Raw genomic sequence first — 56,526 nt, forward strand, 5'->3', positions numbered from 1 at the left:
GCGAATATCCGTCCTAACAGCCGCCAGGCATTCAGTTGGATTAAATAACGGAGTACGGGCAGATAGATGAACAAACCCACTCCAAAGGTAACGGTTTGCGCCCAGGCGACCATGCTTAACGACATAAAAGCAGCAGGCAGGGTAACGCCGATACGGAAACATTGGATAAACAGTTGTATCCTTAACAGCAAACCCGGCTTACCGATGGCGTTGATAGTATTGGGGGCAAACGCAGTGATGGCGTACAGGCAACCGCCTAAGGCCAAGATTCTGATCAGTTCCGCCGAAGCTAACCATTGGCTACCGAACATAATTAAGATAATTTCTTCGGCGTATAAGGCCATAAAACCGAAAAACGGGAAAGCGAACGCGGTGATGTAGACGGTGGAATCGGCATAAGCGGAATTAATCGGCAACGCATCCCGATGGCGTTGGGCTATTGCCGGAAAATACACTTTCGTGATCGCGCCAAGAAATTGGTGCGAGAACATTTCCGTCAAGGTTTGCGCCTTGCTGAACAACGCGACGCTGGCAAAGCCTAAGGTTTTGCCTATCATCAGCTCGGCGGCATTATTGCCGATTTGCGCCACGATATTGGTCAGACTGGCTTTGCCGCCAAACGCGAGGATATGCAAGCTACCTTTTAGGCTAGGCAATACGAAGGAATAACGGGGCCGCAAACCAGTCGCCATGACCGCCGCCAAGCTGATATTGGCTAATGACCCCCAGACCAAACTCATATAGCCATAGCCATGGTAGGCCAAATAAATTGACAGTCCAGACGACAATAAGGTCGGGATCAAGTTAATATAAAACAGCAGATGGAATTTCATTTCCCGCATCAGCAACGGGAAGACTGTCGAGCTAAAGGGGATAACCAGAAAGTTAATGCACATCCAGCCCAAAATCTCTGCCAAAGCGGGTTCATGGTAAAATCCGGCAATGGCGTAACGGGCAAAATACAGGGCGGCGGCAAGGCTCCACGCGGTCAAAATGGCAATGCCGAACACCGCCTTCATATCCTGTTTGGTCAACTCCTTCGCGTGTACCATATAAGCCCCGACCCCAAAATCACGCAGCATGTGCGCTATCGCTAACGCGGCCATGCCGATGGAAAACTTGCCGATTTCGCTGGGGGTCAGTAATCTGGCAATAATCATGCTGGATGCTATCTGGATCAGCATACACAGATAGCTTTCCGCCAGAGAGTAAATTAACGACTTATTGATGCTGTTCAAAATGGGTTTTCGGGGTGAGGTTAATAACTGATATTACGCAGTCACTTTTTCGATATTGAAAAATGTAGCGATGAGTCGCTGTCGCGACGGCTTTTTTAATCGGGTTCTCGCACCCGAAGGCGAGATACTTTCTTTTGCTCCGCCAAAAGAAAGTATCCAAAGAAAAGGCGACCCAGTTGCCGCTTCTTCCTGCGCTTCTCGGTTTTGTCGGGGGTCGGTAAAATGGGCTTCCTGCCCATTTACCGACGCGCGGCATCCCTGCCGCGCCCCTGCGGGCTTATCCCGACAAAACCTGCGATGCTCGGCGCGGCAAACGGGAGTAAAGCACCTTACTGCGTAACGTCAGTTAATAAAGCCTTCATTGCCTAGGGCGTTAGCCAGACAGGCAGCGTGTCAAACTAATAGCTCTTCTGCCTTAGGCTGGGACAGGAAGAGGTCGGGGCTGGCGGTGTAACCATACGCGCCAGATTGGTAGACCACCACTAAATCGCCGATGTCCGCTATCGGCAAGGCCATCTTATCGGCGAGAATGTCTAAAGGCGTACACAAAGGCCCTACGATACTGACCGTTTCCAAGGCCGTACCGCGCATGTTAGTGCCTATCGCCACCGGATAATTCTTGCGGATGACTTGGCCGAAATTACCCGATGCCGCCAGATGGTGGTGCAAACCGCCGTCAACCACCAGGAAAACCTGCCCGCGCGAGATTTTTTTATCAAGCACTTTCGCCACATACAAGCCCGCTTCACCGACCAGATAACGCCCCAATTCGATGACAATCTCGGTGTCCGGCTGCTCGGCCTTAAACCGCGCCATTGCCGCCCCTAAAGCGGTGCCGACTTGCCGGGTATCTAAACGGCTTTCGCCGGGAAAATACGGGATGCCGTAGCCGCCGCCGATATTCAGGGTGCGGATCGGGCTGGGGCAATACGCCGCCAAGCGTAAAGCCAAATCTAGACTTTGTTGCTGGGCTTCGATAATGGACTCGGCTTTGAGGTTTTGCGAGCCGCTGTAAATATGGAAACCTTGGAAGGCCAAATCAAGGGCTTTAATACGCTGTAACGCGTCCGGCAGACGCTCTTCATCAATGCCGAACGGCTTCGCGCCGCCGCCCATTTTCATGCCCGACGCTTTCAGCTCAAACGCGGGGTTAATGCGCACCGCCACCCGCGCTTTCAACCCGGTTTGTGCCGACAATTGCGCGAGGGTCTCCAGCTCATGAAAAGACTCGACATTGACGGTAATACCCGCCGCCAAGGCCTGCAACAATTCAGCGGGGCGCTTACCCGGCCCCGCCATGCTGATATGTACGGGCGACATAACCGTATCTAAGGCGACTTTCATTTCCCCTGCCGAAGCCAAATCAAACCCATCGACCAAGGTTGCCAGATGCTGCACCACGGCGGGCATAGGGTTGGCCTTTAAGGCATAATGGATTTTTAAGTCCGGCGGCATGGCATGGCGCAACTCGGCGACACGCTGGCTTAACAGGCGGCGGTCATAGACATAAAAGGGCGTGCTGCCGACCCGTTGCGCCAATTGCGGCAAAGGGATGCCGCCCACCAATAAGTCATTGCCCTGGACAGGAAAATCCGCCATCTCAGCATGTTGGGGAGAAGCCTGGCTCATGACGCGCCTCCGGTTTGGAACAGCCCGGCAAACTGTTCGGTTAAGGCTTTGCGGTCAATTTTGCCGTTCGGGTTTCTCGGCAAGGTCGGTAAGGCGATGATTTTGGCGGGAACCATAAAATTAGGTAGCTGGTTTTTACAAACGGCAAGCAGAGCTGGCGCGTCGAAACTGTCCGGCTCTTCGGCGCTGACCACCACCACCACCGCTTGCCCCAAGCTGTCATGGGCGATACCCAAGGCGGCGGCTTCTTTCACCAAACCCGACGTATAAACCACTTCTTCAATTTCGCTGGGGCTGACGCGGTAGCCGGAGGTTTTAATCATATCGTCCTTGCGGCCCACAAAATACAAATAGCCTTCTTCGTCGCGGGTCACGGTATCGCCTGACCACACGGCAATTTCCGTCAACGGCAGTTGCGGCAGTTGGCCGGGGGCGGGCTTGAAGCGGGCGGCGGTGGTTTCCGGGTCGTTCCAGTAGCCCATCGCCACTAAAGAACCGCGATGCACCAACTCGCCCGGCTCGTGCGCCGCGCACAAACTGCCGTCTTCGCGCACCACAACAATTTCGGCATTGGGGATGGCTTTGCCCATCGAATCGGGGCGCAGGTCGATTTGCTCAGGCGGCAAATAGGTCGAACGGAAGGCTTCGGTCAGGCCGTACATCAGGAAAAACCGTGCGTCGGGGACTTTGGCGCGGATAGTCGCCAAAATGGCCTTAGGCATTTTGCCGCCTGAGTTGGTCATATAACGCAAATGGCTATTGATGCCGTCCGGCCAGTTGACGTTCGCCAATTGCGCCCACAGCGGCGGCACGGCGGCCAGGCCGGTAATCTGATACAGTGCCAAAGCCAACACCACATCACGCGGCAACAGATAATCCAATAACACGCAACAGCCACCTTTTAACAGCGCGGTGGTGAATTGGTTAAGGCCATAATCAAAGCTAAACGGCAACACCGCGAGCAAGCGGTCCGTAGGGCCGATACCCAGATACTCGCTGACGCTGTACGCTCCCGTAATCAGGTTGCGGTGCGAAATGACCACACCTTTCGGCTTGCCGGTACTGCCGGAAGTGTACAAAATCGCCGCCATATCGGTGTCAATAGTCGGCGGTACCGTAAAATCGGCCGCCTGCGCCAAAAAGGCTTGCCAACCGAACACCGCCTTTGCCGCTACAGGCGGATAAGCCGCCTCTTCCGCTTCGGTAATGATAACGGTATGCAAATCCGGGCAAGCCGCCAACACCTCGGCCAACCCTGCCAAACGGTTTTTGGAGGTGATGAGGATGGTGACATTGCAGTTACTGAGGATATAGCCCACTTGCGCAGCTTTTAACACCGGATTGACCGGCACAAACACTCCGCCCGCTTGGCTAACCGCCAAAAAACTGCTGACCGTTTCGATTTGCTTGGCCAAATACACCGCAACCCGCTGCTGCGGCTGTAAACCCACCGCTTGCAGGGCGCGGGCCTGTTGCCCAACTAAGGTGTGCAATTGCGTATACGTCCATGCGGTTTTTTTGTGGACGATAGCCTCGGCATCCGGGCGTAAGGCTTGCGTTTCTGAAAGCAGGTGATGAAGTAAGGTAGGCATGATCGATTTTACTGGCTGGTCAAAAAATTAGGGAAGGCAGACCTTCGGCTTGCGGTTGGCGGTCAAGATGACCGCGCTCCCCAGTAAGCCACCCTACGCTGATGGTTTGACGGGCTTATTTTATTTGCCCGATAATCCCGTCTAATTCGTCTAAGCTGGTATAGCTAATCACCACCTTGCCGCCGCCGTGGTCTTTGTGGTCGATCACCACTTTCGCGCCCAGTTTCGCGGTCAATTCATCCTGCAAGCGCAACGTGTCGTTATCAAGCCGCTTTTCCGCCGGCGTTTTCGGTTCTGCGTGGGATTGCTTGACCAATTGCTCGGCGGCGCGGACGGACAGGCCATCTTTGACAATTTTTTGGGCAATCGCCAATTGCTGCGGATCGCCCAGCGACAACAAGGCACGGGCATGGCCCATTTCTAACTGCCGGTTCACCAGCAGTTTTTTGACTTCGAAGTTCAGTTCGAGCAGGCGCAACAAATTAGTGACGGTGACCCGAGATTTGCCGACAGCATCGGCAATTTGCTGATGGGTCATGGCGAACTCGTCAAGCAATTTCCGCAACGCATCGGCCTCTTCTAAGGGGTTAAGGTCTTCGCGCTGGATATTTTCGATCAGGGCAATCGCCATCGCGGCGCGGTCGTCAATCTCCCGGATCAGCACCGGCACTTCTGGCAAGCTAGCCAATTGCGCCGCCCGCCAACGCCGTTCGCCTGCAACGATTTCGTATTTTTCCGCCGCCACTTGACGCACCACGATAGGCTGGATAATGCCTTGGGCTTTGATAGAATCGGCCAGTTCCTGTAATTTTTCAGGGTTCATATCCTTACGCGGCTGGTATTTGCCCCGTTGCAGATATTCTATCGGCAAATTTTGCGGTTGCTGCTTAGCCACTGCCACAACGCTGTCATCGGCAGCCATCCCGCCGTCTTTTGGCGTTATTTCTCCCAATAAAGCATCCAGGCCACGGCCTAATCCACGTTTTTGTACAGCCATTGCTTGCTACTTGTCGGTTTGATGGTTGGAATAAGAACCCTATAACTCGATCATCCAGTTTTTAATATTCGGATAAATAGCTCAGCTACCGGATATTGAAAAGTTTAACAAATTAATTTAAAACAACAAGTTGCAATGGAATCCGCCCCCCTCCCCTGATGGGGAGGGATGGGGTCACTGCCATTAAGTTAAGGATTTATACTTTACATTTCAATAATGTAGAGATTAAATTAATCCGTTCGTGGTGAGCCCTTCGGCAAGCTCAGGAGAGCCCTGTCGAACCAAGTAGGATTAACCGGTCGAACCAAGTAGGATTAACCGCCCACCCTTCGACAGGCTCAGGGCGAACGGTTAATCCTACTTGGCGTTATACGAACAGATAACGTACTGATTAATAATACTAAATTCTTAACTTAATGGCAGTGAGGGATGGGGTGGGGAGAATCTAAATAAGGCTTTTTTCATTAATCAGACAGAAAGCAGTCTGATTAAAATCTCTAAGCCATAAGTATAAATCATTGATTTTATTCTCCCCACCCCAACCCTCCCCATCAGGGGAGGGAGCAGTCTTACCCTATACATTTGTGTTTTTAACAAATCCCCTACCCTATTCAGGGTGGGTTTTATGAAAAACTTGATGATCGAGTGATAGGCCGTTTTAGCTTGGGTCTTAATCGCTACGGGCAACAGGGCAAACAATAACCGGAATTTTTCGGTCGTCCGCGAAATCACAAAGCATCCGCATCCAGCACTTGCGTTTTGCCTTGCTGATACTCGCGCACCGCTTCGTCTGCCAATGCAGCCAACCCGTCGGCTGTTTCGGCAAACAGTACCGCCCATTTCTTTTCGGTTAACACTTCGTCCATTAACCATTGCGCCAGCATGTTTTGTTGTAGCTCAGGCAATTGGGAAGCTTCTGAAAAGGCTTGTTCAAGTAATTGGGTCATAAATAACCGTCCGACCAATGAAAGATAATAATCGGATTATATAATATTGTGGGTCGTTTTCGGTACGGTACGCCGAAAATAAGCCGCCCGCAAGGCCAACCAATCAACGACTTGTACGCTTACCCATCGCAATTACATCATGGCCTTCACCCACCTCAGCGCGAAACTCACCCAACTGGCCGAGCAAGGCCTCTACCGCTCCCGCCGCGTGATCGATTCGCCGCAAGGCATCCGCCTCCACTTGGACGGCAGCAGCGTCATTAATTTTTGCAGCAACGATTATCTGGGGCTGGCGAACCATCCGGCGGTGGTCGCGGCCTTTAAAACGGCGGCGGACGCTTACGGCGTGGGCAGTGGCGCGGCGCATTTGGTGTGCGGGCATAGCACTGCGCATCATGCTTTAGAAGAAGAGTTGGCGGCGTTTACCGGACGCGAGCGGGCGTTATTGTTCTCAACGGGCTATATGGCGAATATCGGGGTGATTACCGCCTTAGTCGGACGCGGCGACACGGTGCTGGAAGACCGCTTAAACCACGCCTCACTCTTAGACGGTGGCCTCGCCTCAAACGCGGCCTTCAAACGCTATGCCCATGCCGATACCGCGCACTTGGCGCAGTTGCTGGCGGCGGCGGCAGGCAATAAACTGGTCGTTACCGACGGCGTGTTTAGCATGGACGGCGATGCCGCGCCGTTACCAGAGCTGGCGCGTACCGCCAAAGCCCATCAGGCGTGGCTGATGGTCGATGACGCGCATGGCTTGGGCGTACTGGGCGCACACGGCGGCGGCTTGTTGGAACAGTTCGGCCTGGGGCAAGACGATGTACAGGTGCTGATGGGGACTTTAGGCAAAGGCTTCGGCACGTTTGGTGCGTTTGTCGCCGGGTCTGAGCTATTAATCGAAACCCTTATCCAAACCGCCCGCACTTATATTTACACCACCGCCCTACCGCCCGCCGTCGCCGAGGCGACCCGCGCCAGTTTACGGTTAGTGCAAGCCGACACTTGGCGGCGCGACAAACTGGCGGCGCTCATCCGCCAATTCCGCAGCGGCGCGGCGCAGTTAGGCCTACAGCTCATGCCGTCCGATTCGCCCATCCAACCGCTGATTATCGGCGACAGCCAGCAGGCCGTGGCTTACAGCCAAGCTTTATTAGCGGCGGGTTTTCTGGTCAGCGCGATACGCCCGCCGACCGTGGCGCAAGGCACGGCGCGGTTACGCGTCACCTTATCGGCGGGGCATGACGAAACCATGGTGGCGGGCTTGCTGGACGCGCTAGGCGCAATCCGTGTTGCCCAGGGCTAGGCGTTGCTTTTCCTGATAGAGGCCATTACTATGAAGACACTACTGACTAAGGGGAGATTTTGCTATGCGAGTAACTGCAACAGGCCAAGTGACCATTCCGCCCAATCTGCTGGAAAGCATGGGTATTTTACCCGCCGAAACCGATATAGACTTCAGGCAAGATGAAAGTGGCCGCTGGTATATAGAAACAGCGCCGACAGCCAGCCGTTTCCGTACCGCCCATAAGATAGCGCCATTGGCGATGTCTACTGAGGCGATTATGGCATTGACGCGAAGCTGACCACTAAATAACGCCGAATATCCAAACCCGAAAGGAAGCGCCTTCTTGCAAAACCTCCACTACCAAACCCTAGGCACTGGCAAGCCGATTGTCATGATCCACGGCTGGGCTATGCACAGCGGCATCTGGCACAGCTTTGCCGAACAGCTGGCCGCCCATTACCAAGTCACCTTAGTCGATTTGCCCGGCCACGGCCACAGCGCCACGCTCAACCCGTTCACCTTAGAAGCGATTGTCGACACCCTCGCCCAAACCTTACCCGACCAACCCTGTTGCTGGCTGGGCTGGTCGTTGGGGGCGACGGTGGCGACCGCGTTGGCGCAACGCTATCCCGAACGGGTCAACGCCTTGGTATTGGTCGCGGGTAATCCGTGTTTTTTGCGCCAAGACACTTGGCCGGGAATGCAGCCGACCGTGTTGGACAGTTTTGCCGCCAGCCTCGCCAGCGATGCCCAAGCCACTTTGCTGCGGTTTTTAGCCATACAAGTCATGGCCTTGCCTAACGCCAAAGAACTGACCAAAGCCTTAAAAGCCGCCGTGCTGTCCCGCCCCGCCCCGGCTGGCGAAACCCTGCAAGGCGGCTTGGACATTTTAAAAAGCACCGATTTACGCGCCGCCTTAGCAACTGTTGACGTGCCTGTATTGGCGATTTTCGGCCAAAAAGACAGCCTGATTCCGGTCGCGCTCAGCGAGTACCTGCCGCAACTGCTACCGCACACCCAAGTGCAGGTCTTGGCGCAAGCCGCGCATATCCCGTTCTTATCGCACCCGCACGAGGTTTTGACACGGCTGATGGCATTTATGGAAGCCCATGATGTTTGATAAAGCGCAGGTAAGACACGCGTTTGCCGCCGCCTCGCACAGCTATGACAGCGTCGCGCATTTACAGCGCGAAGTCGGCATGGCCTTGTTACAGGCCGCCGATTTAGCCACGCTGCACGGCACGGTGCTGGACATCGGTTGCGGCACGGGCTTTTTAACCGGACACTTAGCCCAAACCGGGTGCGGGCCGCTGATCGCCTTGGATATTGCCCTCGCCATGCTCCAGACCACCCGCGCCAAACTCGCCGCGCACCCGCAGGTACACTACTTGTGCGCCGATGCCGAAGCCTTGCCCTTAGCCGCCGCCAGTATCGACCAAGTGTTTTCCAACCTTGCCCTGCAATGGTGTGGCGACCTTAACGCCGTGTTCGGCGACCTCCGGCGGGTACTGAAACCGGACGGGCAACTGCGCTTTAGCACCTTCGGCCCGCAGACCTTACAGGAATTAAAACGCGCTTGGGCGGCGGTCGATAGCTACCCGCATGTCAATGATTTTTATACGCAAGACCAGCTTATCGCCAGCCTGCAACAGGCAGGCTTCCGCCACATCACTTGCCGCACCCATATTTACCAGCCCCACTACGCCTCGGTATTGGCGCTGATGCGCGAGCTTAAAGACATTGGGGCGCATAATGTATTGCCCGGACGCAACAAACGCCTGACCAGCAAAACCGCCCTGCACCGCATGATGGCGGCGTACCCGCCCAACCCCGAACCCTCCGGCATTACCGCCACTTTTGAAGTCTTTATCGTGAGTGCGACCCGATGAACAACGGCTATTTTATTACCGGCACCGACACCGATGTCGGCAAAACCTGGGCAACCGTCACCCTGATGCACTATTTCCGCCAGCAAGGGCGGACAGTCGCTGCCATGAAGCCGGTCGCGTCCGGTTGCGTGTGGCAAGACGGGCAATGGCAAAACGCCGATGCCCTGCTGCTACAACACCATGCCTCCAGCCCCCTGCCCTATCCGCTGATTAACCCCTACGCCTACGAGGAACCCGTCTCGCCGCATCTGGCAGGCGTGGCTAATCCGGCGCAAATGGAGACCATCATCAGCCGCTTCCAAACCCTACAAAGCCACGCCGACAGGGTACTGGTGGAAGGTGCGGGCGGCTGGTACGCACCCATCAACGCCGAACACGACATCAGCGACTTAGCGTTTGTTCTAGGCTTGCCCGTTATTTTGGTGGTCGCCATCCGCCTAGGCTGCATCAACCACGCCAAACTCAGCCACCAAGCCATTACCCTCTCCGGCCTACCCTGTGCAGGCTGGCTAGCCGTCTGCAACGATGCCACCATGCGCCAACGCGAAGCCAACATCGCCACCCTAACCGCTGCCTTACCTAGCCCGCTCTTAGGCGTATTGCCGTATCAAGCAACGGCGGATTTTGTCGGTTTGGCGGGGCTGATAACACCGGGCTTGCGGTAGCCTGAATGATTTCCCCTATTTCTTAAGAGGCTTTTTGATAAAAAGGTAAGTATTCACAGGTGTGGGACGCTCATCATTACAGGCCACGTCACGCAAGAATACCGTGGCTTGCTGGCCAAGTAATAGCGGCAGGCTAAAATTTTAACAAATTTATTTTTCAAAATGTGAATTATTCACTACCAAAGTGTTTTAAGCCCTCCTATAATCTAGCCAAAGCCGGGGATTTATCTCCTTACGGCTTCTCTCCCCTTAAAATCAGCTCCACGCAACCGTGTTGTTTACCCGCCAACACCTAACAATACGCGCTATTTTTATTTAAGGCCGTCCTACCCCCCCATTTTGCCGAAATAGTATGAACGCCTATCTAAAAGCCGACCACCACACCGCAAGAATCCGCCAAGCCCAAGAAACGGTAGGCCGTATGCTACGCTATGCCATCGGCAATCCGCAGATTACCGTAAGCGAGGATCTTATCAACCGCAGCGTTAAGTCGCTATACACCCGCCATGAAGACTTTTCCGCCGAGACGGAAATTTTGTTGTGGACGGTTTATGCGCAACTGTCGCAGTTAATCAGCCCCGTTACCGATGTGAGCATCCAAATTGCCGACGGGCTTAAAAATACGGCGGCTACCGTTGAGGACACTGCCAGCGAGAAAAAAACCCTAACGGCAAAGCTTATACGTTTTTTTGGCCTGAATTCACACAAAAGCCTGTTAGTGAAACGTTGCCAACAAGATTTGGGTGTCATCACCTTTTGTTTGCTGATGTTCGTCAGTTTTTATGTCGTCAGCCAGTGTTACATTGCGTTGCTGTCTGAAACCCTGACCCATTCCTCACAATTGCTTGACGACCTAAAAGCGCAAAAGACTGCCGAGCTTTTGCTCAACGAACAGTCCCCAGCCAACCAAAACTTACAAATACGCAACGAAATTTTGACGCTTTACTTAAAGCTTGATGCCGCGTCACACGCTTTGAGCGATTTGGTCATGCCCTTGGAACGCCTGGGCTTTCTGACCCTCAGCGAGTCAACGCTCAACACCCTCAAAAGCTGCGCCCGTTATCGGGACACTATCGACCTGGAGAATGCCGATTTACTGCGCTGCGTCGCCCTTGAGCGCAAATATGCCTCGGCAACCTATACCGTGCTGTCCCGATACGTTTTACCGTTATTGCTGGGCTTTATCGGCGCGACCGCTTATGTGACCCGCCATACCTTATTCCAACTGGCCACTAACAGCTACGCGCCGTCGCCGCATGGCATGATGACCATGCGCCTTTGCTTGGGCGGCCTGTTAGGGGCCATCAGCGGCATCTTCATCTCCGCCGATGCTAACGAGACCCAGGGCTTTAACTTAAACCTGACCCTCATGTCCTTAACGATGGGCTATAGCATCGAAGTGGCTTTTTCGCTGTTCGATTCGGGAATTGATCGGATTAAAGAGTGGACTAAAAGTTTACGCACACCCAGTACCGCCAACCCAACGGTTAATGACATACCATCGGCCCCTCCTAAGTAAGGGCTTGAAAATGGGCAAATAATGGCCAAAAGCCAAACAAGGATTATGACGCTGAACATCCATACCGCCTGTTGGCAAGATGTCCCTGCCATCCAAACGCTGATGACCGCCTCCGCGCAGACACTGCAAGCGCCGTATTACCCCAAACCCGTCATTGCAACGGCTTTGGAACTCATCGGCGGGTTAGAAGAACTCATCACCACAGGCCGCTTTTTTATCGCCAAACCAGAAACAGCCCTTATTGCCTGTGGCGGCTGGGCGCAGGATAGCACCCACCCAGAACAGGCAGAAATACGCAGCTTTTTCGTGCATCCTGAGTTCGCCCGCCAAGGCATCGCCACCCAGCTCCTTAACCGCTGCGAGCGTGACTGTGCACGTCACGGCATTAAGACACTATACCTGACGGCAACGCTAGCAGGCGAGCCTTTTTACCAACAGCGCGGTTTTTCTGAATGCAAAAGATACCGCCATATATTGTCAAACGGCGCGGCGTTTGAGTTGGTTAAGATGGTGAAAAATTTCTACACACCGTGTAACCACGAAAGCGAGAATAGTTTTTAGCCACCCGACACCCACTTGCTAAACATCACTTCCTCAAAATAGCGGTTATATAAATACAAAACGCGTGATTCAACGGCGTACTGAAAAGCCAGCAGACGATCATCATCCCATCGCCATCCCTCTTCCGGGGATGCCAGTAACCACTTTTCACGCTCTATCTTATCAGCAGGATTAATGGCGTAGACTTCCCATGTATCACTTGGCTCAACCAGTTCTACCCTTAAAGAGCTATCACCCCGACTTCGGTTTTCCGAGCTATCCATAACCCGATAGTTGCCAATAGAATTGCCTAAGGCTCGCCGATAGTATAGGTTTTCAAATTCCTTCCTATTTCCTTGGTTTTTTATGCCATTTCTATCCATACTAAAAAGTGATGACCAGTTTGATTGCGGAATAAGATGGTCAAAATCGTAAGGCACATTATCTTCATCTTGGCCGGCCATTGGCACAAATTTTTCTTCACCAAACTTTTTTACCGCCCATTGCCGTTGAAACCAAAGCAATAGTTTTTTGTTAGACACGAAATTGGCATACAACAAAAAGTGTATATCGCCAAAAAAATAGCTTGTTCTCTCATCCTGCTTACGAAATTGCTTACTGTCCAAGACGTTCTGAGAAGGGGCAACTAACGGTAAAAACAACGAGTCGCCTTTGTCTTGTTGAGCTGTAAGCGTTTGATATAATTTTTTTCCTGGAAAACATCCGGTTTCCCCGCGAACAACTTCCATTGCGACTCTACTGGCTTTATAAGCAGATGCAGTATCCTTGCTGCACACAAACCAAAACAAGATAAAACGAATAACCTCTTCTCTTAAATCCTTAAAAGAGACGCTATTTTCCCGATTGCAAATAAGCCAATATAAAATGACTTGTAACATCGAGTCATTCATGAACGGAAACATAATCTTTGGAATCCCAATATCTTGACCGCCACGATATTCAATCATCTCCACTAAGCTCTTGAAGGCTTTGACCAGAATACCTTCATTACCAATCATTTTCCGCAAGCACCCCGGACTGTCATCTATACCAAGCAATTCGCTAAGGTGCCGATGAAAGGTCTTGGCATTGAGTTCTGGATCACCCAATTTGGCGTTTCCAGATTGTAATACCGCCAATCTAAAGGCTGTCATAACAAAATCGGTTGGCTTCATGAGGGAGCCGACCTCTTTTTGAAGCGCGTAAACGATGTTATGTGCTTCCGGCCAAGACTGCTTAATCATCGAAAAAAGCAGGTCATCCGGGCTAAGCCGAGTGCCATTGGATGAAATCCGGTCAAATAATATGGTCAAATAGTCATGGCTTGGATCTTCAATATCGGCTTGTTTTTCAATGTCAGGAATTTTTATTACCGCTATCCATTGAGTCCGTAAGCGTGTCAAGGCCAAGCGAAAACTCTTTACCCGTTCCAAAATCAGATCATCTAAGTCAATTTCTTGATTTGGCATCAACCATTTTTGGACAACCTCCTTTTGCATCTCTGATCCGCCATCGGTGTCCAGCCATTCCCAAAATTTGTTGACCTCAACAAGATATTCTTGCCGCTTACCCCCGGCTTTCCATGGCCTAGTCATTGCGTCATTAAAAACCTCCAAATGGCTTTTTTCTGCTTTTGCTTTGTCATCATTATCCCAGTGGATACGCGCCTCACGCCTCTCATGGAGAGATAGGCGACCGCCATCGGCTGCATAACCAAACGGTTGGGCGGCGGTAGTCACACGCAATTGGAATATAGAGCCATTTTTTCCAGGCTCACTAAAATCCACCCATAATTTATGTTGCGCCCCATTGGCACAGGGAAAGCCCAACAACATAGCCAGCGTCCGTTGCTGTCCATCCATTAGATGGAAACTCGGTTTTGAATTTTCTTCGATAATCCTTGCGCCAGAAGTGACTTTGCCACTTTTTACACCAGCACCTGATGCTTTTAACAGCAGACTACCGATTGGCATATTCCTGAGCAGTGAATCCCATAAATCCTGTATTTGCTTTGGTTTCCAGACAAAGCCGCGTTGGATGGGAGGCATAGCCAATATGGTCGAATAGCGGTCAGGGTGTGCTGCCCAATCTAAATATTCCGTAATAGGGAGAGCCGCAACCGTTTGATTTTCAGGAAAAAGCTTATTCATTTTAGAGTGTATGCCCTGTGTTTCTGCCGAACCGTTCGCCGTCATATTCGCTTTTACATCCATAGGGTTATGTGGATAAGATAGATTATTTATGTGGGTCAAATATGTTTGGGGGCTGTGGGTCACTGCCATTAAGCTAATGTATTTAGTGTTATTAATCAGTGTTTTATATATTTGTATAACGCCAAGTAGGATTAACCGTTCGTCCTGAGCCTGTCGAAGGATGGGCGGTTAATCCGTCTATGGTTCGACGACCAGCGGAAGTCCCTGTGGGACAGGCTCACCACGAACGGATTAACCTAATCTCTACATTATTGAAATATAAAGCATAACTCCTTAACTTAATGGCAGTGGGGCTATGGGTGCGGTAATTGCGTGTTAGTTACCACACCCGCTACATCACCCCCACCACCAACCGCCGCCCCAATACCGCCAACGCCGTTTCAATCTGCTCTATCCGGCTTTTATGCCGAAACGACAGCGACCTATCCACCAGCATCGGCGCGATATTCAGTAACCGCGCCATATCCGCCTTACGTTTGGATTCGGCCAGCATGGCGTTGTAAAGGGCGACTTTGCCCGCCACGATCACCGGCAAATTAACCAACACTTGGCCTGATGCCGCAACAGAAGGCATAGGTATCGCCTGCCGTTGTTCTTCGCAGATTTCAAAAGCCGTCACTAACGCCGCTTCGGCATTGAGCAACGCTTCGGCTTCATCTTCGCCGACCGAATGGGCAAAGGTAAGTCGGGGAAAGAAACCATAATGGTTCCCGTATCGGGGTCTTGTTCAAGGATGGCAGGATAACAGAACATGTTGCTGCTCCTGTCTTTCTGGTCAAACTGAACCGTGGCTTATACAACGCCCCCCGCCCTCAATGATGCAAATGCGCCGCCAACCACCGTTCCGCCACCTCTTCAGCAATACCCTTGCGCCGTGCGTAATCCTGCAACTGATCCTTATCAATCTTGCCGACGTTAAAATATTGCGCGTCAGGATGGGCGAAGTACCAGCCGCTGACGGCTGAGGCGGGGTACATGGCGAAGCTTTCGGTCAGTTCGATGGTGGTGTGGGCGGTGACATCCAGCAAGGCGAACAGCTTGGCCTTTTCGGTATGGTCAGGGCAAGCCGGGTAGCCGGGGGCGGGGCGGATGCCTTGGTAAACTTCGTTGATTAAGTCCTCGTTGGCATGGTTTTCGTCTTCGGCATAGCCCCAGTAGTCTTTACGCACCCGCAAATGCAGATACTCGGCAAAGGCTTCGGCAAGGCGGTCGGCTAAGGCTTTGAGCATGATGGATTTGTAATCGTCATGGTCATCGGCAAATTCTTGTAATTTGCTTTCGATGCCGATACCCGTAGTGACCGCAAAGCCGCCGATGTAATCGGCAACCCCGCTGTTTTTGGGGGCGATAAAGTCCGACAGGCAGTAATTGGGCCGGCCTGGGGCTTTGACGTTTTGCTGACGCAAATGGTGCAGGGTTTCCAGCACCTCGGTACGGCTCTCGTCGGTATAGACCAGCACATCATCACCGTCACTGTTGGCGGGGAAGAAACCAATAACGGCGCGGCAACCTAGCCACTGCCCGTCAATAATTTGCTTGAGCATAGCTTGGGCATCGGCAAACAGTTGCCGGGCTTCGCTGCCGATAACGGCATCTTCCAAGATTTTCGGGTAACTGCCGGCCATTTCCCAGGTTTGGAAAAACGGCGACCAATCGATAAATTCCGCCAACGTCGCCAACGCCACGTCTTCAAGGACTTTTAGGCCTAAAAAGCGCGGTTTGACAGGCAGGTGCGCACCGACCGTAAACTTATTGGCGCGGGCGGCGGCGATGCTGTGTTGTTTGGTTTTGGACTCTTTGCCTTTATGGCGCTCGCGCACCAGTTCGTATTCGGCGCGGGTGCTGCTGATAAACTCGTCTTTCAGCTCATTGCTCAACAGATTGCTGGCAACTCCAACCGCGCGGGAAGCATCGGTAACGTACAGCGTCGCGCCCGTGTAATGGGGTTCGATTTTTACGGCGGTGTGGGCGCGGGAAGTGGTCGCGCCGCCGATCATCAGCGGGATGGTAAAGCCTTGGCGCTGCATTTCTTTGGCGACATGCACCATTTCATCCAACGACGGCGTAATCAGGCCGCTGAGGCCGATAATATCGACTTTTTCCAGCCGTGCGGTTTGGAGGATTTTTTCGGCGGACACCATCACCCCCAAATCAATCACATCGTAATTGTTACACTGCAAAACCACGCCGACGATGTTTTTGCCGATGTCGTGGACATCGCCTTTAACCGTCGCCATCAGGATTTTGCCGTTGGTTTGCCGATCCCCGGCGGCTTTGTCGGCTTCCATAAACGGCATCAGGTAAGCCACGGCTTTTTTCATGACCCGCGCCGATTTGACGACCTGCGGCAAGAACATTTTGCCCGCGCCGAACAAATCGCCGACCACGTTCATACCGTCCATTAACGGCCCCTCAATGACGTGCAAGGGGCGTTCGGCTTCTAACCGTGCCGCTTCGGTGTCTTCGTCGATAAAGTCGGTGATGCCTTTGACCAAGGCATGTTCCAAACGTTTGCTGACTGGCCAACCGCGCCATTCCAGCTCTTCCGGCTTCACCTCGTTGGAGCTGCCGTCGCCTTTGTATTTTTCCGCCAATTCCAACAACTTTTCCGTGCCGCTGCCGTCATGACGGTTCAAAATCACGTCTTCGACGGCATCGCGCAAATCACGCGGAATGTCTTCATAAATCGCCAATTGCCCGGCGTTGACGATACCCATCGACATGCCTGCTTGGATAGCGTGGTATAAAAATACCGCATGGATGGCTTCGCGCACCGGATTATTGCCACGGAACGAGAACGACACGTTGGACACGCCGCCGGAAATCAGCGCGTGCGGTAAGGTCTGTTTGATGACGCGGGTGGCTTCGATAAAATCCACCCCGTAATTGTTGTGCTCTTCTATACCCGTCGCGACGGCGAAGATGTTCGGGTCAAAAATAATGTCTTCGGGCGGGAAGCCGATTTGTTCGACCAAGATTTTATAAGCGCGTTGGCAAATCTCGACCTTACGCGCTTGGGTGTCGGCTTGGCCGACTTCATCAAAGGCCATGACAATCACTGCCGCGCCGTAGCGTTTGACCAGTTTGGCATGGCGGATAAAGGCGGCTTCGCCCTCTTTCATGGAAATGGAGTTGACGATGCCCTTGCCTTGGATACATTTTAGCCCTGCCTCCAAAATCTCCCATTTGGACGAGTCGAGCATAATCGGCACTTTGGCGATGTCGGGTTCGGCGGCGATCAGCATCAAAAACCGCACCATCGCCTCCTTCGATTCCAACATGCCTTCATCCATGTTGATGTCGATAATTTGCGCCCCGTTTTCGACTTGTTGCCTTGCCACGCTTAATGCGGCTTCGTAATCGCCTTTGATAATTAAATTTTTAAACGCCGCCGAGCCGGTGACGTTGGTGCGTTCGCCGACATTGACAAACAGGCTGTCAGGGCCGATGCTCATCGCTTCTTGCCCGGCTAAACGGCACTGCTTGGGCAGGTCGGGGATAAGGCGCGGCGGGTGTTTTTGCACCGCATCGGCAATCGCCTTGATATGCGCGGGGGTCGTGCCGCAACAGCCGCCGATAATATTTAAAAAGCCGTTCGCCGCCCATTCGTCCAGCTCTTTCGCCATGGCTTCGGGGGATTCGTCGTATTCGCCAAACTCGTTCGGCAGGCCCGCGTTCGGGTGGGCGGAAACATGCGTGTCGGCGATGCCGGACAATTCGGCAATGTATTGGCGCAGTTCTTTCGCGCCCAAGGCACAGTTAAAGCCGAACGCAATCGGTTCGATATGCTTGAGCGAATGCCAAAAAGCCGCGACGGTTTGGCCGGATAGCGTCCGCCCCGACGCGTCGGTAATCGTACCGGAAATCATCACTGGCAGCTTATAGCCCAAGGTGTCGAAGACATTGGCGACGGCAAAGGCGGCGGCTTTGGCGTTAAGGGTATCGAAAATGGTCTCGATCAGGATAATGTCCGCACCGCCGTCCACCAAGCCACGGGTCGCTTCGGTGTAAGTCTCCACCAGTTCATCAAAGGAAATGTTCCTAAAGCCCGGATCATTGACATCCGGGGACATCGACGCGGTGCGGCTGGTAGGGCCTAACACGCCCGCGACAAAGCGCGGCTTGTCATGGCTGTAGTCGTCCGCCGCCGCCCGCGCCAGCCGCGCCCCTTCCAAGTTGAGCTCATAAACCAAGGCCTCCATGCGGTAATCGCCCATGCCGATACTGTTGGAGTTAAAGGTATTGGTTTCGACAATATCCGTACCTGCGGCAAAATACGCGCTGTGTATAGCTTTTATAATGTCCGGCTGGGTCAGGGTCAATAAGTCGTTATTGCCTTTTAAATCCACCTCCCAATTGGCAAAACGGCTACCGCGATAGTCCTTTTCTTCCAGCTTATAGCTTTGGATCATCGTGCCCATTGCACCGTCGAGAAATAAAATTCTTTGGGATAATAACTGTTTTAACTGTGCTGATTTCATGTGCGGATAAGGGTTAGCAAGAATTTTTTGGATGACAGCGTATAATGATTACGCAAAAATGCGGCAAACACTATTATTTTTACTGGCGTTACGCAGTAACGCCGTTTTTCTCCCGTTTGCCGCGCCGAGCATCGCAGGTTTTGTCGGGATTAGCCCGAATACCCATAGGGCATAAAGGGGCGCGGCATGGATGCCGCGCGTCGGTAAATGGGCAGGAAGCCCATTTTACCGACCCCCGACAAAACCGAGAAGCGCAGGATCAAGCGGCAATCGGGCCGCCTTCTGACTCGTGCCGTCCTGGCACTCGCACTTCGTGTGCGGTGCATCCAAATCTGCTCCCGGCAGATTTGTCTTTGGATACTTTCTTTTGGCGGAGCAAAAGAAAGTATCTCGCCTTCGGGTGCGAGAACCCGATTTAAAAAAACCGTCGCGATAGCGACTCATTATTTGTTTTTTAAACCGCAGAATATCTCTGCGTAATATCAGATTTTTACAGCTTAGGAGGGTGACAATGACAAAACCAAGCGGCATCGACATAATCAAAAGCGTTTTATCGGCATTTATCGGCGTACAGAGTAAGGCGAACAGAGAAAGGGATTTTACCGAAGGCTCGTTAAAAACCTACATCATCGCCGGCATCGTGTTTACGGTACTTTTTATCGGGACGCTTATCTTTGTCGTTTCGGCGGTGCTGGGTTAAGGCCCCAAACCCCACAAACTAAAAAGCCCAAGCACTGCCTGGGCTTTTAGGGGCGTTCCGTCAATAACGGCGGCTTATTTTTTAACGCCTTCTTTGACGGAATCAACCGCGCCTTTGGCCGCACCTGCAACCATTTCGCTAATGCCGCTGAACAGATTAGGCACAGAAAAGCTTTCTTTGGTGACGAATTTCAAACGGATAACCGCCAAAATCAGGAAACCGACCAAAGGCGGCATCAGTTCCATAAAGACCGACAAAAACGTGCCGCCTGTCGTTTGGAAGCCTTCTTGGTTTTTCCGGTCGCCAACACTGGTCAGATCGCGCTCATAACCTGCGGTGGACACATCTTTGCCGCTGTCAGAAGAAACCAGCAAGTCGGCAAGGTAAATGTTGACATCATACAATAGGATTTGCGACGCTAAAAACACGCCTGCACAAATACCTAACCACATGAAAATATTGCTTGTTTTTGCCTTGATTCCTGACTGGTAAATCCATATCACCGCAAAAATCATTACTATTGCACCAATCATAGCTACACCCTTCTTATGTAAAGTTTTATATTTTTGTTAAAAAATAGAACAAGAACGGACACTTAATAATCATCTCAGAGCCTTCTTTGCTGATGACTTTGCACGATTCGTATTTTTCTTGTCCGAGTTTGGTCTGCTTTTTAATTTCGCCATTTTCGACCGCATACTTAATGGCTATTTTCATTTCCTTCGTCCGGCCCACCGAATCGGTGGCCGTTGTGTTGAGGATACCGTCGGCTTTGAAATCCCACTCCACTTTTACCGCTTTTTTCTCACCGTCAAGCTTCGACGCTTCAGCGTATAAATTCCATTTTCCTAATATCTCCGAATTATCTTTTAATGCAACATCGGCATGAACGGAAAATGCCATTAACAGGGCGGCAAACGGCAGTATCTTCATATATTTTTTTATCATTTTTCTTGTCCTCATAACATGATCTGCGTGAAACGAGAAGTTTAAACTATACCACACTTGCTATCGAGCTTTAAATTTTCAATCGGCAAGAATTGCCTACGCCGCGCAACAAAACCTATAAGGGCTAAGGTTTTTCCGGCAAGGCATATAGGCCTTATAGACACCTGCCCCACGGCCAAAAAATGCCCGTAACTCTATAGGTTTTATGGGCTAATCTCATCATGAAGGGGCAATTAGCGCTTGACTTTAATTACGCCTAAAGTATCATGTAGCTTCCATTTGCTATTCAAACTAGCAATTTCTAAAATACAAAAAATTACAGGTAGGACATCCATGGGGTTCATCTTAGATCTCACTTCAATGTTAAAAGAGCCAGCTGGCATGGTCGGCGCGGTTGTAGTTATTGGTGCTATTTATGCGTTAGTCAAATGGGTATTTGCTGAGCATCCAGACGACGAAAAATAAGCCGTCAACAAAATCCCGCCATACTTTAAGGCCGTTAGCCGTCTGATGACAGGCTAACGGCCTTAGTACGTTTAGCCCCTGCCAAATATTTACCCCACAGTTTAGCGTTTTATTCTACAATTCGTCATTTTTTCACAAAATGCCGGAATGCCTAACTGATGCTGCCTAAACTCCCCGCCTTACTTGCCAAGCAAGTCCCTGCCACCGGCATAGGCTTGTTCCGTATCGCCTACGGCTTGGTTACCCTACAAGAAATTATTTTCCTGTTTTACTTTAACCATCTGATTTTCGACCCCATCCCGTTCATTGATGTCGAATTTCCGACCATCCCGCTGTTTTTATGCCTGTGGGGCTTGGTCGCCTGCGCCGTCACCGTCGGCTACCGCTATCAGGCCGCCTTGCTCAGTAACTACCTGTTCTGGCTGGTATTCGTCAATTTTACGCCCATGCAGCGCGATTTTGACGGCGGCTTCGACCTGTTTATGATCGGCGCTAACTTCTTCCTGCTGTTTATGCCGGGCGAGCGGGCTTTTTCCTTGGACAACCTGAGGCGCAAGCTCAGCACCCCGTTCGTGCCGTACCAACACTACGCCCCGGCCACCGTGTCGGTGCTGGCCTATTATGTGCCGGTCATGATCTGCCTGGGCTTTTTGTATTTTGATTCGGCCATCCACAAACTGTTCGCCGAGCACTGGCGCAACGGCTTAGGCTCATGGCTGCCCTCGACCCAGCCTTACTATGTCTCGGCTTTGGATATGTCTTGGCTGCTCAATAACGAATGGCTAGAAAAGACCATCGGCTACACCATTTTGGTGTTCCAGTTCACTTTTATTTTCGGTTTCCACCAACGCCGCCTGCGCCCCGTCTACCTGCTGGTCGGCATGGCCATACACTTAGGCATCACCCTGTCGCTGAACATCTACCCGTTCGGCTTGGGGATGCTGGCATTTTACACCCTGCTGGTGCCGTTTTCGGTGTGGCGGACAGTGGGCCGCTGGTTATGCGCCGCCCAACCCGCACTGACGGTGTTTTATGACAAGCAATGCCCCTTGTGTAACCGCACCGTGCTGACCCTGAACCACTTGGACATCTTCAAGTGCATCGACTTTAAAAACGCCCAAGACCATGCCGCCAACTACCCCGCCCTGGCCTCGCTCAGCCCGCAAACCCTATTGACGGATTTATTCGCTGTGGACGGCCAGGGGCGACTTTATTCTGGAGTGGACACTTATAGCCAAATCTTGGTAAAAATGCGCTGGCTAGCCCCTATGGGGCTTATTTTGCGCCTGCCGGGCATTCACTTACTGGCGACCCGACAATACCGCGCTATTGCCGACACCCGGGCGCGGGTCGAATGCACTAGCACCTGCCTGGTCAGCCCGCCTTTTACCGAGACCACCGCTTACCAACGCTACTTTGTCAGTTTGGCCAACACCAAACCCAAAGCCTTTACCCGTAAACTGGGAAAAATCCTGACCGCCATCGTACTGCTGCAACTGAACAGCACCTTCCACTACGGCATTGTCTATCGGCTGGACATCGACACGACACAAAACCCCGTCACCAACATCATGGCCAAAGGCAGTAACGCCGTGCTGGAGCTGTCGCAAACCTTTTTGGGCATCGCCCCGCACGCGCTGTACCTGCACGACCATTTTTCCGGCTACGACCGGATTGTCGCCATCACCTACACCGATGCGCAAGGGCAGGAGCAATGGCTGCCGTTCGTCAACGAACAAGGCCGCTTGCTCGCGCCCAATTGGGGGCGGGTACATTCGATGTGGGCAAACATTGCGGTGACACCGACCATCAACAATGTCCGGCTGGAAAAATTCATCATGAAAGTGACGGCATTTTGGGGGCATCAGCTAGGCTTAAACCTCAATAACACCGTTTTTCATATCCAACTTAAGAAAATTAACGCCCCCAACCATTGGGTATACGACCAACTGCACCAAAACTTTGCCGCGCCGTGGGTTCCTATCGGTTCGGCCAAATGGACGAACAATGTGATTGCCGTTGATTTGCCCAATAATATCAATTCGCTGTAAAGCGGCCAATAAAGCAAATGACTTTAATTATTGCATGAATCCCTGAGCCATGATATAAATTGCCCGTGCTTTCATACATTGACGCACAATAAATAAAATAAGTTAAACCCCTTTGGAGGATAATATTATGAAAAAAATTCTAGCACTTTTGGCTATGGCATTGATGGTTGTTGGCTTGTCTGGCTGTATGGATGATCCAGATGGTTCAAAACAAAAAGTTTCTAGTTCAATCGAACTGTAAGCAAACGCTTTGAAGCAAAAAAAAACCCAGCCCTCGGGCTGGGTTTTTTTTCGCCTGGCGGAAAGCGGCGGTCTTGGTGACAAACCAAAAAATAAGTGCGCATCTATTTTCTATTTCTTGATGTTCAAGTTTTTAACATTCGGATAAATAGCTCAGCTACCGGATATTGAAAATATGAATAAGTTAATTAAAAACAATAAATTGTAACGGAGTCCGTCTCCCTCCCCTGATTTTTACATTTACCTAATGTAGGCAGTCAGTTATGATTGCCTCTTTACATAATACCGTTAGCGGCACTGATATTGTTATCCTAACTATATTTTCGGCTTTTACAATTTACTGTAGGGTACGCTGTGCGTACCTTTTGCACTGATTTTATGAGGGTTTTTAAAGGTACGCACAGCGTACCCTACCAAAAAAACCGAAAAATTGACCGTTTGGAGTATATATAGGGTAAACCCGTAACAGCCGATAGGTTTTTTCCGGTTTGCTTGTTAAACAAAGTGCATTGCTTTTCCACAAGAACAGGTAAAACTTGAGCGACAAAAGTGAGCCGTTTAAAAAGACCGTAACACAGCTTAAGCATAACATTACTAATGATTGATAAAAGAAAGTCCGCATTTGACAATATCAGCAGAACACTTGCTATTATCCGATATGATATTGAGCAGCACCAGGTAATCAATGACTTATCGCTTAATATTCATGGCGAAAATTATTTTAGGGATATTTTTAATTATGTTTACGCGCCATGTAAGTTGGAAAACGCTAATTTTGATAGTGCTAACAGCCCTTGTGTAGATTTAGTGGATAAAGGAAGCAAGCTTGCTTATCAAATTACGACAACAAAAACAAAGGCTAAGATTGAAAATACCCTTGTTGCTTTGCAAAAGCCAGAATATCAGGGCTACCGGATAAAGCTATTTTTTCTTTTAGGTAAAGCAACGTTGAAAAAAGAGACAATCACGGAGATTAATGCCCGATTCAATGTCAATATTATCGATTGTCTCCATGATCATAAAGATTTAATCAAGGATATAAACAATCTTGAGACGACTCGATTGATTGGGTTAAATAAACGGTATTTTGAAAGCCAAAGCGGCAGATATACGGATGAAATCGTTTTGGATTTAATTTTTAGGCATTTGATAGGACAAAAATCAACAATTAAACCAATGTATAACGATGATTTTGGCAATGTGGATAGCCATGAAAAGTTAAAGTTGAATAATATCAACAATAGGATCGCCAGTGAAATTAACAAAGGGTTGGATTATCGGGATATTGTTGAAAGCATATCGCAAGAAAACAATCTTTTGACGACATTAAGAGGATTTGTAGTGGATGAGCTTTACAAAACCATTTTGATGGCGCAATTGCACGCAGCAGTCCGCCGCTCTGAATTAGAATCTAAATCGTTAGCGGAATTACATGGCTTGGCACGGCAATACGCGGTTTGTTTTAATAAAACCATTTATAAGTTGCATGAGGCGATTGAAGCAAAAATGGATATTAAAGATTTTAACGCGATGAATATCGCGTGGATTATTATCGCGTATTTCTTTGAATTGTGCGATATCGGGGTGCATGAGTCATGATTATGCCGACAAAAATCATACAACCTGTTGATTCTTTGATTGTTATAGGGTCGTGCGTATTAAAGCTATTGGCCGAGCACGGCCAGTTATCTGTTGATGATTTACTGGATAAGGTTAACAAAACTTACCATAAGCCCATTTCGATTGATAAGCTTTTGCTCTGCTTAAATTTTCTCTACCTTATAAATAAAGTCGAAAGCCATCATGCAATTATTAAAGCTAAGATCTGATAATCCAAAGTTTAGGACATTAGATTTCAGGCCAGGCTTGAACATAGTCGCCGGAATACAAAAAAGCGATAAAGATACCGACTCTTTTAACGGTATTGGTAAAAGTTTATCGCTTAAACTTATCCATTATGTCTTAGGGGCGGCGCTTGATAACAAGAAATTAAAAAGCTATTTAGCGGGTTATGGTTGTTTTCATCTTGAGTTTTTACATAAGGGTAAGCATTATCTGATCAGTAAGGATTTCTCACAAGCAGATTATATTATTAATGGCCAAAAAATTAATCAGACAGCGTATCCTAAGGAGTTAAGCCAGCTTTTCTTAGGCGATAAAGCCGAGATTGGCTTTAGGCAGGTATTCAATTGTTTTGCAAGGCGGTTTGGCGGAACGTATTATGCTGATCCTTTAAGTCAGCAGGGACGACCTATTACTGACTATAAGCAACGGCTTACCAATTTATATTTATTAGGTATTGATACGGATTTGGTAAGACAGCGATTTGCTACTAAGAAAGACATTGGTTCGTTGAATAACGCGGCAAAAGCGATAAAAGAATATGAAAAAAGCTTGGATAAGGCTAATCTGAAGGATTTGGCGGATGAAATAGCTGATTTAAAAAATAAGCGTGATCATTTTGTGATTGCGGAAAGTTATGACCTGCTTAAAAAACAAGCCGATGATTTAACCGCCGAACTGAACGAACTGAGAAACAAAAAATTTTTTCTTGAGAGAACACTGGAAAAAAAAGAGATTAGCCTAAAAAGGGAGGTCGTTAACATTGATGTTGCCCAGATTGCAGATATTTATCATGAAGCCCAATTCTTTTTTGGCAAAGAGATTACCCAGCGGTTATCTGATGCCCAACATTTTCATAATGCCTTAGTCAACAACAGGAAAAATAGGCTGATAATGGAAGTTAGCCAATTAAAGACCGAAATTGCCGCCCTAACTGGGTCTTTAGAAAAATGTTCGGCGCAACGCGATGGTATTTTGAAAGATTTGGATAATTCCGGGGCATTAGAGGAGTTTAATTCACTGGCGGAAAGAATTAAGTCATTAGAAATCGAGAGCGAGAATTTAAAAAAATATGAGCATTTGTTACGCGATTTTAAGAAAGAAAAAAGCAATTTGGACAGTCAAAACGCTTTGATTAAAGAGCGGAGCATTTTATATTTAGAAGAGAAGGATGAGTCTTTGGAAGCCATCGAAAATGAGTTTAGGGTGTTGGCCAAGCCTTTTTATGGCAAGCAGGCTCATCATGGTGCTTCATTAAAAATCCAAGAAACGAAAGATGCACAATATTTGTTTGATATTCAATTACAAATTCCCAAAGACGAATCCCAAGCGGTCGGGGAAGTAAAAATTTTCTGTTACGATGTCTTGCTCTATAAGTTGAATAAAGATTTGTTAGGATTTATGGCACATGATGGGTGTATTTTTTCGGAAATGGATCCGCGACAAAAATCAACAATGTTTAAAATTATTTTGAACGTGGTGAGGGAAGAGAAATGCCAGTATTTTTTAAATATCGCGCAAAATAGCTTAATAGAGGTTTTAGATGCAGAACAAAAAGTCAATATTTTGACTGCGGAAGAAAAGCAAATGATTAATGACGCTTTAATTTTAGAGCTTTATGATAAAGATCCTGAAAATTGGTTATTTGGCGAGGATTTTAGTGCATGATTCTATCGGTGGGATGGCGGGCAGGCCGTATCTCCGGTTGTAAGGCGCATAAGTAATTCTGACTCCGACGGTTCATCATATTACCGCTTCTCCCCATATCCCCGCCATTTCTGGTAATAATCAACACTATTTCTGGTAAAACTTAATATATTTCAATGATTTATTTTGCTATTATCCCTTTACCGCCCCTGTTGGGCGGTATTGTGTCAGGTGTCTGTCGCGGCGGTGGTTTGGGCGGCGGCAAGGCGATTATTATTACTGGATAGGGGGAAGGTATGAGTAAGACGATGGTTTACCGTTGGGGTTGTGCGTTGCTGTTGCTGTCATTTTGGGTTTGGGGTGGGGCGTTGGCCGATGAGGCGCAGGATGCGGATAAGGAGAAGTTTATGGCCTCGGTGTTGCACGGGCATTTGTTTTTGTATTCGTTCTACTGCGGGGTGGTCAGTATTTTGGTTAAGATTGTTGATTATATCATTAAGAATCAGGTGGATGGCAATAATTCCCGCTTGCCGCATCAGGAAATTATCGCCCAGGCCTTGCCTTTGGTGGGGTGGTTTTTTTCCGCGACGGTGGTGGGTTATTTGGGGGTGGTGAGCGGTTTTTTGAATGTTTCGCCGCAAACGGCGGTGGCGGTGGGCTTCGCTTGGCCGATGGTGTATGAAAAATTGCGCAAGGATATGGAGAAGCAATTTCAGCCGGAGGACAGTTTGGTTGAGGAGAAAACAGCCCAGTAGGTTGGGCGGTATTTTGACATTTAACCGTCTTGGCGTATTTTTGGCCGGATTTTGTGGTTGGTCGGGCAGGGGGTTTTTGCCCGGCGAGCCGCTTTTGTTTGCTGTTGCTTTGGCATTTACCGCCTTATTCTAGGCGGGTACTTTCATTGCTGGATTTTCTGACAGGGCATCGGCCTTACAGTGTCACGATTTCTCTTCTGCGGTCATCTTTTTCTAAGACCACCTTCCAGCCCTCTTTTCTTTCCGTCAGCACAAAATCCAGCAAGCCTAAGGCGCGGCGTAAGGCATCAGCTTTGGTGGTGTCCAGATTTTTGGCGACGCGTTCCAAAACTTCATACGCTTCTGGGCTAAAGTCGGCGGTGATGCGTTTAACGTCTGGACGGCTGGTTTTGGCGGTCTTTTCGGTTGAGTCTTTTGTTGGTGTTGTCATATTCATTGCCCCGCATTTGCTGGGTAAAAGTAGGTGGCTGCTGTGCCGACAAATTTTCATAATCGATACGTTGCCTGCATTAAGTGGAACAAAGGCGTTCTTCGTTTTTGGCACTGACAGTTTATCGTGCCGGAGGTTTTTTGCAATTAAAAAAGCGTTAATTTTGTACAAATTTAACGTATAAATGCAGTAAAAATGCGTAGGTCGGGCAGAACCGCTTGCCCGACCTACGCGGCTACGCGATCCGCTTCTTACATTTCCCGTCGTGACAGTACCTTAATCGGCATCCCTCTTTTTGGCTGCTGACTTATGGACAATCCGTTTACCGCTGCGTTTAACCCCCAAGCCCCTGTTGCCGAGCGTACTGATGCGTTGGCGGGGTTGCACCGTGCGCATTTGCCGGGTGATGGCGAAGTATTGCCTGCGGATGCGGTGCAGGAGTTGTTGGCGTGGGTGCAGGAGGCGGAACTGGCGAAGGCGCTGGTGGCGTATCCGTCTTATGCCGCGCAGCATGGGCGGGCGGGGATGCAGTCGGTGGGTTTGGATGAGTTTCAGGCGCGTAGCCAGGGCGAGTATTGGGAGCGGCCTTTGACGCTGACGGCGGAGGGGTTGCGGTCTATGGTGACGCAGACCCCGGTGCTGAATGCGGTGATTTTGACGCGCACCCGGCAAGTGCAGCGTTTTTGCCGGATTTGTGACAGCGACACGGCGTTGCCGGGGTTTCAGGTGGGGCATGTTGACCGTAAGCATTCGCCTAGCCGTGCCGAGTTGGAGCAGATGGCGGTGCTGAATAAGGTGATCAGCCATTGCGGTTTTGAGTTTTCGGCGCGGCGGCGTAAGGCGTTGCGGCGTGACAGTTTTGCGCAGTTGATGGCGAAGGCGACCCGCGATTCTTTGGTGTTGGACGCGGTAGCCTTGGAACTGGAGCTGAAAAATACCCGCGATTTGGGGATTGACGGCCTGTACGCGGTCGATGGCGCGACTATCCGTTTGTGTCCTGAGCAGGGGTATCGGGGCGATCCCGATATTTATGCGGTGCAGGTGGTGAATGGGCAGGTGCGCACGGCTTACCGTTATGAGGAGTTGATTTTTGAGCCGCGTAATCCGCGCTCGGATGTCGCTTCGGCGGGCTATGGGTTTCCCGAAGCGGAGTTGTTGGTGCGGGTGGTGACGTGTTTTTTAAATGCGATGGCGCTGAACAGTAATGTGTTTGACAAAAACAGTATCCCTAAGGGGGTGCTGCATTTGTTCGGCAATTTCGACAGTAATGATGTGGCGGCGTTCCGGCGGTATTTTAATAATATGGTGCGCGGGGTGAATAACACTCTGAATTTGCCGGTGTTGGTGTCGAAGGACCAAGCGTCTAAGGTGCAGTTTGAGAAGTTTGGTGTGGACTTCAATGAGATGATGTTCGCCAAATGGATGACGTTTTTAACCTCGCTGATTTGCGCGGTGTATGGGATGTCGCCGTCGGAGATTAATTTCGATTCGTTTTCCGGCGGTACGGCCAGTACCTTGGGCGGCAGTGATACGGCGGAGAAGTTGGCGGCTTCGAAAGATTCTGGCTTGCGCCCGTTGTTGAGTTATTTTGAGAATCTGTTCACTGATTTTGTGGTGACGGATTTTAACCCGGATTGGTGTTTCCGTTGGACGGGGCTGGATGTGGAAAATCCGGCGCAACGTTTTGAGTTGCGCAAGACGGTGTTGACGCTGAACGAGCTGCGGGCTGAGGAAGGCTATCAGGCCTTAGCCACGCCGTTAGGGGATGCCCCGGTCGATCCGGCTTTGTTGGGGGCTTGGCTGCACTTGCAGGAGGCGGGGGCGGATAAGGGTTTGGCGAAGAGTTTTCCGCACCATAAGGGGCGGCCTGGCTTGGTGGGCGGGAGTTTGCCGCGTGGGGTGACGGCGGATAAGGCGGCGCGTTATGCGCAAGATGTTAAATTCGATTTTGGGTCGGCTAATACGCGGGGGGTGTTCAAGCCGCCTTTTGGGGGTGTTAAGCCGGGCGTTAATGGCTGGCTGCTGGTTAGCGGCGGTGCTGATGATAGGCTTAAGCCGGATGGTGGCAAGGGCTTGCCGGGGAAGCGGTCGCCGCGTGAGGGGGCGGCGGCTTGCGGGATGGGACTAGGGATTGGCAGGGCTTTTGCTAAGCGGGGGCCGCTCAAACCGCCTTTCGGTGGCGGCGGGGGCGGCACCAAGCCGGGAGTTAACGGGCCACCACCGATTACCGACAGCCCTGTCAATGTGCCTAAGCCTAAGCCGGATGCGGGCAAATATTTGCCCAGTACGGGACAGCCGCCTGGTGTGCCTAAGCCTAATCCGGATGCGGGCAAAAGCTTGCCCACTAAACCGCCTGGTGCGCCCAAGCCACCCCCTAATAATGGCTTATCGGACGCGCTTAAGATTATTCTGCACGTCGCCATTAAACTGCAAAATAGAAATACAGATTCCTTGGAGGGAATCAAAGATATATTAAAAGATGTGGCTAAGCTCCATCCTGAGTGGTTACCGCATGGGGTGAGCCGTGTCACTTCGGTTACTTTTCCTAATACCTTTGCGGCAACTGATTCGCGGGGACTTTTTATGTTATCGCAAGAGGAGCTAAAGAATGCGAATGGACGCTCTGGCTTATCGTTGACAATAGCGGCATTAGAAAAAATAAAGAGCGGCGAAACATTAACGTTTCTTGATGAATACGCGATGGAAGCGCTTTGGCATGAAATAGGGCATAATCAGCAGGCCAATATTATGTCTGACAATATGACGGATGAGCAGATTGTTATTGCCGAGTCCTTACGCGAAACGGTGGCAAGACAGACCTATCCTGAGTTTTTGGCGGTTTTTGGTGTAAGGCCAGGATATTTGCAGGCTATCCGTGAGGCGGGTATCAGTTATACTAGAAGCGCGGGGACACTGCGCAATTTATTACTGAAAATTGGCGCGATGGATCCGGTGTCCTCAGATATTACGCCGGATGTGTTCGCGGGTTTAGTTAAGATTGACCGGCAGGCGCAATGGCCTCGCCAGCAAACGGAGTTGGGTGACTTTTTAGCGGCGCATTATCCTGAGTATCGTGCGTTTATTATTGATAAATTACATAAATTGTCGAAACGTTCTTATGATTGAAAGTATTTTTGATGCCCCGCATTTTGCCACGGATGAGGAAATGCACACACTATATGGCGATGGCTATAAAGACCGTGCGGATTTGGAGCAAAATGGCCCCCAAAGCGACGATAACCGACTGTTATATATCTGGGAGCTGTACCGGTTACGCGGAGACGCGGCGGGTATGGCGGCGGCGGAGGCGCGGCTGCAAGATCCGGGTTATCTTGAGGAAGTCCAATGCCGTGATGCCTTTGAAAATTTGGATATTTTTTTGCTGACGGAACCGGTGCCGGAAGCCGAGATGCCCTTTATTGAAAGCATTTTCGATGCCCCGCACCTTGCCGATGATGCAGAAATGCACGCGGTATTTAGCGGATATAAAGACCGTGCGGATTATTTGCAGAATGGCCCCAAAACCAGATGTGATAAGTTGCTGAGTTTGTCGTCGCTGTATTTGCATCGCAACGACAGGGCGGGCATGGCGGTGGTGTCGGCACGGCTCAAGGAGTTGACTAGGTTGTCGGGCGGGATGATCAGCGCGTAAAGTTACCAAGAACCTAAGGCTGAGTGATTTACCATGTCCAGCTTTCGGCTCAGTAGTTGGGTGCGCTGTGCGTACCGCGTTAATCGCCTAAAAGGTACGCACAGCGTACCCTTGGCTCGGTGCAAGCAGGTAATGGAGCATTACGCCGCTGTGTTACAATGGCAGGGCGATCATTACCTATTGTTATCCGCCCATCCGTGGGATAAGGCGCAGTACAAGACTAACAAGCAAAAATATACCCTACCCAAAGGCGTGCAGGGCAAAAAAGTGGCCGATTTCAGCGTCCCCGAAAGGTTAAGCAAGTCATCCGCCCTTAGCCCGGACATCGCCCCAGGATTAGAAGCCGTCGCCCAATTATTTATCCGCCTTTGCGCCGAGGCCGCCGCGTCATGAACCCTCTATCGCCCCCAAACAAGAAATCCCGTGTCGCTTTGCCCGCTTTCCGTGCCGCTTTGATCTGGCATAGGATTGCGTCTGCCCCTGCCCCGGCGGGTGACTGGCTAGATGCCAGATTGGACGAAGACAGGCCTTTTCCGCAAGAATATGATTATATACCAGATAACAGTGACGATGAGGGGACTGCGGGGGTAGCGGAAAGCTATCGTGAATGGGATGAGTTGCCGGCGGGCGCGCCGTGTCCGTTTGAGACCATCCACCAATATATGTTTGACCGGGAATTGGTCAGCCCGCACCCTTGCCCGTGGGTCAGGCCGTTGCTTGACGACTATGCCGCCTTTATCGACCAGGCACTCGCGGGTTTTTATCAGGAAGCGTTTGCGTGGCTGGAAGGGCGGCGTTATGGTTGCGCAGACCGTTACCCGCTGGTGGGGAGGTTTCGTTTTATCGGCAGATATAATAAATATGTCAGTACCCGCTACGCAGAGGTGTCGGAATGTTGCCGCCGGATGCCGGAGGATTGGCAGACGGAAGATTACGATATTGTCTTCAAGCTGTTGTTCCACAGTTATTTATCGGCTACGGATATCCACCGTCGGGTGAAAAGTTATGCCCTCCAAGCATGGCAGTTAGGGGTGGCGCAAGTGGCTTGGGAAAACGCCCATCCGGGCAGGGAGCCTACCGACGCGGAAGTGGCGGCTATCCGCCAAAGCTCAACGGCAACCCTGGAGGAATTGATGGCGGCGCATAGCTGGGATATGACCACCTTGCTGATAGTGGGTTCTCATATCATCGAATCGGCGGCCAGCGTTAGGGAAAGGCTAGATGAGACCTTGTATATGCTATTGAGGAGGGGGCATATCACGGAATATAGTATGGCTAATAGGCACGCGTCAATAAAGCACTGGCTGTATCAATTGTCGGCGAGGCTTTTGCAATACGGCCTGTGCGAAATCAGTGAGCTAAAGTTACAGGGTTTCATCTGGGCATTACCCTACGGGGCTGTGGTGCAACGCCAAGAAGACTCTGGCGGTTGCCATTTCTGCCGGAATATTGACGGGGCGGTGCTGACGGTGGTGGCCCCTGATAAGCCGGATAAAGACCGCTGGCACGAGGTGTGGCTGGGCAAAACTAACCGCGATTTTGATAATGTGCCGGAGTCTTACTTCGAAAACGTCAGGCATTTTAAAGAGGTGCCTGCGGGCAATATTTTTCCGCATTTTCGCGCGAAGTGGCGGCGTTTGTCCTGATTGGGCGTGTTTTTGTTGCCCGGCTTCCTTCGGTTTTGCTTAGGGGGCGGCTTTTTGTTTTTGCAAGGGATTTTATTTCGTGCGCGTTCCTAAGCAAACGCTAGGCTAGGTGTTGACCCGCGCGGTTAGGTCATCGTGCAAAGGCTGAAGACCTTTGCACTCCGCGCTAGGTTGCCCAGTGAGCGGCGGTATTTGAGTTTGCTGAAGGGGTCGCTAGGAACGGGTTATTAAGTTAACACGGGCGGGGGATGGTGGGTTTTACTTCGTGCGAGTGCTTTACTATGACAAGCGCGAGGTCTGCGGGTTAGCGTGTGCCAGTTTTTTATGCCGATAGGTGGGTTTAGATGCAAATACAAGACAGTCGCGGTAATACCTTGTTAGACAGTAAGACGGACGCTATTTTAGATGCCCGGCCTACGCCGTTGCCGGTGCAGGTGTTGGTGGCTGCGGTGCCGACCTCGGCGCGGTTTATGGCGCCGGGCATGAAGCGGAGGAGCCGCTGATGGCGTATTTTGCGCAGGTGTTGGCGGTGCATCCCGAAGCGGTGGCGGTGGATGTGCGTTTGGATAATGGGCGGGTGCTGGCGGGGGTGCCGGTGTTGTCGGCTTCGGCGAGTATGGACAGCGGCAGCCGCGCTTTGCCTAATCCAGACGGTGCGACGGTGTTGGCGGTGGTGGATTTTATCGGTGACGACCGCCCTTATGTGCAGGGCTTTTTGTTCCCGCACGGCAATTCCTGTGCGTTCACCGATAACCGCGCGTTGGGTCTGCACCATTCGGGGGCTTATTATTCGGTGACGGAAGGGGCGGATATGGAGATTTTCCACCCTTCTGGCGCGTATCTGCGTATTGCGGACACGGCCGATCATGAAGATTTGACGGGTGCCGATTATCAGGGCGAGTTTGCGGTGACGAAAAATACGGGTAAAACCGTGTCTATTACGCTAGGCCTTACGGGTACGGATACAACCCGCATCACCTTAAGCAAAGACGGGATAATGGTGAGAGGCGATGTGTCGGTGACGGGGTCGATAACGGCCAGTAAGGATATTAAGGCGGATACGATCAGTTTGCAGCTGCATAAGCATGGTAATGGTAATGCGGGTGGGGATACGGATGTGGCGAAGGCGGGTACCTAGGCATTGATGGTTTGGGTGCATAGAATAGTAATCGTTGGATTGTTACTATAGACTGTGTTGTGTAAATCACAATAGAGGGTCGGCAGTCACCAGACCATTAAATGAAGAAATTATCCATAAAGCAAAAGATCCATCATATTCATAAAAGTAAACATAAAATACGCAGGATATGGAAAAGTCGGCAAAAATCTGCAAAAATTTTACCAAAAATCAACCATAGAATTGTTGTCCATGCCCCCGAAATATTGAGTCTTATAAACGAAAATGACAGAAGGTTATTATTAGCTTTTTTAAGGCAAATTAAAGATGCTGTCCGTAACGAATTGAAAGTGCATGTGTTATTTGGTAAGACTAAAAGATTGCATCCTTGTGGGATGTTATTGGTTTTGGCAAATATTGAAGCCTTGCTAGATTTGCATCCAAAATCCATAAGCTGTAATTATCCCGCTGATGATATTGTGGAACAATTATTTCAGCATATTGGCTTGCTGGCATTATTGGGGAAACATACCCCCCGCAAAGCCATTACGGCTGAAAATGTCCGTTACTGGCACTACATTAAGGGTATTTCAACGGATGATGTCAGTAAGTTTAAAAATTTGCTCCATAGTATAAACTTCAACGAAGAGATACAGTCTGGTTTATTTGAAAGCTTGTCCGAAGCAGTGACCAATACTATTCAACATGCTTATAAAAATAGCGAACAAAAGATGTGGTGGCTGTTTGCACAGAAAAAAGGTGACTTTTTTGAAATTGCGGTTTGTGATTTAGGCATAGGTATTCCGCAGTCCCTTAGAAAGAAACCTGCGTTTAAAGAGTTTGTGGACAAGCCCCTACAGCATTATAGAAACCGTAAGGATACTTATTTGCTTCAGGTGGCTGTGGGTAGCTCCCGCTCCAGCACTAAATTACCGCATAGGGGCAACGGCCTTAAGGATATGCTGGAGTTTGCAAAAACTCATGAGCTGGGCGGCTTTAGGATTTTTAGCGCAAAAGGCGGTTTTAGCTATAATTCATCTAATAGTGAAGAGTCTAGGAAAGATTATCTCACAGACATCAATGGCACCATTGTGCAATGGCAAATTTCACTGGACAGCAGACATGAAGAGTAAAACCATAATAATAGCAAATGATTATACCGATACGCCGGCAGGCAGATATAAGACGGACGGCAGCTATTCGGGTGAGAGGTTCAGGGAGGAATTTTTGTATCCGGCTTTGCAGGATAATGATGAGGTCAATGTCGATTTGAATGGGGCGTTAGGGTTCGGCTCTTCTTTTTTGGAGGAGGCGTTTGGCGGCTTGATTAGGGAGAAAGGGATGCCGTTGGCGGATATTAAGGGCAAGTTGAAAATCGTCAGCTCGCGGGCTTTATATAATAAAAGGATATGGAGCTACCTTGAGAAGGCGCAAGCGGAAAAAAGCAAAGTCTGGTAATCGCTATGTCGAGTTGTGATGTTGCGGCTATCGGCTGGGTGATCGCACTGGTCGGCCTTATCGTCAACCATCGTTTGACGGGGCAACGCGACACGCGCAAAGAAATTCGGGGGGAATTGGATAAGTTTTTAGTGGCCTTGAAGGTGCTGCGCGATGCCGCTAATGATTATTATTTTCCCGCGAAGCCCGATACTCAGCCTAAACGTATGGCATTGGACATACATAATCAATTTAGCGAACTGGACAGGCTGGTCGAATGGTTAAAAAGCCGACAAAAAGGTATGGATTTGGACGGTGATTTTGCCGACTTATTTGAAATGGTCACGGGTGATGATTTTGAATCTTCGGCGCATCTGCCGGGTGGACACCATGCCAGAAAATGCCAGGATATATCCATTAAGATTCAAACGATTATTGCTAAAATCGAACAGTGGTACAGCAAGCACTATCAACGTTAATCCGCTTGTTCACCTGCTTAAGCGCGTAGGCTCTAGGCGGTTCTACCTGACGCTTTATCAATGCCGACAGTTGCCGGATGTTCGTTTGAACTCGATCATCAAGTTTTTAACATTAGAACAAACAACTTAGCCACTAGGCATTGGATGAGTATTTAAATTAATTAAAAACAACAAGTTGAAAGGTGAGGCCGCTCCCTCCCCTGATGGGGAGGGCTGGGGTGGGGAGAATCTAAACAACACTTTTTTCATGAAACAGAATAAAATACATTGATCAAAATCTCTGAGCCATAAGCATAAGCCATTGATTTTATTCTCCCCACCCCAACCCTCTCGGCAACTGCTCCTGCGTTGCTCTACCTCCTGCATCCATGCAGTCGCCCATCAGGGGAGGGAGCCGTCCACCTTGATAAGACTTAGCTCTTCGCTAACCTTTCCCACTATTTAGAGGTGACTTTATGAAAAACTTGATGATCGAGTTGAAGAAATAGGGCGCAGTTTGTTGGGCAGAACCGATAGTGTTACGTTATTCGAGACTTCACTTACCCCGTTTTTTCAAACTCCGTTTGATGTCGGCCATGTAGATTTTAAAGCGCGGATGGTCGGAAGACAGGTAGTATAAGCCGTAACGCGGCAGTTTATAGGGCATTTCTGTGCCTTCCAGCATCAGTAAATAGGTCTTGCCTTCGTCTAGGATAACCGGGCAGCGGGCGTGGGCTTCTTCGTCGGCTTTGGTTTCGGCTTGTAGGGTGTCGCCGGGTTTTCCGGGGCCTTTTAGGGTTTGGACAATCTGGCCTGTCAGGCTAAACGGCGGGCCGTACCAACTGTCTGGCTGGTCGGATTTGATGGCGGTGACTTTTACGACATAGACATGCGGGTAATTGATGACTTCTTCAAGCGGAAAATGCTTGGGTTCGGGGTCGAATGATTTGCAGGCATAAACGGGCTGGCCTAGGCTGGCAAACAGGGCCGCTGCCAAGCCTAAAACGGTTGCGATATGTTTAGGGCGGTTCAGTAGGTTGTTTAGCATCTTAGCCTAGGGGGATGGTCAATAATTCGGGCGGTTGTGGGCAATCAGTCGCTGTTATGGGGGATATTGTTTTGTTTTTCGATGCCTTCGGTTAGGTTGTAGCCGTCGTCGTTGAACAGGTCGCCGGTAAAAAATATCCGCCTGTCTATAAGCCAAGCCACTTTTTTTAGCTTGTCGCTTTCGATAATCAGGGCGGCGAGTTTTTGGTTGTTGTCGACAATTTGCACCACAAGGGTTTTGGGGTTGGTGGGGTCTTCTTTGAGCGCACCTGTGACGATATGCTGGGCGGCTTCTAGGGTCAGCTCTGGACGCGTGGTAGGCATTTCGGCTTTTTTGGCCTCTTTCAACGCTTGCGCGTCAAAATAGCCGATGTCGTAAGCGACCTTAAAGACCACGCCGAGCAGAATCACCCCGCCGTAGAGAAAAAGGCCGATTTTTAGCCGTCTTCTGACGCGGGGGTTGGACAGTTTTTTAGCAATACGGCTCATTTTATTACTCAATGGTTTAGCGTTTTGTGGTGGCACAAAAGAAATATTTTGTCCGGGTGGGCAGGTGGTTTTGTCCGACAATGCCGCTTCGGCAACCCGCATCGTACCACCAAATCCCAGCACCTTAAAGCGGGTATTGTGAAATTGGCGGCATGGCCGAAAACCGTAGGGCGGGCAGGTGGTTTTGCCCGATAAACTCCCTTTGGTCGTCCGCGCCTTACCGCCAAACCCCAGTACCTTAAATAGGGGTTTGGAAGTTGGCGAAACGGGCAAATGTCAGGCAAAACCGCGTGTCCGACGCGTTAGGCGGCTTCGTCAGGCCAAGTGAAATTTAAGCGTTCGGCGACGGTGTACAGCCAGTGCGGAAGCCGCCCTTGGCGTTGTTGGCAAAATCGCCGCCACACCTCCGCACCCGCTGACCCTGTTAACGCGGTCGGTTCATGGTGGTTTAACCAGCCCCAAGCGCATAAATAATAGCCCAGTATAGGGTTTTGCTGGGCGGGGGCTAGGGCTTGCCAAACCGCTAACGCCTGTTGAAACCCTTCGCTGTGTTGCCTTGGGGATACCGCCAGACAAGCTTGCAGCACTGCCGCATAAAACTTTAATAGGGCTTGTTGATGCGCGGCAATCGCGCTGGGTAGCGGGGGTAGCGGCTCTGCCCAGCCACTGTTGACGGGCTTTACCTCCGCCAGCCAATGCAAAAACCTCATGTTACAATAACTGCTGTAAGCATCAAATTCATAACGTGCTGGCGTTTTCACCGCCAGCCGCTCATCAATAGCCAGCGCTTGCTGGGCAAAACCTCGGGCTTCGGCGTATTGGCCTACATCGCTAAGACTGTTCGCGTAATTGTTTAAGGACACAGCATAGTCCGGCTCAAAGCGGTCGGGATTTTTTTCCACCAGCCGTTTACGGATAGCCAGCGCTTGTTGGGCAAAGCCTTGGGCTTCGGCATATTGGCCTGCATCGCTAAGACGGTTTGCGTAATTGTTTAAGGATATGGCATGGTCCGGCTCAAAGCGGTCGGGATTTTTTTCCGCCAGCCGTTTACGGATAGCCAGCGCTTGTTGGGCAAAGCCAAGGGCTTCGGCGTATTGGCCTGCTTCGCCAAGACGGTTCGCGTAACTGCTTAAGGAACTGGCATGGTCCGGCTCAAAGCGGTCGGGATTTTTTTCCGCCAGCCGTTTACGGATAGCCAGCGCTTGTTGGACAAAGCCTTGGGCTTCGGCGTATTGACCTGCATCACTAAGACAGCTCGCGTAACTGCTTAAGGAACTGGCATAGTCCGGCTCAAAGCGGTCGGGATTTTTTTCCGCCAGCCGTTTACGGATAGCCAGCGCTTGTTGGGCAAAGCCTTGGGCTTCGGCGTATTGGCCTGCATCCCTGAGAAAGGCCGCGTAATTGTTTAAGGATTTGGCATAGTCCGGCTCAAAGCGGTCGGGATTTTTTTCCGCCAGTTGCTTATAGATAGCCACCACTTGTTGGGTAAAACTGACCGTCTCGTCATTCTTCCCAATTCGGTATAAAGCAACTGATAAATTACCCAAACTTTGGGCATAGCCTTCCTTCGCACCAATATCTTTAGGCTTCTTGGCTAATTTTTTATCGGCCTTATTTTTCTCCGATAACGCTACTTCATAAGCTAAATACCCCAGCTCTACTGATTCATGTTTAAAGAATCCTGACAACAACCCCGCCGCGTGGCTTTGCCCGGCTGGAGTCAAGCCCCTAAACGCCGCACACGCCAATGCCGTTAATTTACCCGGTGTCTCAACGGCCACCACAAGAATAGTCCGGCAACACTTACCAAAATTCCGTATTAAGCCCGCCACCAACACGCCCTCAACATCAGGGCGATGCCCAGAAAGCCGCGCCAGTACCGTTAAAGCGGAATATTGCAGGGCGTCTTCCCTTAACACCGCATCCAGCAATCTGGCCCCTTGCGCTTGTAACAAGGTTTGTGCCACCAAGGCCTCGCCCAATAGATCCGGCTGCATGGCGGGTAAGCGTTGGTTGCCGCTGCCGGGGTATAGCGGCGTTAAGGCATTAAACAACACCGCCATTTCTAAAGGCTGCAACGGATAATCACTCACTGCCCCCCAATAATTATGCGCTTGGTTAGGGGCGGCAAAACCGCCTGCCAAGGTCGCCAAAGCCAGTAATTGCTGGGCTAAAATTTCAGGTTTCGGCAAGTCGCTATCCGTTAAAGCTTGCGCCCAATAACGGCGTTCATGGTTGAGTAAGGCGCGGGTCAAACCTTCGGCGGTTTGCGGGTATTCATCGAATAAAGCCAGTAAGGCCGCCATTTGCAAGTACAAGGGCTTGGCAAAATGCTCGCCTGCTAAGTCCGGGATATATTGTGTGGCTGGACGGCCTAAGGCCTCGGCGTAGGCTTGTAAAGCTTGCTGATAAGCGAGGCGGCGGCTGCTTGCGTCCAAGTATAAGGCGGGTAACAGATAAGGGCCGGAGGTGGCATAGCTAACTAAGAGCATTTCACAATCCGCATCCTTACTCGGCAAGTTATCCCACCATTCGCCGCCGCCCCGCGCCAGCAATAACAGCCGGACGGGGTGCGGGCTTGGGTTTTGCAACAGGGCTTTGACCAAGGCCAGCAACACGGTTTGGCGGGTTTCGGCATAATCCAGCACCACTAACACGGCTTGCTGTTGTTGCCGCAGTTCGTCCCAGAATAAGGCCATGTCTTTGGCGGCATGATCTTTGTCTAAAAAGCCACAGCACCAGCCAGCGGCTTGGCGTTGTCGGCACAGTTCTAATGCCAAGCGGGTTTTGCCCAAACCGCCCGCGCCAGTAAGCAGCCGCACCGCTGTCGGCCATTGAGCGTCCAGCCATGTATTCAGCAAGTCTAGGCTGGGTTGCTGGGCGGCATCGAACGGCACTAAGGCTTCGTCGGCGCGTAGTAACTGGCTTTCTGGCATACCGCTATTGGCTTGCCAGCGTTTGCTGGGCATCCGTAACGGTGAGGCGGGTTTATGATTGGCTGGGCAGACCTTAACCCTATCGAACACAAATGGGCACAGCTTAAATCCATCCGCAACCAAGCACGATGTTCCGTTGACGACCTCTTCACTGGGGCGGTTACAGGACATCTTTTTATATCGGATTAGCTATAGTCGTCATAATGCGCCGCCCCTTCACTGAAGTACGCCAAATCTTTATCCGGCAGGTTAATCAAGTGCTGGCCCATATCTTTTTTCGCCAAGGCGATAAAGTATTCGCCCATAACATTACCGATACCCCGGCTACCCGAATGCAGCAACACCCAAACGTCGTCATTTTCATCCAAACATAATTCGATGAAATGGTTGCCGCCGCCTAAAGTACCCAATTGCCGCACCCAAGTCTGGTAAGGTTTTTTCTGCATGGTATTGAGTTTGCGGTGCTTGCCCAAAATGCTGTGCAAGCCTACCGCTAAGGCGGTGACGGTAGATTGCCTCGCCCGGTCTTGTTTGTGCATAGCAAAGCCCACTGGAATCGCCGCTTCGATAAACAGGCGCAAAGAACGCAAGTTATCCGGCAAATCATGGGCTTTAATCGATAAGCGCAAGGCATTCATGCCGCAACCTATATCGACCCCCACTGCCGCCGGGATAATCGCCCCGGCAGTCGGGATGACCGAGCCGACCGTCGCGCCTTTGCCGCAGTGCACATCCGGCATCACGGCGATATGGCTATGGATGAACGGCAATTGCGAAAGGTTATAGAGTTGCTGGAATGCCGCCGATTCAACCTCATCGGTATAAATTTTCACCGGCACTTTGCCTTTGGTCATAACGGTTTGAATGGGCATCAGCCAACCCTCCCGTCTAAAATACCGACATAACAAAAGCTTAAAGTCGGCGTGTGTTTACGGTGTAAGGCCTGGGCCAAGGCCGAACGCAATAACCCTTGGATACGGTTTAAGGCTGCCAGCACTTCGGTTTCGGATACCGGCGTATCGGCGGCATATTGCCCGACGGTGACGCGGATACATTGCCCGTCGCCGTCCGGCTCTACCGATAACACCACTAAATCCCGCACTAAAGGCTGTTGCGCTTCGCCTGTTAAGACTAACGACACGATACGCGCTGCTTCTTTACACAGTTGCAGATGTTTGCGCGGCGTTTTTTTCCGTGCTTGTTTAGCGGCTAAATAGCGCGGGTCGATACCGTCTTCCGCGCCGATGTCGGCACACAGGCGTGCCGCGTTTTTTGTCCAACGATGTTGGGTATTCATACAGACTCCCACTGACCAAACTTTAGGCAAAGCAAAGCCCTACCGTGTCCGGTTGTGTTAAAAAAATGGATTTTTTTGTGGAAGCCCCGACCCGTAAGATCGGACAGATTACCGAGGAATAACGGAGACGAGGCTGGATTTCATTACACTATCTAACATGGCAGCCTCCTAAATGCAGGTAAATGGATGGAAAGCGCGGCAATCTACGCGCTTTGCGCCGATTTGTCAACTTATTTAATACTCAGGCCAATCCTAAGTAGCCGCCTGACAACCATACGGTGTGGCTGGCCGGGGGATTTATGAACAACGTAAGCCGTCATTATTAGAGCCATGTAAAAGCTTGCTGGGCTCTGTGAAGCCCAAAGGCTAATTGGCCAGGTCTTTTGCGATACTTTCCCGGACATTTTTTCTTATGGTTGCAGACATCTCCGGTTTCATTAATTTTGGACACGAATAGGTGTAACTATTTAAGATAATCTCGCAATTTTTGTTAAAGTCGATTTCGTCAATAGCCTGTTCTTTGGTATTCACCAGCGCACTCAGCGACGCTTTATTGCCATTGCGCACTTCAAAAGTGACCGTAATCGTATCGGTGCAGCCAGTCCGATAAACAATAAACTCACCACCAGAGCGGCTGTCTATACGCTGGTTTTCACAGTTACTGTCTTTAGGCATAACAACATCATTAAAATGTATCCCTTGTTTTTTTAAATCATTAAAAACTTCCCAGGCATATTTCCTATAGTCTTTTTCTAGCTTTGCTTTGGCGGCCATAATCAAGTTACGGTTATTTTCTTGCTCTTGTTCTTTATGCTGATTCTCTTTATCGGCTTTTTTGAGGCGGGCAGCAATGGATAAGATAGGATCTGAACTGGTTTTATCCTCATCTGCCGCTGGGCTTGCTTCACGGCTTTTATTTTTCAATAACGCCGCTTGATGCAATTCACAGGCTTTTATGTTATCAAAATAAAAATAATCGATATTTTCATTGTTGACGCTATCATAGCGATGGGCTGAAAAGACCCGGCCACTTTTTTTCTGCGGTGATATTTCTGCATCCACTAATTCATTGCCATATTTTTGAAGCAATTTGTTGCGTTGCTCTTCTAGCGAAGGGGTATCGAAATGTTTACAGAGTTCGGTGCCGGCTGCAATAGCTTCAGCAGTAGCCGCCCAATAAATGCCGCCTTGCGGTTTTTTTTGTTGGGCATGACCTGTACCCGCCATAACCAATAGGGCAAGCCCTCCAACCGCTAGAAAACGATCCGAACGCATAGTTACTCCAAAGAATGTTAAGTTAAAAACGCAAGTTTAGAGCAGCTGCGTACTAATGCAAGTTTTTTGGTGTATCTTAACGGCAACCGTGTTTGCTGACGGGATAGCCATTTGAAGAGGGATAAACCAGACTTTAGTTTTTGGCCGGAGCAATGGCTGAAGCTGGAGTTGGAACAGGCGCAACAACCGCAGGTGGCACGACTTTTTCGGCAACTTCTTGCTTAACGGGTTTAACGCTTTTATGTTGAAACAGATTTTGTTGCCAAGCACCCACCAATGCCCCCAGAATAATGCCAATGACCAAGAAACTGCGCCACGGGGCTTTTTTCGTGGCAAACGGGTCAAGCAATTGACGCTCGGCATTTTTCGGCAATTTTGCCGTACTGGTCAACAAATGCCCGAACGGAATATTAATATAAGCCTTAGTGTTAATCGCCCATCCACTGGCATCAAGGATAGGGGCGAGATTGCGGCGGTGTAGCTTGAAAGAAGCGATCAGCATCGAAGGGCCAGAAATGAATAATAAGATCCCCAACAATGATAAGGGCATCTGCCACCAGACCAGCGATAAAAAGCCGCTGACAATAGAAGCGATGGCTGCGCCTATCGCACCTATCGCCAAACCAATAGCGGCAAAAATGCCTGCAAATTTACCTGCATCAAACGGTACGGGCGCGGCCTCAGTGGCACTGATAGCGGCTGTACTGCCTGCCAAGGTTTTCGCTTGGGCTTCTTTATCACGGGCGGCGGCAAACTTTTCAATTTGTTCGGCGAGCATTTTGCCTAAGCGTTGATAAGGCGACCAAAACGCTTGGCCGATGCTGATCGGATGGTCGATAATTTTCACAATCGTGGCATCCCAATCGCCGCCTTGCCGGTCATAAAAAATCCCGTTACGCCCAACCAACAAATTATCCGCATCCCCGCCTGTAAAGGCGGCGGCAATGGTCATTTTTTCTTGTGTGCCGGGGCGGGTACAGTCGCAATAGGCCAAAAAAATCAGGCTGGAACTTGCCAAAGCACTGTGCTTGGCAATGTCCGTCACTCTGATACATAAGCTACAGCTTCTGCCGTCTAAAAATAAAGTGCCGGCCTGAAAAATGCTGTGCGGGTTGGACGAATAAAAATCCCGGAAAGAGACGAAATTATTCAGCAAACGGTATAAGTCGCGGTAGTAATAAATTAATCGCTCGACCGATTCAATCGCCTCGGCTTCCGCCGCCAAAGCTTGGTCTTTAGCAATCAAAAGGCTGAGCTGGTGCTGATAATCGCCCGCTAATAAAGCCTGTAGACGCTCTATGCTTAAGCGTTCAACGGCTTCGGCCGGTTTACTTTGCAGCCACAGGTCATAGCCGACAAACTTCGCTTTGGCTTCTTGCCATTGCGCCCAACTTAAAGACTCCAACCTACCCAGTAAAGGCAAGAAAACCGCTTGGTTTAACTGGCTTATCTGCACCGCCCAAGCCGGATTTAAACCTTTATTTAAAGGTAGCGGCTTATTCGCGGCGATACTTGCCAAGGGCAAGGCAAGCAGGGCTAAATCGGTCGCTGACAAATCATGCAAAGCCAGTTGTTCATACTGGGCGATTGAAGGGTTTAACAAGGTTGCCGCTTGCGGGTCAAATTCCGCCAGTTGGCAACGGGTGAAATAGTCGTCAATTTTCGGCTTAAGCTGCTTAAAGTTTTCTACGGCGATTAACGCATCCTCCCCTAGTAGCAGATTGTGGGTATTATCGTCAGTATCGACATGCCACCAGTCAATATAGGCCTGCACTTGGCTGAAAAAGTCATCGACTTTTGCTTGGGTCACTCCCATCTCGCCGCAACGGTCCGGCTCCCCGCCCACACAACTCAAAATGTCGGCAATCACCTGCTGGTAAGTCTCGTCATCGACGGCTTGGACGGGTATCACACCATCACCGTTAAACGGGGTTTGGGCAAAAATCTGGGCAATATCGGTAACATCGTCAACCGAAATTTCGTTGGCTTCCGGCTTATTGATGATTTTTAGGATTTCACGGGCCGAAGCCAAGAGTTTCGCACCTTCGGGGTGGGATTGGTCAATCGCCGCCAAAGGCAAAACACTATGGCCCGCTTTGATGTCCAAGGGGTTAATCAGCCGTGCGGTTGTCCATTGTAAAGCGACAACAATTTCCGGCGCGCGGATACGGCCATCTTTATCGGTATCTAGCAAGGCCAAGGTGCGGGGATCAAAATACAGGCCTTGGGTCGGGCAGCTGAGCGCTGTCCAGAGTTTTTGGTCTAACTCCGCCAACGCAATCAAATCTTCCGTGCGCTCCAACTTCACTTGATCAAAGCCTCCCACGCGGACAAATTGCCATTGGTGCGTTTTTTTCTCGGTGCTGGTATCGGCGACTGTGGGCATTAAAATCCTCTCCTAGTTAATGGGTAAGAAATTGTGGCGGCTAGCCACGACAATTTAATTGGATCACTATTTTCACAAGTTTACTGCTTTTGCTTATATGAAGCCACTTGGCAATGCTTTGGATTTGATCACGCGCCGTCATTTTCTTCAAGCCCGTCTTAACGTGGCCGTTTTGTCAGGTTTATGACAATCCCCCCATACCTCCACGGTATTGTCCTGTCCGCATTACACCAATAACCCACCAGACCCCGCAATTCCTGTGACTTAAGCAGTTGGCAAGCGTTTTGCTTTATCTCTGTTAAACGCTTTTTGACCTTGATAATCCTAGCCATGAAAAATCCCAACCGCCAGATCATCATTGACGATACCACGCTAAGAGATGGCGAGCAATCGGCGGGCGTGGCTTTTTCCCTAGACGAAAAGCTAGCGATAGCCACCCAACTGGCAGCGTTAGGCGTACCTGAATTGGAAATTGGCATTCCGGCCATGGGAGCAGTGGAACGCGAAGAAATCCAAGCCATTGCCGCATTAGGTTTACCTGCGCAATTGCTGGTCTGGTCGAGGATGCGCTACGATGATTTACGCGCTTGTTTAGGTCTGAATGTCCATAAAGTGGATTTGTCTATTTCCGCGTCCGACCAACATATCCAGCACAAACTTAAACAATCGCGGCAATGGGTGCTGAAAACCATCAGCGAACTGGTACAAGAAGCAAACAACTTGGGTTTTGAGGTTTGTGTCGGCATGGAAGATGCGTCGCGGGCGGATGTCGGTTTTCTGGTACAAATGGCCGAAACCGCGCAAAAAGCCGGAGCGACCCGGATCCGCTTTGCCGACACAGTAGGCATTATGGAACCGTTCGGGGTGTTCAACACCATTAAAACCTTACGCGCCGCCACTGATTTGGCGATTGAAATGCACGCCCATGATGATTTAGGGCTAGCGACCGCCAACACCCTTGCCGCCGCTTTGGCAGGCGCTACCCATGTTAACACCACCGTCAATGGTTTGGGCGAGCGGGCGGGCAATGCCGCTTTCGAGGAAGTGGTGCTGGGCTTAAAGCAATTGTACGGTTTTGATACGGGCATCCAACTTGCACAGTTTCCGGCCTTGTCGGCTCTGGTCGCCAATGCCTCAGGCGATGCTATAGGCAGCCGCAAGAGCCTGATCGGCAAAAACGTCTTCAGCCATGAGGCGGGTATCCATGTCGATGGCTTATTGAAAGACCCCCACAATTATCAAGGTGTAGACCCGGCTTTGGTCGGGCGTAGCCACCAACTGATCTTGGGCAAGCATTCAGGTACGCAGGGTGTTATCCATGCTTACCAACAACTGGGTATCAGTGTTAGCCGTCCACAGGCGCAAACACTGTTGCAGGCAGTCAGGCGGTTTGTCAGTACCCATAAACACCCCCCCTCAGCAGGTGACCTTAACCATTTTTATCAAAATTTATGAGGATTACAGCCATGAACGAAGAGTTTGATTTGCTTGTAGACCGTTGCGCCATTGAGGCCGAAGCCAGTGACACCGAGGAATTGCCGGGTATTGACGATGACCGTTATCCCGGTTCATTTTTCCGCATCCCCAGACCGCCGATACCCGGCAAGACAGGCTGGAGCTTAAGGTAGTGGTCATGCTGATACCCAATCATCCGGCGGCAGACGCGCCTTTAAGCTTTTTTGCGCAATGGGCGGAAGATGTCAATTGTGTATTTGGCCGCGATCCGGCGGCGCGTAGCGTCATTGAAATATTGCTGACCTATTCGGGAGTCCATGCGGTGCTGTTACACCGTATCAGCCACCGTTTATGGCTGGGGCAATGGAAATTGGCGGCGCGGGTTTTGGCTGCTTTTGCGAAATGGATGACCAGTGTCGAAATCCACCCGGGTGCGACCGTCGGCAGGCGCTTGTTTATTGACCATGCTTTAGGGGTTGTTATTGGCGAAACCGCCGTGATCGGCAATGATGTCACTTTATATCATGGGGTGACGCTGGGCGGTACGACGTGGAATAAGGAAAAACGTCATCCGACCTTGGGCAATAACGTCTTGGTCGGGTCGGGGGCAAAAATCCTCGGAGCGATCACCTTAGGCAACAATGTCCGGGTCGGCGCAAATTCGGTGGTCGTCAAGGATGTGCCGCATTGCTGTACGGTGGTCGGCATCCCCGGACGCATCATCCAAAGCAAAGGCACGCAAATCCAGAACAAGCACGGCATTGACCTCGATCATCATCTGGTACCGGATCCGGTCGGTAAGGCGATTGCTTGCCTGATGGAACGCATTGACGAGCTAGAAGCCAAACAACTGCAACTGCACAAGGCGGTTGCCGAGCAACATTGCGACTCCTGCGAAGCAGAAAGCCTCTGTGGGTCACATCAGGATGCGCCAATTAAACTGACGGTGAGCCTATAATGGATTTATTAGATTTTGAAGCCCAAGGTCTGTATTTTGACGAACCGGATGTGGCGGGTGTTAAAGAGCTGATTGCCGAAGCGTCGGCACAGTATGGCGGCGGCAAGGCAGAATTGCCGTTATTAAAAGCCTATTTCAAAGCCCCTGAATCGTTGAATGTGTTAGTGGCCTTAAACCGTTTTTATTATTACCAGCATCGGCTAGATGATGCCCTTGCCGCGACGACAAAAGCTTTAGCGGTCATCAGAGAGGTGGTGGCTTTTCCCGAAGATTGGCGGGATTTGCAAATAAGCCATTTACAGACGGCACCGGCGGCCTTATTGACCCAAGTCAGGCTGTATCTGTTTACCTTAAAAGCCATCGGTTTTTTACACATGCGCTTAGGGGATTTACAGGTGAGCCAAGCGATTTTTGAAAAATTGGTTGCGCTGGACAGCAAGAACAGGATCGGGGCAGAGGCCCTGTTGGAGTTGGTCATCCAACGCCAAGCGGAATTGTACGCCGCAACCGCCCAAGCCTCCGCTTGAACTTAATAATGGCTTAGCCTTAGCTACCGGAGTTATGTCATGTCAGAAACGAAAACCAAAACTGAGTCAAAGATTAAACCTGATGCCTTATTAACCATCATGGCCTGTGCCGCCTTCATCATGTTGGCTATTTATTTGCTGATTCAAGATTCGTCTTTAATCGGCCCTTTGTAATGTTGACAGCCCTTAGCGGAGAATACCATGAGTTTTGAAGAAGAAATGGAAGAACTGGAGTCCGCTGAAGACTTCTTGCAGTATTTCCAACTGCCTTACGAGGCCAGTGTCGTGCATGTCAACCGCCTGCATATTTTGCAGCGCTTCCACAATTATTTACAGCAAGGCGCGGACAGTATGCCCGAAGACGAGACCGCCAAACGCGCGGTCTACAGCAAATTGTTGACGCGGGCCTACCAGGATTTTGTCGACTCCGATGCGCAGACCGAAAAAGTCTTTAAGGTGTTCCACATGGGCGAGGCGCAAACGGCCTTTGTAGCCTTAAGCGATATAAAAACATGAAACCGGAACGCTTTGACGAAGGCCGCTTTGAATACGGCGAAGCGGTACGGGTAACGCGTAATGTCCGTAATGACGGTACTTATCCCGGCTTGGATGTCGGGCATTTGCTAGTGCGGCGCGGCAGCTTAGGCAATGTCGTGGAAGTCGGCACTTTTTTGCAGGATCAGGTGATTTTTACCGTACATTTCCTCAGCCAAGGCCGTATGGTCGGTTGCCGCTTAGAGGAATTGATCAGTGCCGATGAAGTCTGGAACCCCAGCCGCTTTGAATTTAGGGATAAAGTTGTCTGCACCCTCGATTTGGGTGTCCAAGGCAATGTGCTGGTGGCCAAAGGCAGTGACGGCGAGGTGATGAAGGTCATCCGTGACGATGCCCGCATCCAATATCACGTCGCATTTCATGCCCGCACCTTGCAAGTCCCCGAATCGGCCTTAGCCCCCGCACATCCAGAAACCTTTTGTGAGCCGGAGTTTTGATATGGAGCAGCCCCAAGCGGAAGCCTATAACCTACTAAGGACAGCATTGGCGCTGTTCCAAAAATCCCCCGCCCATTTGGAAGACGCGCAGCTACAGCAAGTGCGCCTCCAAGCCAGCAAGGAATTACAACTGGAAAATCGGGTGCTGAATTCGTCGGAAGCCGCTACGGTAGTGATTAGCGAACAAGAAGTGCAAAACGCTTTTTTGGAAATCCGTAACCGTTACGATAATGACGGGGAATTTCTGGAAGAGCTATACCAAAACCGTCTTGATGAGGATAGCCTACGCGCCGCCTTATATCGGCAATGTAAGGTCGATACCGTCTTGGCGGTGGTCGGTAGCCGTGCCCCGACGGTCAGTGACGTGGAAATCGGCATTTACTACCATGTCCATACCGAGCAGTTCCGGCGGCCTGAACAACGTGAGGCCTGGCATATTTTTATCAGCATCAATGACGATTACCCGGAAAACACCCGGACGATGGCTTTGGCAAGACTCCAACAAATCGGTGCAAAGTTGCAGAAAAAGCCGTATAAATTTGCCGATTTGGCGTTGCAGCATTCCGAATGCCCGACCGCCCTGCAAGGTGGCCTGCTGGGCAAGGTGTCACGCGGCACGCTTTACCCTGAAATTGATGCCGTGCTGTTCACTTTGAAAGAAGGCGAAATCAGCGCGGTGGTGGAATCGGAAATCGGTTTCCATTTGGTGTTGTGCAAGCATATCCAAAAACCGGAAATCTTATCATTACAGAAAGCCACCCCCAAAATCCGCCAATTGATGGACGATAGGGCCAAACGGGTGTGCCAGCGGGCGTGGCTGGCCGGTTTGGCTAAGGAAGCCGACGATAGGCATTAGCCCCGTATTTGCACAAGCCCGTATTTGCACAACTCTATTGAGAGGAAAGCCATCATGACCATTAAAGAAATTAAGCACTGTTCTTTTTGCGGTATCGAACAATCCGCTTCCATACCCTTGATAGCCGGTGCGGAAGGCTATATTTGCGGGGCTTGTGTAGCGCTGGCGCATCAAGTGGTCAGTAACTGGAGCCGCAAGAAAGAATTGTCAAAAATGCAGGGGACATTACCTATCCCGGTAAAAATTAAAGAGCATCTTGACCAGTATGTGATCGGCCAGCAGCTTGCCAAAGAAATTTTGGCGGTGGCCGTCTATAACCACTATAAGCGCCTGAAACATGAGAGCGGTGATGCCGGTCTGGGGCAATTTGACAAAGATGTCGAAATCGGCAAATCCAACCTGCTGCTGATAGGGCCATCAGGCACAGGTAAAACCTTATTAGCCAGTACGCTGGCGAAAATTGTCGGCGTGCCGTTTGTGGTCGCCGATGCCACCACCCTGACGCAAGCCGGTTATGTCGGTGATGATGTCGAAAATATCTTGGTACGTTTGCTGGATGTCGCCGAAGGCAATATGGCGAATGCCGAATGGGGTATTGTTTATCTGGATGAAATCGACAAAATCGCCCGCAGCCCGGAGCAACCTACCGGCACCCGTGACGTGTCCGGCGAAGGTGTGCAACAGGCTTTGTTAAGGCTGGTGGAAGGATCACAGGTCAAATTACCCAACAAAGGCCGCCACAGCAAAGAAGGCAGCGATTTGATTATGGACACCCGCAATATTTTGTTCATTGCAGGCGGCTCTTTCCCTGGCTTGGAAAAGCATGTCGAAAAACGCTTAGTTCCCAGCAATACGGCCATCGGTTTCCATGCCAGCGTTAACCAAACCAACGAAAAACCCAGTTTGGAGGCGATGCTCAACGCCACCCAACCCAGCGATTTGCGCAAATTTGGTTTGATACCTGAGTTTATCGGGCGCTTTCCGGTCTTAGCCCCGTTGGAGCCTTTGGACATTGACGCGCTAATCCGAGTGCTGACCGAACCGAAAAATGCCTTACTCAAACAATACCAGCAATTGTTTGCTTATGAAGGCGTGGCCTTAGAATTTACCCAAGAAGCCTTAGCGGCCATTGCCCAAAAAGCTATAGAGCGCGAGACCGGAGCGCGGGGGTTACGGAGCATTATGGAACAAATCCTCAGAAAAACCATGTTCGACATCCCCTCGGCCAGCGATGTTGAGCAATGTCTGATTGATGCCGATGCCGTACAAGGCACAGGCGATGTCCGCTTGATTAAGAAAGCAGCGGCGGACGGGCTTCGGCAACAGGCGGGGTAGGGGGCTTAATAGCCCCTTACAGGGATGCACATAGATTGATGTAGCCGAGACGTGCTGGCTTTAAGTGGCACACTTAAAGCCAGCCTTTCAAAACTACCCACCCGACTATTATCTACAACAGGGCATAAGCCGTACGCCTAACAGCAACCAACTCACTTTCCCGTATTTTATGACTACCATGAAAACCGAAGACAAAATCCGCCAACAACTGGCCACGAATCCGATTCTGCTCTATATGAAAGGCGTGCCGGAAAATCCCCAGTGCGGTTTTTCCGCCAAAACGGTGGGCATCCTGAAATCGACCGGTTGCCAATATGCTTATGTCAACGTCTTGGCCGCCCCTTTTATCCGCGAAAAGCTTCCCAGCATTTCCCATTGGCCGACTTATCCACAATTGTTCGTCAATGGTGAACTGGTCGGCGGTTGCGACATTGTTGAAGCAATGGCGAACGACGGCAGCTTGTTACCGTTGTTAAACTCGGCGACCCCAAAAACCGAAGCTGCTAGCGACGGGCATTTATCGGTGGCAGACGTAGAACAACTGATCAAGCAAGGCATCAGCGACGCACAAGTGCTGGTTGACGGCGAAGGCTGCGACTTAATGCTTACCGTCATCAGCGGCGAATTTAGGGATTTGTCTTTAGTGAAAAAGCAGCAATGGGTATTGTCGACCTTAAAAGACCCGCTGGCATCCGGCAAGCTCCACGCCGTTAGTGTCAAAGCCTATACCCCAGAAGAATGGCAGGAAAGTCAAGCCCAGCCCACAGGCGGCTTGTTGCAGATACAATTGTGATTATCCCCTTGGCCTGAACAAGTCTTGGGCAGCATGATCTTAGCTAGTGGAGAATAGTATGGCGAAAATAGGCATTTTTTTTGGTACCGATACCGGTAACACCCGCCGGGTGGCGAAAGATATAGCCACCCTGTTAGGGGCGGGTTTAGCGGCCAAACCCGTTAACATCCGCACGGCCAACGTCGACGACCTGCTGCAATACGACGTGTTGATCTTAGGTGCGCCGACTTACGGCGAAGGCGAATTGCCGGGCTTGGGTACGGGTAATGCGACCGAGAGCTGGGCGGAATTTTTACCGAAATTGATCGGTCACGATTTCAGCGGTAAAACCGTCGCCATTTATGGTTTAGGCAACCAGAAAGGCTATCCCAATGACTTTGTCAGTGCCATGGCTTATCTGTACGACAGCTTCCGGCAATGCGGCGCCGCCATCGTCGGAGCCTGCCCTACCGACGGCTATAAATTCAAACACTCTAAATCTGTTATCGACGGGTTGTTTGTCGGCTTGGCATTGGATCAGGAAAACCAAAAAGAACTGACCCAAGAACGTCTGGGCACTTGGCTGCAAAGCCTGCAAACGGTTTGGGCTTAACGGCCATGACCGTACTGCACCCTAAGCTGAAGGCCATTTGCCCAGTGGCACAGTTGCAGCAACAGCCCTTTACGACGCGCAATATCACCCTGAAAAACCAGCCTGCTTCGGCGCTGGTTTTTTGGTTCGACGGTTCTGCTTACAGTTACGTCAACCACTGTATGCACATGCACCGGCCTTTAAACTGCGAACAGGACGCTATTTTTGATGAAACCGGCAATTATCTGCGCTGCTCCATGCACGGTTTTATCTTTGACCCCAAAACGGGCGAGTGCCAAAGCCCCGTCTGTTTGGGACAACGCTTGCAAGCCTTACGCTTGCAAGAACATGAAGGGATGCTCTATTTTGCCGAGAAGCATCTGACATTGCTTGATTGAGAGCCTATTTATGATAGAAGCGACCGCTGTAGTGGTGAAAACCACCGACCAACAAATTTGGATCACAGGCGGCGAACAGTCCGCCTGTGGGGCTTGCCAGCAAAAAGCCTCGTGCACAACAGCGGCACTGGACAGCACCTTCAAAAAAAAGCCCGTACCGATTACCAGCGCGTTGCCGCTAAACACTGGCGACCGGGTGTTGGTAGCGATTGATGAAGGCGTGGTGTTACGCAGTACCTTACTGTTATACCTATTGCCTTTACTGGCTTTGTTGCTCGGTGCAGGACTGGCGGAAAGCCTGTTCGGGCAACAACAACATGCCGATTTATGGATTGCCGCCAGTGCCATCGGCAGTTTGTTGCTGTCACTGTACCTGATCCATAAAGGCCAAAACTTAGGCCTAGTGGGAACGCCCCCCACGCCTGTCATTATTAAAAAGCTTTAACCCACCTGTTATTTATGAATGTCTGGGCCATTAATAAAGACACGCCCCTTAAGCTGTTGCTATTAGAATTAGTGCATTGTTATGGGGAAAATGCCCTGGCATTAAACACCCGCGAGCAACACTTTCAGGCCATCGAGTTATGTACTCTAGCAGACTCCAGTTTGGCCGCCTATATTTATACCTTTGCGCAATCGCCCGGACGTTACGGCATCGACCTAAAATATCCCATTGCCGAGCATAATATCGTCGGCGAAAACGAAAACCTGACCTTAGCGCAAATCTTAGACATTATCGCCAGCCATCTTTTCTCCTAAAGCGTCCTTCGCTTAGGGCAAGCCTTAACCTATTCAAGCTGGCAACCGTAACAGGATGCAGTTGTCGTCAGCAAAGCCCTATGGCATGATATAGCTAACGCAGTATAAATTGATTGTAAAGCCGTTCGCCCTGAGCTTGTCGAAGGGCTCACCACGAACGGCATCATTTTATTGTGCTTTAGCTATATTATCAACGCTTCGCGCCAACTTGCCAAAATTTTGGCCACAATAAAGTAGTGCTTAGCCTTTCCCTCGCCTCAACGATAATTCATCATGATAAAAATCAGTATCCTTTACCCGAATACACCGAATAGCCGCTTTGATATGGCCTATTACCTTGAGCAGCATATTCCCTTGTCTATCAGCCTGCTAAGCGCACATCCTGATTTTCAAAGCGTTTCGGTCGAGCAAGGGCTGAGCGGGGTCATGCCCGGCAGCCCGCCTACTTATTCTGTCATGTGCCATTTTCTGTTTACCTCCATAGAAAGTTTTATTGCCGCCTTCATGCCCCATGCCGCCCAATTGCAGGCGGATATAGCCAATTACACCGACGTGGAACCGATCATCCAATTTAATCAAGTGCTGGTAAGCCAATAAGCAGACTAATGACAACTGGACACATCACTTTCAGCAGGGCAGGCTTGGGCGACGTTGGCACAATAGCGGTTATGGTCGGTGAATTATTGGAGGAAATTATGTCTGCCAGTGGCACACAAGCCTTCAACTTTAATCGGGCGGAAACTGACGCGCGTCTGACGGAGTTTATTAGCCAAGACCAATACATCGTCTTCATAGCGCAGAGTGAAGAGGCCGGGGCAGTAGGGTTTGTCAGCCTTTATAAAAGCCTGGCCTTATACGCTGAAGGCTATTTCGGCACTATCGCCGAATGCTATGTGCGGCCTAAGTACCGCTCCCAAAGCATCGGGCGCGGCTTATTGGCACAAGCCAAAGCCTACGCACTTAATCAAGGCTGGCGGCGTTTGGAAGTGACCACACCACCCCTACCGCCCTTCGACAGGACGCTGGCATTCTACGGACGCGAAGGCTTTAGCGTAGCAGGCGGGCGAAAAATGAAAGTGCTGCTGTAGGGGGGCTGTCAGCATCCTGCAAAGCTTATGGAACAGATTAAATCCGCCTTGATAGCCTGAGCATAAAATAACAACCCGTTGGCCTTATAAAGGAACCGCCTTGATGTTGACCGAAAAATATCTAAACCCTTTCACCGATTATGGGTTTAAACGGATTTTTGGTGAAGAAGCCCATAAAGATCTGCTGCTGGATTTTCTCAACGAATTATTGCGCGAAGAACAAGGCGAAATAAAAACCCTGACGTTTCTAAAAACCGAGCAGTTAGGCTCCACCGAAACCGACCGCAAAGCGATTTTTGATTTATATTGCGAAAATGAAAAAGGCGAAAAGTTTATTGTCGAACTGCAAAAAACCAAGCAAAACTTTTTTAAAGATAGGGCGTTATATTATTCGACCTTCCCGATTCAAGAACAGGCCAAACGGGCCAATTGGAATTACCGCCTGACTGCCGTTTATACCATCGCCATTTTAGATTTTGTCTTTGATGAAGATAAGAATGACACCGATAAATATAAATACTTTGTCAAACTCAGCGATATTGAAACCAACAAAGTGTTTTACAACAAATTGACCTTTGTCTATTTAGAAATGCCCAAATTCAACAAAGCATTGGCTGAAATAGACAGCCGTTTTGAAAAATGGCTGTATGTGCTTAAGCATTTACCCGAACTGGAAAAAATCCCTGCCAAACTGACGGAGAAAATATTCAAACGCCTATTTGAAGTCGCCGAAATTGCCAAATTTAACCATGAACAGCTCATACAATATGAAGACAGCCTAAAGTATTACCGGGATTTGAATAATTCGTTTGCTACCGCGCGGGAAGACGGTAAATCGCAGGGCTTAGCTGTGGGATTGGCAGAAGGCCTAGCTCAGGGCTTGGCTAAGGGATTAACACAAGGGAAAATAGCAGAAAAAGTGACGCTGGCGACTAAGATGAAAGCCAAAGGCTACACGTTAGACGAAATTATCGAACTGAC

59 protein-coding genes (2 of these 59 cut by a window edge) are annotated in these 56,526 nt (G+C 50.3%); 41 read left to right on the top strand and 18 right to left on the bottom strand.

Annotation, left to right across the window (positions count from 1 at the left end; translation table 11 throughout):
* From CEK71_RS18690 to CEK71_RS18720, 5 genes are all read right to left on the bottom strand, one after another.
* A protein-coding gene (locus CEK71_RS18690; RefSeq protein ID WP_157679412.1) for a lipopolysaccharide biosynthesis protein crosses the window boundary here: on the bottom strand, positions 1 to 1,238 show its 5' portion. The gene continues 199 nt to the left of window position 1, outside the view; only the first 1,238 of its 1,437 coding nucleotides appear in the window; its start codon is at positions 1,236 to 1,238; its stop codon lies off the left edge, out of view.
* Positions 1,239 to 1,631: 393 nt separating this feature from the next.
* Entirely contained in the window at positions 1,632 to 2,867 is a 1,236-nt protein-coding gene (locus CEK71_RS18700) for a pyridoxal-dependent decarboxylase, exosortase A system-associated (protein ID WP_198328322.1), read from the bottom strand.
* The gene (locus tag CEK71_RS18705) at positions 2,864 to 4,459 is read right to left on the bottom strand and encodes an acyl-CoA ligase (AMP-forming), exosortase A system-associated (protein WP_088620803.1); all 1,596 of its coding nucleotides are present in this window, start codon (positions 4,457 to 4,459) and stop codon (positions 2,864 to 2,866) included. Before CEK71_RS18705 ends, CEK71_RS18700 begins: the two co-directional genes overlap by 4 nt.
* Positions 4,460 to 4,574: 115 nt before the next feature.
* On the bottom strand, positions 4,575 to 5,456 hold the full coding sequence (locus CEK71_RS18710) for a ParB/RepB/Spo0J family partition protein (RefSeq protein ID WP_088620804.1): 882 nt from the start codon (positions 5,454 to 5,456) through the stop codon (positions 4,575 to 4,577).
* Between the two features lie 728 nt (positions 5,457 to 6,184).
* Entirely contained in the window at positions 6,185 to 6,403 is a 219-nt protein-coding gene (locus CEK71_RS18720) for a hypothetical protein (protein WP_088620806.1), read from the bottom strand.
* A gap of 139 nt (positions 6,404 to 6,542) precedes the next feature.
* Here CEK71_RS18720 and bioF point away from each other — a divergent pair, with 139 nt between their 5' ends.
* From bioF to CEK71_RS18755, 7 genes are all read left to right on the top strand, one after another.
* Complete coding sequence (gene bioF, locus CEK71_RS18725; RefSeq protein ID WP_088620807.1) at positions 6,543 to 7,706, top strand: 8-amino-7-oxononanoate synthase; 1,164 nt, start codon at positions 6,543 to 6,545, stop codon at positions 7,704 to 7,706.
* Between the two features lie 64 nt (positions 7,707 to 7,770).
* Positions 7,771 to 7,986, top strand: a complete 216-nt coding sequence (locus CEK71_RS18730) for an AbrB family transcriptional regulator (protein ID WP_088620808.1) — start codon at positions 7,771 to 7,773, stop codon at positions 7,984 to 7,986.
* A 45-nt stretch (positions 7,987 to 8,031) separates the two neighbouring features.
* The gene (gene bioH, locus CEK71_RS18735) at positions 8,032 to 8,808 is read left to right on the top strand and encodes a pimeloyl-ACP methyl ester esterase BioH (RefSeq protein WP_088620809.1); all 777 of its coding nucleotides are present in this window, start codon (positions 8,032 to 8,034) and stop codon (positions 8,806 to 8,808) included.
* Positions 8,798 to 9,577, top strand: a complete 780-nt coding sequence (gene bioC / locus CEK71_RS18740; RefSeq protein ID WP_088620810.1) for a malonyl-ACP O-methyltransferase BioC — start codon at positions 8,798 to 8,800, stop codon at positions 9,575 to 9,577. Before bioH ends, bioC begins: the two co-directional genes overlap by 11 nt.
* Complete coding sequence (bioD, locus tag CEK71_RS18745) at positions 9,574 to 10,242, top strand: dethiobiotin synthase (protein ID WP_088620811.1); 669 nt, start codon at positions 9,574 to 9,576, stop codon at positions 10,240 to 10,242. The genes bioC and bioD overlap by 4 nt, the downstream gene beginning before the upstream one ends.
* Positions 10,243 to 10,594: 352 nt before the next feature.
* On the top strand, positions 10,595 to 11,761 hold the full coding sequence (locus CEK71_RS18750) for a hypothetical protein (RefSeq protein ID WP_088620812.1): 1,167 nt from the start codon (positions 10,595 to 10,597) through the stop codon (positions 11,759 to 11,761).
* A gap of 45 nt (positions 11,762 to 11,806) precedes the next feature.
* A complete protein-coding gene (locus tag CEK71_RS18755) occupies positions 11,807 to 12,322 on the top strand; it encodes a GNAT family N-acetyltransferase (protein WP_198328324.1) in 516 nt (171 codons plus the stop codon).
* Here the strand turns inward: CEK71_RS18755 and CEK71_RS18760 are convergent.
* From CEK71_RS18760 to metH, 3 genes are all read right to left on the bottom strand, one after another.
* Positions 12,319 to 14,514: a GmrSD restriction endonuclease domain-containing protein gene (locus CEK71_RS18760; RefSeq protein ID WP_198328326.1), complete on the bottom strand. Its 2,196-nt coding sequence runs from the start codon at positions 14,512 to 14,514 to the stop codon at positions 12,319 to 12,321. The two genes, CEK71_RS18755 and CEK71_RS18760, sit on opposite strands and share 4 nt — an antisense overlap.
* Before the next feature lie 331 nt (positions 14,515 to 14,845).
* The gene (locus CEK71_RS18765; RefSeq protein WP_198328327.1) at positions 14,846 to 15,157 is read right to left on the bottom strand and encodes a type II toxin-antitoxin system HicB family antitoxin; all 312 of its coding nucleotides are present in this window, start codon (positions 15,155 to 15,157) and stop codon (positions 14,846 to 14,848) included.
* 169 nt (positions 15,158 to 15,326) lie between these two features.
* Positions 15,327 to 18,995 carry a methionine synthase gene (gene metH / locus CEK71_RS18770; protein WP_088620815.1) on the bottom strand — a complete coding sequence of 1,223 codons (3,669 nt, stop codon included), beginning with the start codon at positions 18,993 to 18,995 and terminating at the stop codon, positions 15,327 to 15,329.
* A 31-nt stretch (positions 18,996 to 19,026) separates the two neighbouring features.
* On the opposite strand from metH, the gene CEK71_RS23730 reads away from it, so the two are divergent.
* A complete protein-coding gene (locus CEK71_RS23730) occupies positions 19,027 to 19,170 on the top strand; it encodes a hypothetical protein (RefSeq protein WP_232463689.1) in 144 nt (47 codons plus the stop codon).
* A 336-nt stretch (positions 19,171 to 19,506) separates the two neighbouring features.
* Positions 19,507 to 19,695, top strand: coding sequence for a DUF2970 domain-containing protein (locus tag CEK71_RS18780; RefSeq protein WP_088620816.1), 189 nt, complete (start codon positions 19,507 to 19,509; stop codon positions 19,693 to 19,695).
* Between the two features lie 74 nt (positions 19,696 to 19,769).
* Here the strand turns inward: CEK71_RS18780 and CEK71_RS18785 are convergent, their stop codons facing one another.
* Positions 19,770 to 20,147 carry a hypothetical protein gene (locus CEK71_RS18785; protein ID WP_332455530.1) on the bottom strand — a complete coding sequence of 126 codons (378 nt, stop codon included), beginning with the start codon at positions 20,145 to 20,147 and terminating at the stop codon, positions 19,770 to 19,772.
* 106 nt (positions 20,148 to 20,253) lie between these two features.
* Complete coding sequence (locus CEK71_RS18790; RefSeq protein WP_088620818.1) at positions 20,254 to 20,643, bottom strand: Hsp70 family protein; 390 nt, start codon at positions 20,641 to 20,643, stop codon at positions 20,254 to 20,256.
* Positions 20,644 to 20,976: 333 nt separating this feature from the next.
* On the opposite strand from CEK71_RS18790, the gene CEK71_RS23990 reads away from it, so the two are divergent.
* From CEK71_RS23990 to CEK71_RS18815, 6 genes are all read left to right on the top strand, one after another.
* Positions 20,977 to 21,108 carry a hypothetical protein gene (locus CEK71_RS23990; protein WP_269766569.1) on the top strand — a complete coding sequence of 44 codons (132 nt, stop codon included), beginning with the start codon at positions 20,977 to 20,979 and terminating at the stop codon, positions 21,106 to 21,108.
* Positions 21,109 to 21,266: 158 nt separating this feature from the next.
* Entirely contained in the window at positions 21,267 to 23,159 is a 1,893-nt protein-coding gene (locus CEK71_RS18795) for a DCC1-like thiol-disulfide oxidoreductase family protein (protein WP_088620819.1), read from the top strand.
* 837 nt (positions 23,160 to 23,996) lie between these two features.
* Complete coding sequence (locus CEK71_RS18800; RefSeq protein ID WP_088620820.1) at positions 23,997 to 24,998, top strand: SMEK domain-containing protein; 1,002 nt, start codon at positions 23,997 to 23,999, stop codon at positions 24,996 to 24,998.
* A 2-nt stretch (positions 24,999 to 25,000) separates the two neighbouring features.
* Positions 25,001 to 25,228, top strand: a complete 228-nt coding sequence (locus CEK71_RS24200; RefSeq protein WP_408630476.1) for an ABC-three component system middle component 6 — start codon at positions 25,001 to 25,003, stop codon at positions 25,226 to 25,228.
* Complete coding sequence (locus tag CEK71_RS18810) at positions 25,203 to 26,909, top strand: DUF2326 domain-containing protein (RefSeq protein ID WP_088620822.1); 1,707 nt, start codon at positions 25,203 to 25,205, stop codon at positions 26,907 to 26,909. Before CEK71_RS24200 ends, CEK71_RS18810 begins: the two co-directional genes overlap by 26 nt.
* Positions 26,910 to 27,184: 275 nt before the next feature.
* A complete protein-coding gene (locus CEK71_RS18815; RefSeq protein ID WP_088620823.1) occupies positions 27,185 to 27,643 on the top strand; it encodes a hypothetical protein in 459 nt (152 codons plus the stop codon).
* 175 nt (positions 27,644 to 27,818) lie between these two features.
* Here CEK71_RS18815 and CEK71_RS18820 read toward each other — a convergent pair whose 3' ends face one another.
* Entirely contained in the window at positions 27,819 to 28,073 is a 255-nt protein-coding gene (locus CEK71_RS18820; protein WP_157679414.1) for a hypothetical protein, read from the bottom strand.
* A 309-nt stretch (positions 28,074 to 28,382) separates the two neighbouring features.
* On the opposite strand from CEK71_RS18820, the gene CEK71_RS18825 reads away from it, so the two are divergent.
* From CEK71_RS18825 to CEK71_RS18860, 9 genes are all read left to right on the top strand, one after another.
* Positions 28,383 to 31,199: a phage portal protein gene (locus CEK71_RS18825; protein ID WP_088620825.1), complete on the top strand. Its 2,817-nt coding sequence runs from the start codon at positions 28,383 to 28,385 to the stop codon at positions 31,197 to 31,199.
* Entirely contained in the window at positions 31,192 to 31,725 is a 534-nt protein-coding gene (locus CEK71_RS18830; RefSeq protein ID WP_088620826.1) for a hypothetical protein, read from the top strand. The genes CEK71_RS18825 and CEK71_RS18830 overlap by 8 nt, the downstream gene beginning before the upstream one ends.
* Before the next feature lie 33 nt (positions 31,726 to 31,758).
* Positions 31,759 to 32,118 carry a hypothetical protein gene (locus tag CEK71_RS18835; RefSeq protein WP_157679416.1) on the top strand — a complete coding sequence of 120 codons (360 nt, stop codon included), beginning with the start codon at positions 31,759 to 31,761 and terminating at the stop codon, positions 32,116 to 32,118.
* Positions 32,115 to 33,371: a hypothetical protein gene (locus CEK71_RS18840; protein WP_088620828.1), complete on the top strand. Its 1,257-nt coding sequence runs from the start codon at positions 32,115 to 32,117 to the stop codon at positions 33,369 to 33,371. The genes CEK71_RS18835 and CEK71_RS18840 overlap by 4 nt, the downstream gene beginning before the upstream one ends.
* A gap of 344 nt (positions 33,372 to 33,715) precedes the next feature.
* Positions 33,716 to 33,874: a hypothetical protein gene (locus CEK71_RS22825; RefSeq protein ID WP_157679418.1), complete on the top strand. Its 159-nt coding sequence runs from the start codon at positions 33,716 to 33,718 to the stop codon at positions 33,872 to 33,874.
* The gene (locus CEK71_RS18845) at positions 33,874 to 34,509 is read left to right on the top strand and encodes a hypothetical protein (protein ID WP_088620829.1); all 636 of its coding nucleotides are present in this window, start codon (positions 33,874 to 33,876) and stop codon (positions 34,507 to 34,509) included. The genes CEK71_RS22825 and CEK71_RS18845 overlap by 1 nt, the downstream gene beginning before the upstream one ends.
* A gap of 101 nt (positions 34,510 to 34,610) precedes the next feature.
* Positions 34,611 to 35,621, top strand: coding sequence for an ATP-binding protein (locus CEK71_RS18850; protein ID WP_088620830.1), 1,011 nt, complete (start codon positions 34,611 to 34,613; stop codon positions 35,619 to 35,621).
* Positions 35,611 to 35,946 (top strand): STAS-like domain-containing protein, encoded by a 336-nt coding sequence (locus CEK71_RS18855; RefSeq protein ID WP_088620831.1) that lies wholly within the window; start codon positions 35,611 to 35,613, stop codon positions 35,944 to 35,946. The genes CEK71_RS18850 and CEK71_RS18855 overlap by 11 nt, the downstream gene beginning before the upstream one ends.
* Before the next feature lie 5 nt (positions 35,947 to 35,951).
* Positions 35,952 to 36,404, top strand: a complete 453-nt coding sequence (locus CEK71_RS18860; RefSeq protein WP_088620832.1) for a hypothetical protein — start codon at positions 35,952 to 35,954, stop codon at positions 36,402 to 36,404.
* Positions 36,405 to 36,939: 535 nt separating this feature from the next.
* Here CEK71_RS18860 and CEK71_RS18865 read toward each other — a convergent pair.
* The 7 genes from CEK71_RS18865 to CEK71_RS18895 form a co-directional block, all read right to left on the bottom strand.
* A complete protein-coding gene (locus tag CEK71_RS18865) occupies positions 36,940 to 37,431 on the bottom strand; it encodes a hypothetical protein (RefSeq protein WP_088620833.1) in 492 nt (163 codons plus the stop codon).
* Between the two features lie 44 nt (positions 37,432 to 37,475).
* Positions 37,476 to 38,192: a hypothetical protein gene (locus CEK71_RS23735; RefSeq protein WP_232463690.1), complete on the bottom strand. Its 717-nt coding sequence runs from the start codon at positions 38,190 to 38,192 to the stop codon at positions 37,476 to 37,478.
* Between the two features lie 29 nt (positions 38,193 to 38,221).
* Entirely contained in the window at positions 38,222 to 41,026 is a 2,805-nt protein-coding gene (locus tag CEK71_RS18875) for a tetratricopeptide repeat protein (protein ID WP_088620834.1), read from the bottom strand.
* A 14-nt stretch (positions 41,027 to 41,040) separates the two neighbouring features.
* On the bottom strand, positions 41,041 to 41,727 hold the full coding sequence (locus tag CEK71_RS18880) for an RtcB family protein (protein ID WP_232463691.1): 687 nt from the start codon (positions 41,725 to 41,727) through the stop codon (positions 41,041 to 41,043).
* Positions 41,727 to 42,152 (bottom strand): ribosome-binding factor A, encoded by a 426-nt coding sequence (locus CEK71_RS18885; RefSeq protein WP_088620835.1) that lies wholly within the window; start codon positions 42,150 to 42,152, stop codon positions 41,727 to 41,729. The genes CEK71_RS18880 and CEK71_RS18885 overlap by 1 nt, the downstream gene beginning before the upstream one ends.
* A gap of 366 nt (positions 42,153 to 42,518) precedes the next feature.
* A complete protein-coding gene (locus CEK71_RS18890; protein WP_157679420.1) occupies positions 42,519 to 43,427 on the bottom strand; it encodes a hypothetical protein in 909 nt (302 codons plus the stop codon).
* A gap of 133 nt (positions 43,428 to 43,560) precedes the next feature.
* Positions 43,561 to 45,813: a hypothetical protein gene (locus CEK71_RS18895; protein ID WP_088620837.1), complete on the bottom strand. Its 2,253-nt coding sequence runs from the start codon at positions 45,811 to 45,813 to the stop codon at positions 43,561 to 43,563.
* 330 nt (positions 45,814 to 46,143) lie between these two features.
* Here CEK71_RS18895 and nifV point away from each other — a divergent pair, with 330 nt between their 5' ends.
* From nifV to CEK71_RS18970, 17 genes are all read left to right on the top strand, one after another.
* Entirely contained in the window at positions 46,144 to 47,268 is a 1,125-nt protein-coding gene (nifV, locus tag CEK71_RS18900; protein ID WP_088621694.1) for a homocitrate synthase, read from the top strand.
* A gap of 11 nt (positions 47,269 to 47,279) precedes the next feature.
* Positions 47,280 to 47,441, top strand: coding sequence for a hypothetical protein (locus CEK71_RS23305; protein WP_170065192.1), 162 nt, complete (start codon positions 47,280 to 47,282; stop codon positions 47,439 to 47,441).
* A 5-nt stretch (positions 47,442 to 47,446) separates the two neighbouring features.
* Entirely contained in the window at positions 47,447 to 48,226 is a 780-nt protein-coding gene (gene cysE / locus CEK71_RS18905) for a serine O-acetyltransferase (RefSeq protein ID WP_088620838.1), read from the top strand.
* Positions 48,226 to 48,753, top strand: a complete 528-nt coding sequence (locus CEK71_RS18910; RefSeq protein ID WP_088620839.1) for a hypothetical protein — start codon at positions 48,226 to 48,228, stop codon at positions 48,751 to 48,753. Before cysE ends, CEK71_RS18910 begins: the two co-directional genes overlap by 1 nt.
* A 39-nt stretch (positions 48,754 to 48,792) precedes the next feature.
* Positions 48,793 to 48,927, top strand: a complete 135-nt coding sequence (locus CEK71_RS23995; RefSeq protein ID WP_269766570.1) for a hypothetical protein — start codon at positions 48,793 to 48,795, stop codon at positions 48,925 to 48,927.
* 27 nt (positions 48,928 to 48,954) lie between these two features.
* The gene (gene nifW, locus CEK71_RS18915) at positions 48,955 to 49,269 is read left to right on the top strand and encodes a nitrogenase-stabilizing/protective protein NifW (protein WP_088620840.1); all 315 of its coding nucleotides are present in this window, start codon (positions 48,955 to 48,957) and stop codon (positions 49,267 to 49,269) included.
* Complete coding sequence (locus tag CEK71_RS18920) at positions 49,266 to 49,745, top strand: nitrogen fixation protein NifZ (RefSeq protein ID WP_088620841.1); 480 nt, start codon at positions 49,266 to 49,268, stop codon at positions 49,743 to 49,745. The genes nifW and CEK71_RS18920 overlap by 4 nt, the downstream gene beginning before the upstream one ends.
* Position 49,746: 1 nt before the next feature.
* On the top strand, positions 49,747 to 50,601 hold the full coding sequence (gene nifM / locus CEK71_RS18925) for a nitrogen fixation protein NifM (protein ID WP_088620842.1): 855 nt from the start codon (positions 49,747 to 49,749) through the stop codon (positions 50,599 to 50,601).
* A 54-nt stretch (positions 50,602 to 50,655) separates the two neighbouring features.
* A complete protein-coding gene (clpX, locus tag CEK71_RS18930; RefSeq protein WP_088620843.1) occupies positions 50,656 to 51,936 on the top strand; it encodes an ATP-dependent Clp protease ATP-binding subunit ClpX in 1,281 nt (426 codons plus the stop codon).
* 169 nt (positions 51,937 to 52,105) lie between these two features.
* On the top strand, positions 52,106 to 52,729 hold the full coding sequence (gene grxD / locus CEK71_RS18935; RefSeq protein WP_088621695.1) for a Grx4 family monothiol glutaredoxin: 624 nt from the start codon (positions 52,106 to 52,108) through the stop codon (positions 52,727 to 52,729).
* A gap of 58 nt (positions 52,730 to 52,787) precedes the next feature.
* Positions 52,788 to 53,321, top strand: coding sequence for a flavodoxin (locus CEK71_RS18940; RefSeq protein WP_088620844.1), 534 nt, complete (start codon positions 52,788 to 52,790; stop codon positions 53,319 to 53,321).
* 5 nt (positions 53,322 to 53,326) lie between these two features.
* Entirely contained in the window at positions 53,327 to 53,698 is a 372-nt protein-coding gene (locus CEK71_RS18945) for a Rieske (2Fe-2S) protein (RefSeq protein WP_088621696.1), read from the top strand.
* A gap of 10 nt (positions 53,699 to 53,708) precedes the next feature.
* On the top strand, positions 53,709 to 54,143 hold the full coding sequence (locus tag CEK71_RS18950) for a SoxR reducing system RseC family protein (protein WP_088620845.1): 435 nt from the start codon (positions 53,709 to 53,711) through the stop codon (positions 54,141 to 54,143).
* A 14-nt stretch (positions 54,144 to 54,157) separates the two neighbouring features.
* Positions 54,158 to 54,457 carry a hypothetical protein gene (locus tag CEK71_RS18955; protein ID WP_088620846.1) on the top strand — a complete coding sequence of 100 codons (300 nt, stop codon included), beginning with the start codon at positions 54,158 to 54,160 and terminating at the stop codon, positions 54,455 to 54,457.
* A gap of 273 nt (positions 54,458 to 54,730) precedes the next feature.
* Positions 54,731 to 55,054 (top strand): EthD family reductase, encoded by a 324-nt coding sequence (locus CEK71_RS18960; protein ID WP_088620847.1) that lies wholly within the window; start codon positions 54,731 to 54,733, stop codon positions 55,052 to 55,054.
* 8 nt (positions 55,055 to 55,062) lie between these two features.
* The gene (locus CEK71_RS18965; protein ID WP_198328329.1) at positions 55,063 to 55,545 is read left to right on the top strand and encodes a GNAT family N-acetyltransferase; all 483 of its coding nucleotides are present in this window, start codon (positions 55,063 to 55,065) and stop codon (positions 55,543 to 55,545) included.
* Positions 55,546 to 55,648: 103 nt separating this feature from the next.
* On the top strand, positions 55,649 to 56,526 hold the 5' portion of the coding sequence (locus tag CEK71_RS18970; protein ID WP_088620849.1) for an Rpn family recombination-promoting nuclease/putative transposase. It continues 34 nt past the right edge of the window; 878 of the gene's 912 nt are visible here — the first part of the coding sequence; its start codon is at positions 55,649 to 55,651; the stop codon falls past the right edge of the window.

The sequence above is a fragment of the Methylovulum psychrotolerans genome, assembly GCF_002209385.1.
Classification (GTDB): domain Bacteria; phylum Pseudomonadota; class Gammaproteobacteria; order Methylococcales; family Methylomonadaceae; genus Methylovulum; species Methylovulum psychrotolerans.

Excerpts from the sequence above, each read along its gene's own strand:
- metH (WP_088620815.1), bottom strand. The coding sequence starts at position 18,995 with ATGAAATCAGCACAGTTAAAACAGTTATTATCCCAAAGAATTTTATTT.
- CEK71_RS18845 (WP_088620829.1), top strand. The coding sequence starts at position 33,874 with ATGGCGTATTTTGCGCAGGTGTTGGCGGTGCATCCCGAAGCGGTGGCG.
- CEK71_RS23730 (WP_232463689.1), top strand. The coding sequence starts at position 19,027 with ATGACAGCGTATAATGATTACGCAAAAATGCGGCAAACACTATTATTT.
- CEK71_RS18750 (WP_088620812.1), top strand. The coding sequence starts at position 10,595 with ATGAACGCCTATCTAAAAGCCGACCACCACACCGCAAGAATCCGCCAA.
- CEK71_RS18810 (WP_088620822.1), top strand. The coding sequence starts at position 25,203 with ATGCAATTATTAAAGCTAAGATCTGATAATCCAAAGTTTAGGACATTA.
- CEK71_RS18815 (WP_088620823.1), top strand. The coding sequence starts at position 27,185 with ATGAGTAAGACGATGGTTTACCGTTGGGGTTGTGCGTTGCTGTTGCTG.
- CEK71_RS18755 (WP_198328324.1), top strand. The coding sequence starts at position 11,807 with ATGACGCTGAACATCCATACCGCCTGTTGGCAAGATGTCCCTGCCATC.
- CEK71_RS18820 (WP_157679414.1), bottom strand. The coding sequence starts at position 28,073 with ATGACAACACCAACAAAAGACTCAACCGAAAAGACCGCCAAAACCAGC.
- CEK71_RS18865 (WP_088620833.1), bottom strand. The coding sequence starts at position 37,431 with ATGCTAAACAACCTACTGAACCGCCCTAAACATATCGCAACCGTTTTA.
- CEK71_RS18720 (WP_088620806.1), bottom strand. The coding sequence starts at position 6,403 with ATGACCCAATTACTTGAACAAGCCTTTTCAGAAGCTTCCCAATTGCCT.
- CEK71_RS18890 (WP_157679420.1), bottom strand. The coding sequence starts at position 43,427 with ATGCGTTCGGATCGTTTTCTAGCGGTTGGAGGGCTTGCCCTATTGGTT.
- CEK71_RS18790 (WP_088620818.1), bottom strand. The coding sequence starts at position 20,643 with ATGATAAAAAAATATATGAAGATACTGCCGTTTGCCGCCCTGTTAATG.
- CEK71_RS18945 (WP_088621696.1), top strand. The coding sequence starts at position 53,327 with ATGACCGTACTGCACCCTAAGCTGAAGGCCATTTGCCCAGTGGCACAG.
- CEK71_RS18965 (WP_198328329.1), top strand. The coding sequence starts at position 55,063 with ATGACAACTGGACACATCACTTTCAGCAGGGCAGGCTTGGGCGACGTT.
- CEK71_RS18850 (WP_088620830.1), top strand. The coding sequence starts at position 34,611 with ATGAAGAAATTATCCATAAAGCAAAAGATCCATCATATTCATAAAAGT.
- bioC (WP_088620810.1), top strand. The coding sequence starts at position 8,798 with ATGATGTTTGATAAAGCGCAGGTAAGACACGCGTTTGCCGCCGCCTCG.
- CEK71_RS18910 (WP_088620839.1), top strand. The coding sequence starts at position 48,226 with ATGGATTTATTAGATTTTGAAGCCCAAGGTCTGTATTTTGACGAACCG.
- nifM (WP_088620842.1), top strand. The coding sequence starts at position 49,747 with ATGGAGCAGCCCCAAGCGGAAGCCTATAACCTACTAAGGACAGCATTG.
- CEK71_RS23305 (WP_170065192.1), top strand. The coding sequence starts at position 47,280 with ATGAACGAAGAGTTTGATTTGCTTGTAGACCGTTGCGCCATTGAGGCC.
- bioF (WP_088620807.1), top strand. The coding sequence starts at position 6,543 with ATGGCCTTCACCCACCTCAGCGCGAAACTCACCCAACTGGCCGAGCAA.
- clpX (WP_088620843.1), top strand. The coding sequence starts at position 50,656 with ATGACCATTAAAGAAATTAAGCACTGTTCTTTTTGCGGTATCGAACAA.
- CEK71_RS18780 (WP_088620816.1), top strand. The coding sequence starts at position 19,507 with ATGACAAAACCAAGCGGCATCGACATAATCAAAAGCGTTTTATCGGCA.
- CEK71_RS24200 (WP_408630476.1), top strand. The coding sequence starts at position 25,001 with ATGCCGACAAAAATCATACAACCTGTTGATTCTTTGATTGTTATAGGG.
- CEK71_RS18835 (WP_157679416.1), top strand. The coding sequence starts at position 31,759 with ATGTCCAGCTTTCGGCTCAGTAGTTGGGTGCGCTGTGCGTACCGCGTT.
- bioD (WP_088620811.1), top strand. The coding sequence starts at position 9,574 with ATGAACAACGGCTATTTTATTACCGGCACCGACACCGATGTCGGCAAA.
- CEK71_RS18800 (WP_088620820.1), top strand. The coding sequence starts at position 23,997 with ATGATTGATAAAAGAAAGTCCGCATTTGACAATATCAGCAGAACACTT.
- CEK71_RS18920 (WP_088620841.1), top strand. The coding sequence starts at position 49,266 with ATGAAACCGGAACGCTTTGACGAAGGCCGCTTTGAATACGGCGAAGCG.
- CEK71_RS18830 (WP_088620826.1), top strand. The coding sequence starts at position 31,192 with ATGATTGAAAGTATTTTTGATGCCCCGCATTTTGCCACGGATGAGGAA.
- CEK71_RS18955 (WP_088620846.1), top strand. The coding sequence starts at position 54,158 with ATGAATGTCTGGGCCATTAATAAAGACACGCCCCTTAAGCTGTTGCTA.
- CEK71_RS18885 (WP_088620835.1), bottom strand. The coding sequence starts at position 42,152 with ATGAATACCCAACATCGTTGGACAAAAAACGCGGCACGCCTGTGTGCC.
- grxD (WP_088621695.1), top strand. The coding sequence starts at position 52,106 with ATGACTACCATGAAAACCGAAGACAAAATCCGCCAACAACTGGCCACG.
- CEK71_RS18960 (WP_088620847.1), top strand. The coding sequence starts at position 54,731 with ATGATAAAAATCAGTATCCTTTACCCGAATACACCGAATAGCCGCTTT.
- cysE (WP_088620838.1), top strand. The coding sequence starts at position 47,447 with ATGCTGATACCCAATCATCCGGCGGCAGACGCGCCTTTAAGCTTTTTT.
- CEK71_RS18940 (WP_088620844.1), top strand. The coding sequence starts at position 52,788 with ATGGCGAAAATAGGCATTTTTTTTGGTACCGATACCGGTAACACCCGC.
- CEK71_RS18785 (WP_332455530.1), bottom strand. The coding sequence starts at position 20,147 with ATGTGGTTAGGTATTTGTGCAGGCGTGTTTTTAGCGTCGCAAATCCTA.
- CEK71_RS18895 (WP_088620837.1), bottom strand. The coding sequence starts at position 45,813 with ATGCCCACAGTCGCCGATACCAGCACCGAGAAAAAAACGCACCAATGG.
- CEK71_RS23995 (WP_269766570.1), top strand. The coding sequence starts at position 48,793 with ATGTCAGAAACGAAAACCAAAACTGAGTCAAAGATTAAACCTGATGCC.
- CEK71_RS18880 (WP_232463691.1), bottom strand. The coding sequence starts at position 41,727 with ATGCCCATTCAAACCGTTATGACCAAAGGCAAAGTGCCGGTGAAAATT.
- CEK71_RS18760 (WP_198328326.1), bottom strand. The coding sequence starts at position 14,514 with ATGGATGTAAAAGCGAATATGACGGCGAACGGTTCGGCAGAAACACAG.
- CEK71_RS18730 (WP_088620808.1), top strand. The coding sequence starts at position 7,771 with ATGCGAGTAACTGCAACAGGCCAAGTGACCATTCCGCCCAATCTGCTG.
- CEK71_RS18875 (WP_088620834.1), bottom strand. The coding sequence starts at position 41,026 with ATGTCCTGTAACCGCCCCAGTGAAGAGGTCGTCAACGGAACATCGTGC.
- nifV (WP_088621694.1), top strand. The coding sequence starts at position 46,144 with ATGAAAAATCCCAACCGCCAGATCATCATTGACGATACCACGCTAAGA.
- CEK71_RS23990 (WP_269766569.1), top strand. The coding sequence starts at position 20,977 with ATGGGGTTCATCTTAGATCTCACTTCAATGTTAAAAGAGCCAGCTGGC.
- CEK71_RS18825 (WP_088620825.1), top strand. The coding sequence starts at position 28,383 with ATGGACAATCCGTTTACCGCTGCGTTTAACCCCCAAGCCCCTGTTGCC.
- CEK71_RS18950 (WP_088620845.1), top strand. The coding sequence starts at position 53,709 with ATGATAGAAGCGACCGCTGTAGTGGTGAAAACCACCGACCAACAAATT.
- CEK71_RS18710 (WP_088620804.1), bottom strand. The coding sequence starts at position 5,456 with ATGGCTGTACAAAAACGTGGATTAGGCCGTGGCCTGGATGCTTTATTG.
- CEK71_RS18795 (WP_088620819.1), top strand. The coding sequence starts at position 21,267 with ATGCTGCCTAAACTCCCCGCCTTACTTGCCAAGCAAGTCCCTGCCACC.
- CEK71_RS18860 (WP_088620832.1), top strand. The coding sequence starts at position 35,952 with ATGTCGAGTTGTGATGTTGCGGCTATCGGCTGGGTGATCGCACTGGTC.
- CEK71_RS18700 (WP_198328322.1), bottom strand. The coding sequence starts at position 2,867 with ATGAGCCAGGCTTCTCCCCAACATGCTGAGATGGCGGATTTTCCTGTC.
- CEK71_RS18705 (WP_088620803.1), bottom strand. The coding sequence starts at position 4,459 with ATGCCTACCTTACTTCATCACCTGCTTTCAGAAACGCAAGCCTTACGC.
- CEK71_RS18855 (WP_088620831.1), top strand. The coding sequence starts at position 35,611 with ATGAAGAGTAAAACCATAATAATAGCAAATGATTATACCGATACGCCG.
- CEK71_RS18840 (WP_088620828.1), top strand. The coding sequence starts at position 32,115 with ATGAACCCTCTATCGCCCCCAAACAAGAAATCCCGTGTCGCTTTGCCC.
- CEK71_RS22825 (WP_157679418.1), top strand. The coding sequence starts at position 33,716 with ATGCAAATACAAGACAGTCGCGGTAATACCTTGTTAGACAGTAAGACG.
- nifW (WP_088620840.1), top strand. The coding sequence starts at position 48,955 with ATGAGTTTTGAAGAAGAAATGGAAGAACTGGAGTCCGCTGAAGACTTC.